Annotated in this window: 55 protein-coding genes (2 of these 55 running past the window's edge); 28 read left to right on the plus strand and 27 right to left on the minus strand. The window is 64.7% G+C overall.

The annotated features are described in order from the left end of the window. Nucleotides 1-75, minus strand: the 5' end (the start) of a protein-coding gene (locus tag NKJ64_RS19365) for a hypothetical protein (RefSeq protein WP_023699394.1). The gene continues 270 nt to the left of window position 1, outside the view; 75 of the gene's 345 nt are visible here — the first part of the coding sequence; it begins with the start codon at nucleotides 73-75; its stop codon lies off the left edge, out of view. A 284-nt stretch (nucleotides 76-359) separates the two neighbouring features. Here NKJ64_RS19365 and NKJ64_RS19375 point away from each other — a divergent pair, with 284 nt between their 5' ends. Further along, nucleotides 360-665, plus strand: coding sequence for a hypothetical protein (locus tag NKJ64_RS19375; RefSeq protein ID WP_023689804.1), 306 nt, complete (start codon nucleotides 360-362; stop codon nucleotides 663-665). 49 nt (nucleotides 666-714) lie between these two features. Here NKJ64_RS19375 and NKJ64_RS19380 read toward each other — a convergent pair whose 3' ends face one another. Continuing rightward, on the minus strand, nucleotides 715-1362 hold the full coding sequence (locus NKJ64_RS19380; protein WP_023814852.1) for a Vgb family protein: 648 nt from the start codon (nucleotides 1360-1362) through the stop codon (nucleotides 715-717). 29 nt (nucleotides 1363-1391) lie between these two features. Further along, a complete protein-coding gene (locus tag NKJ64_RS19385) occupies nucleotides 1392-2612 on the minus strand; it encodes a hypothetical protein (protein WP_023685490.1) in 1221 nt (406 codons plus the stop codon). A 389-nt stretch (nucleotides 2613-3001) separates the two neighbouring features. On the opposite strand from NKJ64_RS19385, the gene NKJ64_RS19390 reads away from it, so the two are divergent. The 3 genes from NKJ64_RS19390 (at nucleotide 3002) to NKJ64_RS19400 (ending at nucleotide 5166) form a co-directional block, all read left to right on the plus strand. Next, nucleotides 3002-3754, plus strand: a complete 753-nt coding sequence (locus tag NKJ64_RS19390) for a DUF899 domain-containing protein (RefSeq protein WP_023685489.1) — start codon at nucleotides 3002-3004, stop codon at nucleotides 3752-3754. Nucleotides 3755-3840: 86 nt separating this feature from the next. Beyond that, the gene (locus NKJ64_RS19395) at nucleotides 3841-4113 is read left to right on the plus strand and encodes a hypothetical protein (protein WP_023685488.1); all 273 of its coding nucleotides are present in this window, start codon (nucleotides 3841-3843) and stop codon (nucleotides 4111-4113) included. A gap of 48 nt (nucleotides 4114-4161) precedes the next feature. Next, entirely contained in the window at nucleotides 4162-5166 is a 1005-nt protein-coding gene (locus NKJ64_RS19400; protein ID WP_023693809.1) for a zinc-dependent alcohol dehydrogenase family protein, read from the plus strand. Nucleotides 5167-5184: 18 nt separating this feature from the next. Here NKJ64_RS19400 and NKJ64_RS19405 read toward each other — a convergent pair whose 3' ends face one another. The 4 genes from NKJ64_RS19405 to NKJ64_RS19420 all read right to left on the minus strand — a co-directional run bounded on the left by NKJ64_RS19405 (nucleotide 5185) and on the right by NKJ64_RS19420 (nucleotide 9080). After that, the gene (locus NKJ64_RS19405) at nucleotides 5185-7047 is read right to left on the minus strand and encodes an ATP-binding cassette domain-containing protein (RefSeq protein ID WP_352463162.1); all 1863 of its coding nucleotides are present in this window, start codon (nucleotides 7045-7047) and stop codon (nucleotides 5185-5187) included. 71 nt (nucleotides 7048-7118) lie between these two features. Further along, complete coding sequence (locus NKJ64_RS19410) at nucleotides 7119-8264, minus strand: sugar ABC transporter substrate-binding protein (RefSeq protein WP_032923983.1); 1146 nt, start codon at nucleotides 8262-8264, stop codon at nucleotides 7119-7121. Nucleotides 8265-8422: 158 nt separating this feature from the next. Beyond that, nucleotides 8423-8689 carry an SGNH/GDSL hydrolase family protein gene (locus NKJ64_RS19415; protein ID WP_352463163.1) on the minus strand — a complete coding sequence of 89 codons (267 nt, stop codon included), beginning with the start codon at nucleotides 8687-8689 and terminating at the stop codon, nucleotides 8423-8425. An 85-nt stretch (nucleotides 8690-8774) separates the two neighbouring features. Beyond that, a complete protein-coding gene (locus tag NKJ64_RS19420) occupies nucleotides 8775-9080 on the minus strand; it encodes a GDSL-type esterase/lipase family protein (protein WP_352463164.1) in 306 nt (101 codons plus the stop codon). A gap of 166 nt (nucleotides 9081-9246) precedes the next feature. On the opposite strand from NKJ64_RS19420, the gene NKJ64_RS19425 reads away from it, so the two are divergent. The 3 genes from NKJ64_RS19425 to NKJ64_RS19435 all read left to right on the plus strand — a co-directional run bounded on the left by NKJ64_RS19425 (nucleotide 9247) and on the right by NKJ64_RS19435 (nucleotide 13585). Continuing rightward, nucleotides 9247-10482: an ROK family protein gene (locus NKJ64_RS19425; protein WP_023730373.1), complete on the plus strand. Its 1236-nt coding sequence runs from the start codon at nucleotides 9247-9249 to the stop codon at nucleotides 10480-10482. 233 nt (nucleotides 10483-10715) lie between these two features. After that, nucleotides 10716-13265, plus strand: a complete 2550-nt coding sequence (locus tag NKJ64_RS19430) for a caspase family protein (RefSeq protein WP_352463165.1) — start codon at nucleotides 10716-10718, stop codon at nucleotides 13263-13265. A gap of 14 nt (nucleotides 13266-13279) precedes the next feature. After that, nucleotides 13280-13585, plus strand: coding sequence for a hypothetical protein (locus NKJ64_RS19435; protein ID WP_023824457.1), 306 nt, complete (start codon nucleotides 13280-13282; stop codon nucleotides 13583-13585). A 24-nt stretch (nucleotides 13586-13609) separates the two neighbouring features. Here NKJ64_RS19435 and NKJ64_RS19440 read toward each other — a convergent pair whose 3' ends face one another. After that, entirely contained in the window at nucleotides 13610-13972 is a 363-nt protein-coding gene (locus NKJ64_RS19440; protein ID WP_023824456.1) for a hypothetical protein, read from the minus strand. 134 nt (nucleotides 13973-14106) lie between these two features. Between NKJ64_RS19440 and NKJ64_RS19445 the strand changes: the two genes are divergently transcribed. Next, entirely contained in the window at nucleotides 14107-16203 is a 2097-nt protein-coding gene (locus NKJ64_RS19445; protein WP_352463166.1) for an alpha/beta fold hydrolase, read from the plus strand. 9 nt (nucleotides 16204-16212) lie between these two features. On the opposite strand, the gene NKJ64_RS19450 is transcribed toward NKJ64_RS19445, so the two are convergent. Beyond that, nucleotides 16213-16830 carry a TetR/AcrR family transcriptional regulator gene (locus NKJ64_RS19450; RefSeq protein ID WP_032886693.1) on the minus strand — a complete coding sequence of 206 codons (618 nt, stop codon included), beginning with the start codon at nucleotides 16828-16830 and terminating at the stop codon, nucleotides 16213-16215. Between the two features lie 434 nt (nucleotides 16831-17264). Here NKJ64_RS19450 and NKJ64_RS19455 point away from each other — a divergent pair, with 434 nt between their 5' ends. From NKJ64_RS19455 to NKJ64_RS19465, 3 genes are read left to right on the plus strand one after another with little or no spacing between them, the layout of a single operon-like run. Beyond that, nucleotides 17265-17744 (plus strand): (2Fe-2S)-binding protein, encoded by a 480-nt coding sequence (locus NKJ64_RS19455; protein WP_023819094.1) that lies wholly within the window; start codon nucleotides 17265-17267, stop codon nucleotides 17742-17744. Continuing rightward, on the plus strand, nucleotides 17741-18724 hold the full coding sequence (locus tag NKJ64_RS19460; protein WP_023754626.1) for an FAD binding domain-containing protein: 984 nt from the start codon (nucleotides 17741-17743) through the stop codon (nucleotides 18722-18724). The genes NKJ64_RS19455 and NKJ64_RS19460 overlap by 4 nt, the downstream gene beginning before the upstream one ends. Next, nucleotides 18721-21021: a xanthine dehydrogenase family protein molybdopterin-binding subunit gene (locus NKJ64_RS19465; RefSeq protein ID WP_352463167.1), complete on the plus strand. Its 2301-nt coding sequence runs from the start codon at nucleotides 18721-18723 to the stop codon at nucleotides 21019-21021. The genes NKJ64_RS19460 and NKJ64_RS19465 overlap by 4 nt, the downstream gene beginning before the upstream one ends. A gap of 184 nt (nucleotides 21022-21205) precedes the next feature. Here NKJ64_RS19465 and NKJ64_RS19470 read toward each other — a convergent pair whose 3' ends face one another. Together NKJ64_RS19470 and NKJ64_RS19475 are read right to left on the minus strand one after the other, a co-directional pair. Beyond that, nucleotides 21206-22021, minus strand: coding sequence for a zinc-dependent alcohol dehydrogenase family protein (locus NKJ64_RS19470; RefSeq protein WP_502902878.1), 816 nt, complete (start codon nucleotides 22019-22021; stop codon nucleotides 21206-21208). Beyond that, entirely contained in the window at nucleotides 21921-22217 is a 297-nt protein-coding gene (locus NKJ64_RS19475) for an alcohol dehydrogenase catalytic domain-containing protein (protein WP_352463169.1), read from the minus strand. The genes NKJ64_RS19470 and NKJ64_RS19475 overlap by 101 nt, the downstream gene beginning before the upstream one ends. A 106-nt stretch (nucleotides 22218-22323) precedes the next feature. On the opposite strand from NKJ64_RS19475, the gene NKJ64_RS19480 reads away from it, so the two are divergent. Both NKJ64_RS19480 and NKJ64_RS19485 read left to right on the plus strand, forming a co-directional pair. Further along, a complete protein-coding gene (locus NKJ64_RS19480; protein ID WP_023828781.1) occupies nucleotides 22324-23271 on the plus strand; it encodes a LysR family transcriptional regulator in 948 nt (315 codons plus the stop codon). A gap of 92 nt (nucleotides 23272-23363) precedes the next feature. Then, complete coding sequence (locus NKJ64_RS19485; RefSeq protein WP_245260094.1) at nucleotides 23364-23864, plus strand: hypothetical protein; 501 nt, start codon at nucleotides 23364-23366, stop codon at nucleotides 23862-23864. Nucleotides 23865-24004: 140 nt separating this feature from the next. Here NKJ64_RS19485 and NKJ64_RS19490 read toward each other — a convergent pair whose 3' ends face one another. Genes NKJ64_RS19490 through NKJ64_RS19500 form a run of 3 tightly spaced genes read right to left on the minus strand, consistent with a single transcriptional unit; the run spans nucleotide 24005 to nucleotide 26765 of the window. Continuing rightward, the gene (locus NKJ64_RS19490; protein WP_023814860.1) at nucleotides 24005-24895 is read right to left on the minus strand and encodes a ribokinase; all 891 of its coding nucleotides are present in this window, start codon (nucleotides 24893-24895) and stop codon (nucleotides 24005-24007) included. Continuing rightward, entirely contained in the window at nucleotides 24892-25767 is an 876-nt protein-coding gene (locus tag NKJ64_RS19495; RefSeq protein WP_023672510.1) for a MurR/RpiR family transcriptional regulator, read from the minus strand. Before NKJ64_RS19495 ends, NKJ64_RS19490 begins: the two co-directional genes overlap by 4 nt. Beyond that, nucleotides 25758-26765, minus strand: a complete 1008-nt coding sequence (locus NKJ64_RS19500; protein ID WP_352463170.1) for a TIM barrel protein — start codon at nucleotides 26763-26765, stop codon at nucleotides 25758-25760. Before NKJ64_RS19500 ends, NKJ64_RS19495 begins: the two co-directional genes overlap by 10 nt. Before the next feature lie 238 nt (nucleotides 26766-27003). Between NKJ64_RS19500 and NKJ64_RS19505 the strand changes: the two genes are divergently transcribed. The 6 genes from NKJ64_RS19505 to NKJ64_RS19530 are packed head-to-tail and all read left to right on the plus strand — an operon-like array spanning nucleotide 27004 to nucleotide 32860. After that, complete coding sequence (locus NKJ64_RS19505; RefSeq protein WP_023688982.1) at nucleotides 27004-27606, plus strand: CDP-alcohol phosphatidyltransferase family protein; 603 nt, start codon at nucleotides 27004-27006, stop codon at nucleotides 27604-27606. Nucleotides 27607-27647: 41 nt separating this feature from the next. Next, on the plus strand, nucleotides 27648-29429 hold the full coding sequence (locus tag NKJ64_RS19510) for a bifunctional alpha/beta hydrolase/class I SAM-dependent methyltransferase (RefSeq protein ID WP_502902879.1): 1782 nt from the start codon (nucleotides 27648-27650) through the stop codon (nucleotides 29427-29429). Nucleotides 29430-29433: 4 nt separating this feature from the next. Continuing rightward, nucleotides 29434-30774, plus strand: a complete 1341-nt coding sequence (locus NKJ64_RS19515; RefSeq protein ID WP_023695494.1) for a phosphatase PAP2/dual specificity phosphatase family protein — start codon at nucleotides 29434-29436, stop codon at nucleotides 30772-30774. 10 nt (nucleotides 30775-30784) lie between these two features. Then, on the plus strand, nucleotides 30785-31219 hold the full coding sequence (locus NKJ64_RS19520; RefSeq protein WP_023688985.1) for a hypothetical protein: 435 nt from the start codon (nucleotides 30785-30787) through the stop codon (nucleotides 31217-31219). A gap of 3 nt (nucleotides 31220-31222) precedes the next feature. Beyond that, the gene (locus NKJ64_RS19525; protein WP_023672504.1) at nucleotides 31223-31891 is read left to right on the plus strand and encodes a lysophospholipid acyltransferase family protein; all 669 of its coding nucleotides are present in this window, start codon (nucleotides 31223-31225) and stop codon (nucleotides 31889-31891) included. A gap of 39 nt (nucleotides 31892-31930) precedes the next feature. After that, the gene (locus tag NKJ64_RS19530; RefSeq protein ID WP_031201228.1) at nucleotides 31931-32860 is read left to right on the plus strand and encodes a phosphatidate cytidylyltransferase; all 930 of its coding nucleotides are present in this window, start codon (nucleotides 31931-31933) and stop codon (nucleotides 32858-32860) included. 10 nt (nucleotides 32861-32870) lie between these two features. On the opposite strand, the gene NKJ64_RS19535 is transcribed toward NKJ64_RS19530, so the two are convergent. The 6 genes from NKJ64_RS19535 to NKJ64_RS19560 all read right to left on the minus strand — a co-directional run bounded on the left by NKJ64_RS19535 (nucleotide 32871) and on the right by NKJ64_RS19560 (nucleotide 39764). Then, nucleotides 32871-34478, minus strand: coding sequence for an FGGY-family carbohydrate kinase (locus NKJ64_RS19535; RefSeq protein WP_352463172.1), 1608 nt, complete (start codon nucleotides 34476-34478; stop codon nucleotides 32871-32873). 119 nt (nucleotides 34479-34597) lie between these two features. Beyond that, entirely contained in the window at nucleotides 34598-35326 is a 729-nt protein-coding gene (locus NKJ64_RS19540) for an SDR family oxidoreductase (RefSeq protein ID WP_023688988.1), read from the minus strand. 27 nt (nucleotides 35327-35353) lie between these two features. Next, the gene (locus NKJ64_RS19545; protein ID WP_023688989.1) at nucleotides 35354-36613 is read right to left on the minus strand and encodes a sugar ABC transporter permease; all 1260 of its coding nucleotides are present in this window, start codon (nucleotides 36611-36613) and stop codon (nucleotides 35354-35356) included. Next, nucleotides 36610-37434: an ATP-binding cassette domain-containing protein gene (locus NKJ64_RS19550; RefSeq protein ID WP_023688990.1), complete on the minus strand. Its 825-nt coding sequence runs from the start codon at nucleotides 37432-37434 to the stop codon at nucleotides 36610-36612. Before NKJ64_RS19550 ends, NKJ64_RS19545 begins: the two co-directional genes overlap by 4 nt. Before the next feature lie 151 nt (nucleotides 37435-37585). Then, a complete protein-coding gene (locus NKJ64_RS19555) occupies nucleotides 37586-38650 on the minus strand; it encodes an ABC transporter substrate-binding protein (RefSeq protein WP_023672498.1) in 1065 nt (354 codons plus the stop codon). A gap of 229 nt (nucleotides 38651-38879) precedes the next feature. Next, nucleotides 38880-39764: an AraC family transcriptional regulator gene (locus tag NKJ64_RS19560; protein WP_023702911.1), complete on the minus strand. Its 885-nt coding sequence runs from the start codon at nucleotides 39762-39764 to the stop codon at nucleotides 38880-38882. A 309-nt stretch (nucleotides 39765-40073) separates the two neighbouring features. Between NKJ64_RS19560 and NKJ64_RS19565 the strand changes: the two genes are divergently transcribed. The 4 genes from NKJ64_RS19565 to NKJ64_RS19580 all read left to right on the plus strand — a co-directional run bounded on the left by NKJ64_RS19565 (nucleotide 40074) and on the right by NKJ64_RS19580 (nucleotide 43882). After that, entirely contained in the window at nucleotides 40074-41135 is a 1062-nt protein-coding gene (locus tag NKJ64_RS19565) for a maleylacetate reductase (protein ID WP_352463173.1), read from the plus strand. 233 nt (nucleotides 41136-41368) lie between these two features. After that, entirely contained in the window at nucleotides 41369-42250 is an 882-nt protein-coding gene (locus NKJ64_RS19570; RefSeq protein WP_352463174.1) for a metal ABC transporter solute-binding protein, Zn/Mn family, read from the plus strand. A gap of 26 nt (nucleotides 42251-42276) precedes the next feature. Continuing rightward, nucleotides 42277-43071, plus strand: a complete 795-nt coding sequence (locus tag NKJ64_RS19575) for a metal ABC transporter ATP-binding protein (RefSeq protein WP_023754637.1) — start codon at nucleotides 42277-42279, stop codon at nucleotides 43069-43071. Continuing rightward, the gene (locus tag NKJ64_RS19580) at nucleotides 43055-43882 is read left to right on the plus strand and encodes a metal ABC transporter permease (protein ID WP_198022198.1); all 828 of its coding nucleotides are present in this window, start codon (nucleotides 43055-43057) and stop codon (nucleotides 43880-43882) included. The genes NKJ64_RS19575 and NKJ64_RS19580 overlap by 17 nt, the downstream gene beginning before the upstream one ends. A gap of 741 nt (nucleotides 43883-44623) precedes the next feature. Here the strand turns inward: NKJ64_RS19580 and NKJ64_RS19585 are convergent. After that, nucleotides 44624-44977 (minus strand): cupin domain-containing protein, encoded by a 354-nt coding sequence (locus NKJ64_RS19585; RefSeq protein WP_023688994.1) that lies wholly within the window; start codon nucleotides 44975-44977, stop codon nucleotides 44624-44626. 461 nt (nucleotides 44978-45438) lie between these two features. On the opposite strand from NKJ64_RS19585, the gene NKJ64_RS19590 reads away from it, so the two are divergent. Then, a complete protein-coding gene (locus tag NKJ64_RS19590) occupies nucleotides 45439-47394 on the plus strand; it encodes an acyltransferase family protein (RefSeq protein ID WP_352463175.1) in 1956 nt (651 codons plus the stop codon). Between the two features lie 50 nt (nucleotides 47395-47444). On the opposite strand, the gene NKJ64_RS19595 is transcribed toward NKJ64_RS19590, so the two are convergent. Next, nucleotides 47445-48437 carry an HNH endonuclease gene (locus tag NKJ64_RS19595; protein WP_352463176.1) on the minus strand — a complete coding sequence of 331 codons (993 nt, stop codon included), beginning with the start codon at nucleotides 48435-48437 and terminating at the stop codon, nucleotides 47445-47447. Between the two features lie 244 nt (nucleotides 48438-48681). Between NKJ64_RS19595 and NKJ64_RS19600 the strand changes: the two genes are divergently transcribed. Together NKJ64_RS19600 and NKJ64_RS19605 are read left to right on the plus strand one after the other, a co-directional pair. Next, nucleotides 48682-49956, plus strand: a complete 1275-nt coding sequence (locus tag NKJ64_RS19600) for a DUF763 domain-containing protein (RefSeq protein WP_023689001.1) — start codon at nucleotides 48682-48684, stop codon at nucleotides 49954-49956. A 146-nt stretch (nucleotides 49957-50102) separates the two neighbouring features. After that, entirely contained in the window at nucleotides 50103-50870 is a 768-nt protein-coding gene (locus tag NKJ64_RS19605) for a COG3904 family protein (protein ID WP_352463177.1), read from the plus strand. 57 nt (nucleotides 50871-50927) lie between these two features. On the opposite strand, the gene NKJ64_RS19610 is transcribed toward NKJ64_RS19605, so the two are convergent. After that, nucleotides 50928-51812, minus strand: coding sequence for an NmrA family NAD(P)-binding protein (locus NKJ64_RS19610; protein ID WP_023730350.1), 885 nt, complete (start codon nucleotides 51810-51812; stop codon nucleotides 50928-50930). A 203-nt stretch (nucleotides 51813-52015) separates the two neighbouring features. On the opposite strand from NKJ64_RS19610, the gene NKJ64_RS19615 reads away from it, so the two are divergent. Then, entirely contained in the window at nucleotides 52016-52324 is a 309-nt protein-coding gene (locus NKJ64_RS19615) for a hypothetical protein (RefSeq protein ID WP_023672486.1), read from the plus strand. Nucleotides 52325-52391: 67 nt separating this feature from the next. On the opposite strand, the gene NKJ64_RS19620 is transcribed toward NKJ64_RS19615, so the two are convergent. The 3 genes from NKJ64_RS19620 to NKJ64_RS19630 form a co-directional block, all read right to left on the minus strand. Further along, nucleotides 52392-52991 carry a DUF6456 domain-containing protein gene (locus NKJ64_RS19620; protein WP_023702920.1) on the minus strand — a complete coding sequence of 200 codons (600 nt, stop codon included), beginning with the start codon at nucleotides 52989-52991 and terminating at the stop codon, nucleotides 52392-52394. Between the two features lie 327 nt (nucleotides 52992-53318). Further along, nucleotides 53319-54011, minus strand: coding sequence for a hypothetical protein (locus NKJ64_RS19625; RefSeq protein ID WP_031209891.1), 693 nt, complete (start codon nucleotides 54009-54011; stop codon nucleotides 53319-53321). An 84-nt stretch (nucleotides 54012-54095) separates the two neighbouring features. Further along, nucleotides 54096-54470, minus strand: coding sequence for a hypothetical protein (locus NKJ64_RS19630; RefSeq protein WP_023689007.1), 375 nt, complete (start codon nucleotides 54468-54470; stop codon nucleotides 54096-54098). Nucleotides 54471-54550: 80 nt separating this feature from the next. On the opposite strand from NKJ64_RS19630, the gene NKJ64_RS19635 reads away from it, so the two are divergent. Beyond that, complete coding sequence (locus NKJ64_RS19635) at nucleotides 54551-55213, plus strand: LexA family transcriptional regulator (protein ID WP_023689008.1); 663 nt, start codon at nucleotides 54551-54553, stop codon at nucleotides 55211-55213. A 172-nt stretch (nucleotides 55214-55385) separates the two neighbouring features. On the opposite strand, the gene NKJ64_RS19640 is transcribed toward NKJ64_RS19635, so the two are convergent. After that, nucleotides 55386-55812, minus strand: partial view of an ABC transporter substrate-binding protein gene (locus NKJ64_RS19640; protein WP_023689009.1) — the end only. 581 nt of this gene lie beyond the right edge of the window; 427 of the gene's 1008 nt are visible here — the last part of the coding sequence; the start codon falls outside the window, past its right edge — the gene reads right to left on this strand; its stop codon occupies nucleotides 55386-55388.

Below are 55812 nucleotides of genomic sequence, written 5' to 3' on the forward strand. Positions count from 1 at the left end.
CTGCGGCAGGTAGGACACCACGCGCAAGCCATTGAAAACAGTGAAGAGATAAAAAGACAGATCTGCAAGTGTCATCCGAAACCCCTGTCATGGCCGGACGTCCCATAGCGTTCCTTGCAGTGGCGGCATGTGAGCCCGTTCACATGCCGGCTTCGATTTTCCTGTTGCGGCCCGGCACCCGGATTCTTTCGCCATGTGGGCGTTCGCCGTGAGCCAGCCCGACGAGGTCGACATGAACCAGATCCTGTTTCGGCCGACGGCGCGGGAGTACTAAACAGATCTCGTGCTTGGGCAAAGTTCGGGTTGACCGCTGCCAAGAGCGCGGCGACTATCCCTGCAACGTGCAGGAGGACATGAGAATGGACGAACCCGATCGCTGGCGGCACATGGCGAGCGCGCCCAAGGACGGCAGCCGCATCCTGGTCACGGTCAGGCCATCGGAACAGGGGCCGGCCGAGGTCGATCTCGCTTACTGGTCGCGCGCCGACCAGTTCGGCACGGAGGGCTGGCGCTCTTCCGATTCGTCGCCAGGACGGGTGATCGAATACCCCGAACCGGAGTTGAAATGCTGGATGCCGCTGCCGACGGCCAATCTGAGCCGGGCTTCAATGCCAAGTCCGTGGCAAGGCGAAGACGTCCCGCTGCTCGACGGCTCCGGGATATGATCTCGGCGGGACGTTTCGCACCATAAGGCGAACGCCGCCGGCCGCGGCCTTATACGCTGCCGGCCGATCTGGGCCGGCGCACCGATCGCACCATGCCGCCGGGGCCGCTGCCGCAAAAGAAGCGGTCGCCGCCGTCGGATTCGAGCCCGGAAACGCCCACCCCTGCCGGCATGTCGAGCCGTTCCAGCACCTTTCCGCTTTGCGGATCGACGCGCCGGACATCGCTCTGGTCGCCTTCCCAGGTGCCGTGCCAGAGCTCGCCATCGACCCAGGTCACTCCGGTGACGAAGCGGTTTGAGTCGATGGTCCGCAGGATTTTCCCGGTCTCGGGATCGATCTGGTGGATCTTGCGCTCCCGGTTTTGCCCCACCCAGAGCGTGCCCTCGGCCCAGGTCATGCCGGAATCGCGGCCGCCGCCGGGCGCCGGGATGATGGAGAGCACCTTGCCGGTATCCGGGTCGATCTTCTGGATGCGGTCCCCGGCGAGCTGAAACAGATGTCGGCCGTCATAGGCGGTGCCGGCATGGGCGGCGACATCGATCGAGCGCAGCGTCTCACCGCTTGCCGGATCGAAGGCGGTCAGCCGCTCGCCCGTCGCAAACCAGACATTCTGTCCGTCGAAGCTCACGCCGTGCACGGTGTCGACATCAGGAAAGGGCCCGTATTCGCGCAGGATTTCCGCTGCTGAATGTTTCATGTCCTGGTCCTCGATCATGGTCACCTTTCCTAGCCGTTCGGCAGCGGCGACGGGAGTAACAAGGTGGTCGTGAAACCAGCGACCGGTGGCGTCATCCAGCGCCGCGCCCGGCCGTGGCCGAAGGACTGCACTTTGCCGGTCTCGGCCAACTGCTCGAGCGCCCGCTGTACGCTGCGCTGTCCGGCGCCCAGCGCCAGCGCCAACGCCGAGCTGGCCCAGGATTCACCATCAGCCAGGAAGGCCAGCACCGCGGCGTGCCGCTCCTCGATCGGCCGCGCCAGCACCGCCACGGAGCCTGCTTCGCGCGGCTTTAGCGCAAAGCCCTGGCTGGTCGCGCCTATGCCCGCCAGCGGCCGCAATTCGGCGCGCAGCCGGCCGATCTCGACCCGCAGCCTGGCGCGATGCGATTCATCGGCATGCCGGCCGCCAAAGGCGCGGGCAATCAGCGTCGCCCTCGGCACATCGGCCGGCCAGGCTTCGGCAAGCGCGCGCGCCAGCGCAAACAGCACCGGCCTCGTTGCCAGCGAGATCGTTGTTTCCTGCTTGTGCACGATATAGCGGAACGTATCGACGACCAGCGCGCGCGACGCCTGCAGCGCTTCGACCTCTTCGAGCAACAGCGGATGCTCCTCGCCGCCTGCGATCAGCCGCGCCGCCGGCGTCTCCAGCGCCAGGAAGGCGCTGTCGACCTCCGCCATAAGACCCGGAATGCCGGCCCGGCGGGCGGCATGGCGCGCCCACTCAAGGGCTGCGCGCGCGGCCTTCGTCTTCAGGCGCCGCATGGCGATGCCGGCAACCGCGAGTTCATGCGCGGCGCGTGAGGCCGGCGGAAGCGGTGACGGATCGAGCCCAGCCAGCACGTCTTCAGCCTCGTCGAGGCGGCCGATCAGCAGCAGGCGGCGCACTTTGAGATGCCCGGCATGCGCCGCGTTCAGCCGGTCGCCATGCTTTTCCAATGTCGACCGCGCCGCGTCGAGCGCCTTGGACGGCCAGCCGAGATCACGCGAAACAAGTGCGATCTCGGCTTCGGCGACAACGCACCTGGCGCGCGCCACCGCCTCCTTTGGACCGAAGGCACGGCCGGCCCTACGCAACAGTACTTTGGCGCGATCGAAATCGCCGAGCTGCGCCATGGCAATGCCGCGCAACGCCAGCGCCGGGGCATCCTCGCGCAAGGCGACGCGGTCGAGTGCCGCCAGCGGATTGCCCGCCGCCAGCGCCAGCCCTGCCGCGGTGATCAGCGAGTCCATGCAAATCCCGTCACATTTGTAACTCCCACCGCTCCCCTTATCGGCCCTAACTTAAGTCACCACCGCCAAGCAGCAAGCCGGGGACGGCGACCTAGCCATCTGGACTGGTTGAAGACGCCCAGGCCTGCGTTGACGGCAATATTCGCATTCGCTAGCCTGAGCATCTCAGACAGTCGTGTTAAGCTTCTCAATAAGGAAAAACCGACCATGCCTGCTTCCGAGGACTTCGAGCCCACCGTGCGGCCTCGCCACCCCTGCTGCGGTGGCCCGCCTGCAAATGCCGTCACATTTGTAACTCCGCCCTCGCCGCCTCGCGGCCCTAGCCTGCCTCACGATCAACAGGCAACGACAAGCCACAACGGCTCAACAACTGGCAAAGGAAACAAGCAATGACCAAGCACGTGGCAATGAAGACCCCACCGGTCGTTTCAAGGCAGGAATGGGAAGCCGAGCGCGAAAAGATGCTGGTGAAGGAAAAGGCAACGATGCGCGCCAGGGACGCGCTGTCGGCCGAGCGCCGGCGCATGCCATGGATGGAAGTAGACAAGCCCTATGTGTTTGAAGGTCCCAACGGCAAAGCGAGCCTGCTCGATTTGTTCGAGGGCCGGCGCCAGTTGATCGTCTACCGCGCCTTCTACGAACCCGGCGTCCACGGCTGGCCCGAACATGCCTGCCGCGGCTGTTCGCTCGGCGCCGACCAGGTCGGCCATCTCGCCCATCTCAACGCCCGCAACACCACGCTTGCCTATGCCTCCCGCGCGCCGCAGGCCGACATTGCCAGCTTGAAGCAGCGGATGGGTTGGGAGATGCCCTGGTACACAATCACCGACAGTTTCGACAAGGATTTCGGCGTCGACGAATGGCACGGCCACAACGTGTTCATCCAGGACGGCAAGAAAGTCTATCGCACCTACTTCATCAACAACCGCGGCGACGAGCAGATGGGCACGGTCTGGAGCTACCTCGACGCAACGCCGCTCGGCCGCCAGGAAATCTGGGAGGATTCGCCCGAAGGCTATCCGCAGACCGAGCTCTACAGCTGGTGGAACTGGCACGACAATTACGACGCCGCACCCGACAAGACGTGGGAGGAAGTGTCGGCGGCCGGCGAAGCCGCGTTCCGCAACAAGGACGGCAAGTAAGGACCTGGAGCGGCGCCCATCCAGCTTGGTTTCCTGTGCCTCACGGGACAGGAAACCCGGGCATTGATCATCAAGGGATTACGACCATGAGCGATATCGGCACAGGCACCGGCAGTGAGGTCCCTCAACGCTCCGATGCAGTTTCTCTCCGCACCGCCGACTGGCTGTGCCTCGCCGCGGCCCCTGTTTTCGCCGTGATGGCGCTGCTTACCTGCATTCACGCTGGCGACGGCGTCATGTCGTGCCTGGGGGCCGATGCCTCCCCGCTCACCGGCATGCCGCTGATGTATCTCTTGATGAGCGCCGTCCATCTGGCGCCTTGGCTGCGCGTGATTTCCGGCCGGCCGGTCCGGCGATAGGCTGGACCGCCGCCGCCATGCTAACGCTCTTTACGTCGGAGAGAGACTATGAAGCTGGTCAGGCTGAGAGCGCCGGGCGGGTTGGACAAGCTAGACCTGGTCGAGGAGGATCAGCCCCGGCCTGGGCCGGGAGAAATGCTGGTCAGGATTCGCGCCTGCGCGCTGAACATGCGCGACGATTTCGCCGTACAGGGCAAGGTGCCGCTCGCCGACGGCCGCGTGCCGCTGTCGGATGGCGCCGGCGAGGTGATCGCGATCGGTGACGGCGTCGACACGTTCAAGCCGGGCGACAGCGTCGTCAGTGTTTTCTACCCCTGGTGGCTGGCCAGCGACATGAGATCCGATACAAGCCGCGACATTCCCGGAGACAGTTTCGACGGCTTCGCCAGCGAGTATGTGTGCATGCCGGCGCAGGCCTTCACCACGGCGCCGGCGGGCTATACGCATCTCGAGGCGGCAACGCTGACCTGCACGGGCGTCACCGCCTGGCGCGGCCTGGTGACATGCGGCAAGGTAAAGCCCGGCGACACGGTGCTGATCCTTGGCACCGGCAGCGTGTCATTGTTTGCGCTGCAATTTGCCAAGGCCGCCGGCGCAAGGGTCATCGCCACGTCGTCCGATGAAGAGAAGCTGGAGAAGCTCAGACGACTCGGGGCCGACAGCGTCATCAACTACAAGGCGGTGCCGGAGTGGGGCGGCAGGGCCAGGGAACTGACGGACGGACGCGGCGTCGATCATGTGATCGAGGTCGGCGGACCGGCGACGCTGGCGCAGTCGATAGCGGCCTGCCGGACAGGCGGGCATATCGCACTCATCGGCGTCCTGACCGGCTTTGCAGCAGAAGTTTCAATCCCGGCGCTGTTTTCAAACCAGATCCGCATCAGCGGAATTTCCATCGGCAGCAAAGCCGACCAGCAGGACATGATCCGTGCGATAGAGGTCAACCGCCTGAAGCCTGTCATCGACAGCAGCTTTCCACTGCAGGATATCGCCGCCGCCTTCAGGCACTACGAAGCGCAAAGGCATTTCGGCAAGGTCTGCCTCGAGCTTTAGATCCTGCGATCGGCATTCCTACCCAGCGGCCGGCGCCAGCGTCCCGCTTGCCATCAGGCCCCAGAGCTGATCGGCGGTCAGCTGTTTGGCCGAGCCGTCGTAAGCCACCCTGCCGAGGCTGAGCACGACGATCCTGTCGGCCAGCGCCCTGACCGTCGACAGGTCGTGCGTGACCAGGATGACGCCGGTGCCGCTGGCGGCGATCGAACGGATCAGCTTGACGACCTGCGCGGTCTGCTTGACGCCGAGCGCGGCGGTGGGCTCGTCGAGGCAGATAAGCTTGACGTGATCGGCAAGCGCGCGGGCAATGGCGATGGACTGCCGCTGGCCGCCCGACAGCGAGCGCACCAGAACGTTTTCGTCGCGAAGCGTGACGCCCAGCGCGGCAAGCCGGGCACGACACTGCTCGGCGGCCTTTCGGTCGTCGCGAACCGGGAAGACACCGAGCCAACGCCGCGTTTCCTCACGCCCGAGGATCATATTGTGGGCGACGCTGAGGTTCGGGCAGAGCGCCAAATCCTGATAGACGGTCTCCAGGCCGGCGCCGCGTGCATCCTGCGGGCTCCTGAAGGAAATCGGCTGGCCCTCGAGGGTCATCGCGCCGGCATCGGGCCGGATGGCGCCCGAAATAATCTTCACCAGCGTCGACTTGCCGGCGCCATTGTCGCCGAGCAGACAGACGATCTCGCCTTTGCCGACCGTGAAGCTCGCCTCTTCCAATGCCGTCAGCGCGCCGTAGGATTTGCGGGCGTCGGCAATCGAGAATGCCGGACCTTGCGGGGCTTCTCCATTGCCCTCCGTCACGGCAGGGCCGGCCGAGGCGACGGCACCATCGTCCGCCACCGCGAAGTTGGTCGCGGCGGCCCGAGCGCGCCGGCCGCGAAAACCGATCGCAGCCTGGTCGGCCACCAACGCCAGCAACAGCATGCTTCCCACCGAAATGGATTGCCACCATGATTGCAGGCCGACGAAGATCAGTCCTGCATTGAGGATGCCGATGGTGGCAACGCCGATGGCGATGCCGAGCGGCCGGCCGGAGCCGCCGGAAAAAGCGACGCCGCCTAGGATGGCGGCGGTGAGCACGTCGAGCTCGAAGCGAACGCCGATGGTCGGCGTGATGCTGCCGAGGCGGCCGGCGATCAGCACCGAGACCAGACCGATCAGCAAGCCATTGGCGGCGTAGAGGCCGACCACCGTGCGCCCCACCGGAATGCCGCAGAGTTCGGCTGCGCGCGGATCGCCGCCTATGGCGTAGAGCCTCAAGCCGGTGACCGTGCTGGTCAGGACAAAGGCTCCGGCGACAAAGACCAGCGCGGCGATGATCACGGTGTACTGGATGCCGAAGATCTTGCCCCGCCCCAATTCGAGCAGAGCCTCGGGAAAACCATAGACCGCGGTGCTGGAGACGACGAAGGCAAGGCCGCCATAGAGCGCCAGCATCGCCAGCGTGACGATCAACGGCGAGATGCTCAGCCTGCGCACCAGCAGACCGTTGAGCAGACCGAGCAAAAGGCCCAGACCCAGGCCGACGCAGATTGCCAGCAGCGCGCTCTGCGTCGCCACCGCGACCTTGGCAGTGATGATGCCGATCAGGGCGACCATGCTGCCGATGGAGAGGTCGACATAGCCGGCGATCAGCAGCGCGGAGGTGCCGAGCACGGCGATCAGGATCGAGGTCGAGTTGACGCCGATGACGACGAAATTGTCGAGGCTGAAGAACGATTTGTTCAACAGCGAGAAGGCGACGATCAAGCCGAGCGCGACCAGCGCCAGCCCGATGCGGCCAGACGCTTCGCCCGGCGCCTTGACGCCCGGCAGCAAGGATGAAAACCGGCCCGTTTGCAGCGGTGTCGTCCCCGTTCGAAGGCTGTCTGTGCTCATGCTTGCCTCTCACTGAAGCGGGCGGTTTCAGGTCAGGCTGAACCGCCCGTATCGCGCGGGAAAAACAGGCGCTACTTTGCCTCGGATGACCAGGGGAAATTCACATACTGGTCGCGCGTATCGTAGCAGATGTTGCCGTACATCCTGAGATAGATATCGCGGCGCTTCGGGTCCTTGTAGACCGCGGCCGGGTCGGCGACGTCGGCCTCGTACTGGGCCATGTAGTCGCTGGTCAGCGCCACCGGCAGGATATCCATCGCCTGCGGGATGCTCTTGCCCTCCAGCCAGTCGGCCGCGTGCTGGCCCATGGCATAAGCGAAGACCGGCGACGCCAGGCTGATGCTTGCCTTGTAGGGACCGCCGCCTTTCTTGATCGCGGCGACCGCTTCCGGCTCGCCGTCGATGCCGCCGAGGAACTGGTCCGGCCGCGCCTTGCCTGCCGCTTCCAGGGCAGCCAGCGCGCCGAGCACGACGGTGTCGGCGCCGAGCACGACATCGACGTCGGGATGGGCCTGGAGAATGGTGCTCATCGTGGCAAAGCCGCCTTCCTTGTTGACGGGATTGGGTGAGATGTCGGCGACGATGGTGACGCCGGGCATTGCCTTGAAGATGTCGCGCATGGCGGCAAAGCGCGGCGCCAGGAATTCCATGCTGTCATGCGACAGGATGACGACATTGGCCTTGCCGCCGAGCTTGTCCTTTATGTAGGCTGCGGCCGCTTCGGCCAGCACCTTGCCGGTCTCGTATTGCGGCGCATTGAGCAGCGACGTGGCTGGCGGCGGCACGATGGTGCCGACATAGGCGCCCGACCAGATAAGCTCCTGCAGGCTGCGGCTCATGGAGGCCGGGTCCACAGGCGCCGCCACCAGACCGCCGATCTTGGAGGCGAGAAACAATTGCACCTGCTCGACCCCCTTGGCGGCGTCATTGTTGGCAAGCGCGCGGCGATATTCCAGCCCGCGATCCTTGGCGGCGGCGGCCAGGCCGCGGTCGACGCCCTGCATGAATTCACGCTCGTTGTCCTGCGCGAAGGCCAGCACCTTGTTCAGGCCGGGCGGTGGGCTGCAGGCCGGCGCCTTCGGATCGAACGGCGCAAATACCGCCGGCTTGGTGAGCCCGGCCGGGCCGTCCTGCGCGCTTGCCAGAATGGTACCGCCCGCGAGCACACCGGCAACGCCGAGCAGCGTCGCCAGCATCATGTTCCTGTCAGATCGCATTTTACTTCCTCCCTGTCGTTGATTGTTGCCGCGCATCGCAAGCCTCGCGGTCGCTACTCTTCCCAGTCTCCCCAGATACCCACCTTCCCGCTCGCAAGTCAAAACTTTTTCCAGTGGAATTAATTAATCAGAGATAGTCGGGTGACTCGCCCACGCGATCACGCCTTGCCGATCAGCGACTGGACGACTTTGGCCAATTCCGTGCCGAGCACGCGATGCGCGTCGCTGTCGAGGTGAATGCCGTCTACCGCGCTCGACTCGACGACATCGCCGGCGTTGAAGAACGCGGCGCCGGCGCGCCGGGCGGCATCACGGAACAAGCCGGCAAAGTGCATCGACTTTGCGGCACCGCCCAGGAACATCTGACCGAACCAGTCGACCTCCAGCATCGACGGCGGCGCCACAATCAGGACCGCGGGCGCCACGCCTGCGGGGCCAGCTTCGCTGCGCAGGACAATTCTGGCCAAAATCTCAACGGAATCAGCGACGTCGTTCGGCGTTACCGAGAACCTATGCTTGAGGATCGTTGGTGCCGAGCATGAGGATGACGAGGTCGAGCGGCATATGCGTTTCCAGGCACACCGGGAGCGATTTGAGCCCGTTCTTGTGGAGACCTTCGATCGGATCGTCGTGCACGGTGGTGCGCCCGCCCTGCCCTTCTTCGATCACATCCCATCCGCTGCCGAGCTGGCGGCGCATGATGCCCGGCCAGCGCCGGTCGGGCGTGAAGCGGCGCCGTCCGACGCGGGCCAGGGTGGGAATGGCGCCATAGGTATTGGAATCGCCAAAGCACATGATTGTCCGGGTCTGCGTCACGGCATTGCTCCTCCAGGCTTGCATTCTTTGAACGACAGCAGGCCGGCCGGCGTCAACTACATTTTTCCATCGGGTGGATTTAAGTGTTGCCTTGCCGTGCCCGCATTGCTACGTCAGCGCTTTGATCGGCTCGCCTTGCGGCCAACCTCCTTGCGCAGGGGAAAGCGTGACCGGCACCAGCTTCTTCAGTCTCGAAAAGATCGCCGAGGGCCGCAGCGGCGGAACCACGCAGGCCGAGAGCCGCATCTACAACGAACGCCTGATCGTCTCGCTGATCCGCCGGCACGGCCAGCTGGCCAAGACCGATTTGACGCGGCTGACGGGGCTGGCCGCGCAAACCATCACCACCATCGTCAACCGCGCCGCCGACAACAAGCTGCTGCTGCGCCTGGAGCCTTTGCGCGGACGGCTGGGGCAACCCTCGGTTCCCTATGCGTTGAACCCGAAAGCCGCGTACGCCTTCGGCCTCAAGGTCGACCATCGCAGCGCCGATGTCGCCCTGGTCAATTTCGTCGGCGACGTGATGGCGTTCGAACGCACGCTGTTCGACTATCCGACGCCCGTCGAGGTGATGAAATTCGCCAAGGGCGCCATCGCGCGCATGTGCCGCAAGCACAGATCGATAGAGCAAGACCGCATCGCCGGTCTTGGCATCGCCTCGCCATTCCATCAGTGGAACCTGAGCGAAGAGGGCGCGGTGCCGGCGAGCAGGCTGGATGCCTGGAGGGAAATCGACATTCGCGCCGAACTGGACCGGGCGTTCGACTGGCCGGTGTTCCTCTACAACGACGCCACGGTGTCGGCCGCGGCCGAACTGATGTTTGGCGCCGGCGGATCGCGCGCCGACTTTCTCTATGCCTATGTCGGGCACTTCATCGGCGGCGGCCTGGTGCTCGATCATCACTTGTTCCCCGGCCGCAACAAGCTGGCCGGGGCGCTGGGCGACATGCCGGTGCCCGCGCCGGGGCGCAAGGGCGACCGGATGACCCCGCTGCTGCGCGTCGCTTCGCTGCATTCGCTGGCCGGCAAGCTCAACGACCAGGACAATCGGGACGAGAGCGCCGGCCGCATCTGGTCGTCGCCCGACGACTGGGGCGACCTTGGAGAGCCGCTCACCGCGTGGATCGATGAGGTTTCGGACGGGCTTGCCTATGCCGCCCGCAGTGCCGTTGCCTTGCTCGACATCGACAATGTGGTGATCGACGGCGCCATACCGAATGGCGTGCGCAAGGAGATCGCCAAGGCCATGCGCAGAAAGCTGGCACGGATCCTTGTCGATCGCCCCGAGCCGTTCTCCGTCATCGAGGGGACGTTTGGCCATCTCGGCCCCGTTATCGGCGGCGCCAGCATTCCGTTGCTGGTAAAATATTCGAACGACAAGGAATTGCTCTTCAAGGAATAGGCGCGCAGCCGCCGGCACCAGGCATTTCGAACTGTGAGACTTGTCACATACCTGCTCGTGAAGCGCGTGCTACTTGCACCCTGCGGTCGGTCAACGCCGAAAGAAATCGCCTGCCATGGTCTGGCGGTGACGGGCCTTTCACTTTATGCTGTGGCAGGTTGCATACTCTCAACGGACCTTGATGCCGCAAGCGGTGTTCTCGTCGGCGTCAGGCCGCGACCAGGAGTTTTGTCATGCTCCGACTTTGCGGATTCATCGCGGCCTTCATCCTTGCCGGCCTCACAAGCTTCGAGGCCTGCGCCGATCGAAGGGTCGCGCTTGTCATCGGCAATTCCGAATACCGCAACATCCCGGCATTGAAGAACCCGGCCAAGGATGCCCAGGACGTATCGGCCACGTTCCGGCTGGCGGGCTTCGAGGTTTTCGTCGCCGAGAATCTCACCAAGCAGCAGTTCGAAGGCCAGTTCCGGGACTATCTGGCCGCCGCCGACGGCGCCGATCTCGCCGTCGTCTACTATTCCGGGCACGGCTTTCAGATCGGCGGCGAGAATTTCCTGATACCGGTCGACGCCTCGTTGAAGAAGGCGGCCGATATCGAGGTCCAGGCCATCAAGCTCAACGACGTGCTGGAGCAGCTGCGCTCGAAGTCGAAGATCCAGGTGATCATCCTCGATGCCTGCCGCAACAATCCCTTCCCGCGCAACAATTACTGGCTGCGCGACCAGCTTGTCACCGCCGGCAATACCGGGCTGGCGCAGGTGCGAAGCTCGCTCAACACGCTGATTGCCTTCGCCACCGAACCAGGTGCGGTCGCCTATGACGGCAGCGGCGACCTGAGCCCGTTTTCATCGGCGTTTTCGCGGCGCGCGCTGGCGCCGAACCAGGAGATCCGCACGGTCATGTCAGCGGTGCGCCGCGATGTCGTGCAGGCCACCAACGGGATGCAGGTGCCCTGGGAAAATTCGTCGCTGATCGATGACGTGGTGCTGGTGCGCCGCAACAACCGGCCTTCGCTGCCGCCAGTGCTGGAGAAGGTGGTGCTGTCGGGGGTCGGTCCTGTCGCTCTCGGCCTGCCGGAGCCGGTCGATGTCGATGGCGGCGCTATCAGCGTCAGCATCGAACGTCCGCCAGCAATGGGCCGTCTGGTGCTGGACGGCAAAGACGTCGCGGTGGGCGAACCGATCGCCGGCAAGGACCTGCCGCGCCTGCAAATGGATGTCCCCAAAGGGGCCGCCACGCAGGACGAGGTGGATATGCTTGCCTATGCCACGCATGACAACTGGGGCGGCGGAAGCCAGGGCATATTGGTGTTCCGCGTCAAGAGCGGCGAAGGTGCGGCGGGTCAGCAGATCATGGCTTCGCTCGAGGCCGAGCAGAAGCAGCAGGTGCTGGAGCGCGGCATCCACATCACCGGCGCTGCCGAAGCAATCGAGAACCGCAAGCTTGATATTCCCGTCGGCGTCGGCCCGGTCGCGCTCAATCTGGATTTCCCCACCGACGATCCGGCGGTCAGCCTGAAGGTCTCGGGGTATCCGGCAACGGGAACGCTGTCATTGCCTGATCGAACCTTGTCGCCGCAATCCAGCCTTCTGGCCGGTGAAGTCGACCATCTCCGTTACGAGCCGCAGATCGGCGCCGGCGCGCCGGTCGAGGTCGGCTTCGAAATCCGCGCCGACAGCAGCTCCGCCAAGCCGGCGACGATGAAACTGTCGCCGACGGTCGAGGCTTGCGACACCGCCGCCGGCGAGCCTCTCGACCTGCAAGGCGTGGTGCCCGGCCTGCTGCCGAACGAGATCGGCGCCGGTGCGGTGGCAGCCTGCGAGGCGGCGGTGAAAACCTATCCAGACGTCGCCCGCTTCCAATACGAGCTCGGCCGCGCGCTGCTTGCGGCAGGCCAGGTTAGAGAGGCCAGGACAGCCATCGAGGAGGCCGCCAAGAAAGGCCATGTCCGCGCCGTCTTCGAACTCGGCTATCTCAACGCAACCGGAACCGGAACGGCCATCGACCGCACCCAGGCCAACGCTCTCTACAAGGCTGCCGCAGACAAGGGCGATCCTTACGGCATGACCTCGTGGGGACGCGCGCTGTTCAATGGCTATGGCGTCAACCGCGATACGGCCAAGGGCCTCGACCTGCTGCTCAAGGCGGCGGCCATGGGGCACACCTATGCCATGAACGATCTTGCCGCCATCTTCACCGAGGGCCGCAACGGCGTGCCTGCCGATCCGGCCCGCGCCGTCGCCTTCCTGCAAGCGGGGGTGCAGCGCCAGGACATGTATTCGATGAACCTGCTCGGCCGCAATTACCTCGCCGGCCAAGGCATCGACAAGGATCCGAAGACGGCGCAGGCGCTGTTCCAGCAGGCCACCGATCTTGGCCAGCCCTACGCGCCCGGCAGCCTCGCCCGCATGTACAGGGATGGCGCCGGTGTGCGCCAGGACCCGGCGGAAGCGCAAAGGCTGTTCGAACTGGCGACCACGCGCGGCGATCCGTCGAGCGCCTATGATCGCGCGGCGCTCGAAATGGCGAAAGGCGACAAGGCCGATCAGGCTGTCGCGGTGCGCTTCCTGGCATTCGCCGTCGCGCTCGATCTGCGCAAGGAGCTGCCGGACGCCAAAAAGGGCCTGGCGCAGTTCGGCACCAAGCCGAAAACGGCAGCTTTGGACGCCCTGCGTCGAGAGCTCAAGTCGAAGATCCCCCCGTCCGGTTCGCTGGACACGCAACTGGTCAATGCGGCCCGGGGGGTCTGGGAAGAAGCCAATCCGCGTCGGGATTTGTTCTGAACAATAAGGAGGCCATGGTGGGCAAGGCATTCAAGCAGACATTCGGGCAGGCATTCATCGGGATAATTCTATCCGGCGTTCTGGCCGGGCTCATGGGCTGCACCTCGGTATCGCCGATGTTTGAGCCGGCACCGCCGGCGAAACACCGCAAGGTGGTTCGCGTAGCACCTCAGCCAAAGGTGGTCAGATACAACAAGGCGACCACCGGCAAAGTGATCAAGCCGGCGGAAGAGACCCCGCAAAAGCCGCCCGTGATTCCTTCTCTCGGCGGCAGCGGAGGCGGCGGTGGGGCTGGCGGCGGCGGCGGCGGTTGGGGATGAGATCGTCGACCAAGGGCGCTGCACTCAGCGGCCCCAAAGGTTCTTGCTAAGATCCGCATGAGCCTTGGACAACGTCAAGCCGAAATCGTCCATCCCTGTCGCGGCATCGGTTGGCCAGCGGACAATTCGGCGCAGCGCTGCACGGAAAAGGCAGCGGACGAACGCTGCCAGTGCAGAGGCCACGACCGCCGCCGGATCGAGTCTGCGAGCCGCCAATGCCCGATGGGCCTGTTGTGTTTCGAGATAGCGGGCCAGCGCAATATCGTGACGCGATGGTGCGCCAAGCTCCTGCCGGTCGCGCCCGGGGTCGTCATGCCAGATGGGCCACTCGGTCGGGCCAGGGTGATGCACGGTATCCTCCTGCGAAAAGAGATCCAGTGCGAACAATCTCCTCAAGCGCCGTGAGCAACGCGTGGGAACCTGCGTGATGGAATCGTGAAAAGCGCCTCGGCGGCGGAATAAGTGTTGAAATGGAGTGAGCTTGAGCGGATCGTCGTCGCGCTGTGACCGTGGCGGATCCGATGACCGGACCTTATCTTCACCTGCTGGGTGGTTTCGACTTTGCCGGCGTCGGGGCCACGGTTCCAGCCATCAGCCGCAAGGCGCGTGCGATGGTCGCCTATCTCGCGCTGCAGTCGGGGCATTCGCAGTCGCGCGAGAAGCTGGCGACCCTGCTCTGGGGCATCAACAGCGAGGCGCAGGCGCGAATGAGCCTGCGGCAAGCGGTATCGTCTGTCAGGAAGGCCATGCAGACGTGCGGCGGCGGCCGCTTCCTCACCGATGGCAACAGCGTCGCTCTGCATCTCGACGGCCTTGATTTCGACGTCGCGCGGTTCGAGGCGCTGGTCGCCAGCCCGGCACCCGAAGACCTCGAACTGGCGCTCAATGTCTACCGCGGCGACCTGCTCGACGGCTTCGGCCTGAAGGAGGAGCCATTCGAGGACTGGCTGAGGATCGAACGCGAGCGGCTGCGGGCACTGGCCGTCGCGGCGCTCGACAGGCTCGTCGCGCATTATGCAGCGACGAACGATCCTGCCGCATGCGTGCGCGCGGCGGCGCGCCTGCTGGCCATGGACCCGTTGAGGGAGGATGTCCACCGTGCCCTGATGCGCGCCTATGCGGCGCAAGGCAGGACCAATCTCGCGCTGAAGCAATATGAGCACTGCCGCACCGCGCTTCTACGCGATCTCAAGCTGCAGCCGGAGCCGGAGACGCGGCAATTGTTCGAGACGCTGCGCACACGCCGCACAATGGCGCCGGCACGGCCACCCACGACTGATGCGGATGACGCTACCGGCTTCAGCCACGAACTCGCGCCCCCCCCGACCCACTATGTCAAATCGGCCGGGATCAACATCGCGTATCAGGTGACCGGCGACGGTCCGGTCGACCTGATCCATGTGCCGGGATGGGTCTCCAACCTCGACCACGCCTGGGGCTCGCCGCGGCTTTCGCATGTGCACCGGCGGCTCGGCACTTTCTCGCGCCTAATCCGCATGGACAAGCGCGGCACCGGGCTCTCGGACCGCAATGTCGGTCTGCCGACCCTGGAAGAGCGGATGGAAGATGTGCGGGCAGTGCTGGATGCGGTTGGCTCGAAGCGCACGGTGCTTTTCGGCAGCTCCGAGGGCGGCCCGATGTGCATGCTGTTCGCGGCGACCTATCCCGAGCGCACAGCGGCACTCGTGCTCAATGGGGCCTACGCCCGCGGCAGGTGGTCACAAGACTATCCGTGGGCGAAGACAAGCGAGCAGGTGGAAGAGGATCTGGCGATCGTCGAGAAAGAATGGGGAGCGGCGGCGGATATGAGCAACGCGGCGCCCAGTCTGATGAGCGACACGTTCGAGACAGAATGGTTCGCCGCCTATCTCAGGAATTCTGCCTCGCCCGCCGACGCGATCGCCCTGTGGCGCTGGGGAGCCGAAATCGATGTTCGCGACATTCTGCCTGCTGTCCATGTTCCGACACTGATCATGCAGACGACTGGCGACGGCTGGGTGAAGCGGGAAGAAGGACGTTACCTGGCGACGCACATCGAGGGCGCCCGATACATTGAGTTCGCCGGCCGCGACCACGTCATCTGGGGCGAGAATTCCGATCGGATCGTCGACGAGATCCAGGCTTTCGTCACCGGCGCCTTGCCGGCGGCCCCAGGCGAACGGCTGCTTGTGTCGGTGCTGTCCCTCGACATGACGGGTTCGCCTTTCGGCATCGACCCGGCCGAGCGGCACGCCGAAGCGCTCCGTGGCGAACTCCTCGCGGCCGAAGGCAGAGAGATCAGCCGATCGGACGGCAAGGTGCTCGCGGTGTTCCAGCGGCCAACGCGGTCGATCCAGTGCGCGATCGCCATCCGCGATCGCTTGCGGCAATCCGGTGTCGAGGTCCGCTCGGCGGTGCATATCGGCGAGTGCGAGCAGCGGGGCCATCAATTTTCAGGCGCGGCGATCGAACTGTCATCGCGTCTGCTTGACCATGCGCGGCCGGGCGAAATCATCGCATCAAGGACGGTGCGCGATCTCGTGGTCGGCTCCGGCCTGCGGTTCGAGGAGCGTGGCGAAATGGCGGCAAGCGGGCTGCCCGGCGCGTTTCGGTTCTATGCGGTCGATGGTTCGGCTTGAGCCGCTAGGTCACCTCTTCCCTGCCCCGAACCGCAGCCCGTCCATCAGCAGCTTGACCAGCCGGCGCGAGCGGTCGCGCCAGTCCTTGGTGTCGGGGGCCGAGTAGATGCCGCCGAGTGCGTGCAGCACATCGGAGGCGTCGACGTCGCTGCGGATCGAGCCTTCGGCCACCGCCGCCTCGACCAGTTGCCGCAAGGCCAGCGACACCCGGCCCGACATGTCGGAGAACACGGCGGAATTGGTGTTGAACAGGATGCGCAGGCTGGCCGCAAGGCCGCGCTTGGTGGCGATGTAGTCGACGAAGCGCTGCATCCACTGTTCCAGCGCCACATCGGCCGAATGGTGGCTGGCGAGATCATCGGCCGCCGCGCAGAGCGCCTCGACTTCACGCCGATAGACCACCTCGACCAGATGCTCGCGGGTTGGAAAATGCCGGTAGAGCGTGCCGATGCCGACGCCCGCCTGGCGCGCGATCTCCTCCAGCGAGGCATCGACGCCGTGCTCGGCAAAGGCCGCTGCCGCAACCTCGACCAGCCGGTCGCGGTTGCGCTGCGCATCGGCGCGCAGCGGCCTTGGCGCTGCGGCTTCGCGCCTCTCGTCGGCAATTGCTTGCGACTGCTCGGTCAATTTTTTCTCCACTGTCGAAATATGGGGGCTTGAACCCAAACGGGTAAGCCCCCAACTGAATAAACGGAGGCGCCTCCGTTTTAGTGGAGCAGCCTCATCATATAATCAGGGGAGCCGGTATGTCACGTGTTGAGATTGTGAAGACTGAAGCATCCCCTGCCCGCTGGAGAGTCGGGGCGGCAGAGCTGCCAATCTCCCCACTCGTGGGGGAGATGTCCGGCAGGACAGAGGGAGCGCTGTCCCGCCGACCAACACCCGCTTGGAAAGGTCTATTTCGACGCATGTAAATCGGGAACGTCGCATTCCTTCGCGCCCCCCTCTGCCCTGCCGGGCATCTCCCCCACAAGGGGGGAGATTAGGCGCACCGCCCTTGCCCTCTCCTACCCGGACGCCATTTCATTCCCCTGGCGTCAAGCAACTGGAGCCAGACGCCCATGACCAGCCAGACCACCATCCATCTCATCATCAACGGGCACGACCATGAACTGCAGATCGAGCCGCGCGTCACGCTGCTCGATACGTTGCGTGATCGCCTCGACCTGACCGGCACCAAGAAGGGTTGCGACCAGGGCCAGTGCGGCGCCTGCACGGTGCATGTCGAGGGACAGCGCGTGCTCGCCTGCCTGACGCTTGCAGCTCAAGCCGAAGGCCGCGAGATCACCACCATCGAAGGATTGGCCGGCGACGACGGCACGCTCAACGCAGTTCAGGCTGCTTTCCTCGACCAGGATGCTTTCCAGTGCGGTTACTGCACGCCGGGACAGATCATGTCGGCGGTGGCGTGCATCCGCGAGGGCCATGCCGGCTCGGATGACGAGATCCGCGAATACATGGCCGGCAATCTGTGCCGCTGCGGCGCCTATCCGCACATCGTTGCCGCCGTACGCCAGGCGGCACTGGAGGTCGCGTCATGAGGGATTTTTCCTACGTTCGCGCCGATAGCATCGATGCCGCACGCCAAGCTGCCGCCCTGCCCGGGGCCATGCTGCTTGCCGGCGGTACGACGCTGGTCGATCTCGCCAAATGCGGCGTGGCCGAACCCGACAGCCTGGTCGACATCACCCATCTCAAAGGGCTCGACGCCATCAAGGTCGACGCTGACAGTGCCATGATCGGCGCGCTGGCCAAGATGAGCCACGTCGCCGACCATGCCGAGATCAAGAGCCGCTTCCCCGCGGTCTCGGAAGCGCTGTGGCAGGCGGCCTCCGCGCAACTCCGCAACATGGCGACCATCGGCGGCAATCTCATGCAGCGCACGCGCTGCCCCTATTTCCGCGATCCCGCGAATTTTCCCGCTTGCAACAAGCGCTCGCCCGGCACCGGCTGCTCGGCAATCGGTGGCGTCACCCGCGGCCATGCCGTGCTCGGCACCAGCGACGCCTGCATCGCCATGTATCCCGGTGACCTCGCCACCGCGCTGGTCGCCTTCGACGCCGTGGTTCATCTTGGCGAACGCCAGGTTGCCGTCGACGACTTCTTTCTCCTGCCCGGCGCCACGCCCGACAGGGAACATGCCATCCAACCGGGCGAGATGATCACCGCCATCAGCATACCGGCTTCCGGCACGGCCCGGCGTTCGACCTATCTCAAGATCCGCGACCGGCAGTCGTATGAGTTCGCGGCTGCAAGTGCCGCAGTCGGCATCGACTTCGAAGCCGATGGCCGCACCATTCGCGACCTGCGCGTCGCGCTGGGCGGCGTCGCGACGAAGCCGTGGCGGGCGCACGCCGTGGAAGCGGCGTTGAAGGGCAAGGTGCTCAGCGAAGACAGGGTGCGGGCAGCCAGCTTGCTCGCCGTGGAAGGGGCCATCGGCCACGGCGCCAACCACTACAAGATCGAACTGGCGCCGCGCGTCGTCGCCCGCGCCATCCTCAAGACGGGAGCCATGGCATGACCATTCACGACCCCAGGACACGGCACGGCGACGCTTCGGACGGCACTGCCGATCAGGTTGGCGGGCGGCTGTCGCGCGTCGACGGCCCGGCCAAGATTACCGGTGCGGCAAAATACGCCGTCGAGCACCAGCTCGACGGGCTAACCTACGGCGTTCTGGTCGAAAGCACGATCGCGTCAGGCAAGGTGCGCTCGATCGACACGTCAGCCGCGGAGGCGGCACCTGGTGTGCTCAAGGTGCTGACGCCGGACACCATCATGCCGCTGAAGACTGCATCGGACTGGTTCGGCACGCCGCCGCCGGACAAACCCTACTGCCCGCTGGCGCGCGACATCACCTTTTCGGGCCAGCATGTCGCCGCGGTCATCGCGGAGACTTTCGAGCAGGCCGTCGCGGCAGCGGCGATGGTCAAGGTCAGCTATGACGAGACGCCGGCCATCGTCGACCTCAGCGACGCCAAGGCCGGCGACGGCATTCCGATCGCCGCCATGACCAAGGAATGGGGCGATGCGCAGGCCGCTTTCGCCGCTGCCCCGGTGCGCGTCTGCGGCGCCTATAACACGCCGCGCGAATACCAGGCGCCGATGGAGCCGCATGGCCTCATCGCGCGCTGGGAGGGCGACCGGCTGACCGTGTGGGAACCGAGCCAGTGGCTCGACGGCATGGCCCGCACCTATGCCGAATGGTTCGGCGTGCCGTTCGAAAATGTACGGCTGGTCTCGCCTTATATCGGTGGCGGCTTCGGCTCCAAGGCATTGGCGCTCGGCCATGGCGCGGTGGCGGCTGCCGCAGCAAAAATGCTGGGACGGCCCGCGAGGGTGGTGATGACGCGGCCGCAGACTTTTACCGGCTATGGCGGCCGCGCCGCGACCCGCCAGACGGTGACGATCGGCGCCGACCGTGACGGAAAGATCCAGTCGATCGTGCATCGCGGCGTCAACGAAACATCCATAGACGGAATGTGGGTCGAGCCGTTGGGCGTCGTCACCTCGATCATGTATGCGACGCCCAACTTCTCCTCGAAGCAGAATGTCGTGCGGGTGAATTCGGTGGTGCCCGGCGCCATGCGCGCGCCGGGCGAAAACCCTAGCGCCTTCGGCATCGAAAGCGCCATTGACGAGCTCGCCTACGAGGTCGGCATCGATCCGCTGGAGATCCGGCTGAGGAATTACGCCGAGCAGGATCCGCACGCAAAAAAGGCTTGGTCGACGCGGCAGTTGCGCGAGGCTTTCGCGGCTGGCGCCGAACGCTTCGGCTGGGCCCAGCGCACGTCCAAACCGCGTTCGATGCGCGACGGCAACCAGCTGATCGGCTGGGGCGTCGCCGCCGGCACCTATCCGGTACGGCGCGCTTACGGCGAGGCCATCGTGCGTATCCTTGCCAACGGCTCGGTCGAGGTCGAAAGCTCCTCGATCGACATGGGCCAGGGCACCTACACGATCCTGGCGCAGACGGCGGCCGAAACGGTCGGCGTGGCGGCCGACCATGTCGTCGTGAAGCTCGGCGATTCCCGGTATCCCCGCGCCGGCGTGGCCGGCGGGTCGCGGCTGGCCGGCGTGATGACGGGCGCGGTCTACAAGGCGGCGACATCGGCGCTCGATCAGCTTGTCGGACTGGCGATCAGCGATCCGCGCTCGCCCTTCCACGCGCTCCAGGCCAACACGCTGGTCGTCGCCAATGGCCGCATCAGGTCGCCGCGCGGCGATGGTCCCGATGTCTCGATCGCCGACCTGCTGGCCAGCGTCGGCCGCGACCGCATCGAGGCCACCGGCGACACCATGCCGGCGAACTCGACCGCCGAGGATCGCTACAAGAACTACACCACCATCGCGGCGGCACTGCCGCACACCGAGGGCGACTATTCGCGCCACTCCTGGTGCGCGCATTTCATCGAGGTGCGCGTCGACGAGGATTTCGGCACCGTGCGCGTGTCGCGCGTGGTGTCGGCGCTGGATTCCGGCCGGCTCTACAACCCGAAACTCGCGGAGAGCCAGTGGAAGGGCGGCATCATCATGGGCATCGGCCAGGCGCTGCTGGAAGAAGGCATTGTCGACCGCAGGCATGGCCGCATCGTCAACAACAATCTCGGCGACTATCTGGTGCCGACCAATGCCGACATCCCCGATATCGAGGTCATCTCGGTCGGCGTTCCCGACCTGCACTCTTCGGTGCTCGGCGGCAAGGGTGTCGGCGAACTGGCCATCGTCGGCGTAGCGCCGGCGATCGCCAATGCGGTGTTCCATGCGACGGGAAAAAGAGTGCGGGACTTGCCGATCACGCTGGAGAAGTTGATCTAGGAAGCGGCGTGCGTAATCTCCCCCCTCGAGGGGGAGATGTCGCCGAAGGCGACAGAGGGGGTCGCCTCTCGTAGAGCGCCAACCTCCTTCCGCCGCAGTAGGTCGAGCCCGGTCGGACCGACCCCCTCTGCCCTGCCGGGCATCTCCCCCTCAAGGAGGGAGATTGGCAGCTCGCGCGCCTCGGTTACCAGTCGAGCTTGAACGCAAGCTTGCCGAAATGCTGCCCGCCCGCCGCCATGTGCGCGTAGGCTTCGGCCGCCTGCTCCTGGCTAAACACCTTGTCGACGACCGGGTCGATGCGGGCGGCGGCGATGGCGCGGACGGCGGCGCGAAGGTCAGATACCGACCCGGTGTTGTTGCCGACCACCTTCAGCGCCTTGATGATGATCGGCAGCAGGTCGACCGTGGCCTCGGCGCCGGTGACGAAACCGATGGTGAACAGCGTGCCGCCAGGCGCGGTGGCGTTGACGGCGCGGGCGAAGGTGGCGGTGCCGGCGGTCTCGACGACGAGGTCGGCGCCGAGGCCGCCGGTCAGTTCCAGCACCTTGCCGTCCCAGTCGGGCGTCGCGCGGTAGTTGATGAGATGATCGGCGCCGAGCGCCTTCGCCCGCCCCAGCTTCTCGTCCGACGAAGAAGTGATGATGACGGTGGCACCGGCGGCTTTCGCCAGCTGCAGGGTGAAGATGGAGACGCCGCCGGTGCCGAGCAGCACGACGACCGAGCCCGGCCCGACATCGGCGGCGCAGACCGCGTTCCAGGCGGTGGTCGCGGCGATCGGCAGTGTCGACGCCGCCTCGAAGGAGAGACGAGCCGGTACCGGCACGAGCGAGTTGGCCGGCAGCGCGACATATTCGGCGAGCGACCCCGGCAGCGAAATTCCGCGCATCTGTGTCATCTCGTTAGGCCGGGGCGGACCGCCGATCCAGCGCGGCTTGGCATGGGCAACGACGCGATCGCCGACGGCGAAATCCGTAACGCCCTCCCCCAGGCGCGACGATATCGCCGGCGCCGTCGGCGACGGGAATGAGCGGAAAGCCGGGCACGCGATAATTGCCGCTGGCCACCGCCACATCGACGAAATTCAGGCTCGCGGCGCGCTGGCGGATCAGCACTTCGCCGCGCTGCGGTTCAAGCGTGGCAATGGTGGTGGCGCGAAAGGCGTCCAGTTTGGCGGCCGTCAGTTCGATGGCTTTCATGGCTCACGCATTCCTGTTTAAGGGGTCAATCGTCAGGATTGAGTGAAGCTATCTGCTGCGCTACAAGCAGATAATCCGGAATTTTTACATTTGAGTCCTGTGCTTTATGCAGCAATCACACGACCCCGCCAGCCTTGCCGAAATGGCCGCCTTTGCGGCCATCACCGAAGCGCGCTCCTTCACCAAGGCAGCGTTGCGCGTTGGGCGCGACTCGACGGTTCTGTCACGCCGCCTGCAATCGCTGGAGGAGCGGCTCGGCGTGCGGCTGCTGCACCGGACCACCCGAAGCGTGTCGTTGACGGAGGCCGGAGCGGAGTTCCTGGTGCGTGTCCGCGCCATCCTGGCCTCGGTAGACGAAGCTGAGGCTGCTGCTTCCGCGCATGCCAGCGGGGCTCCGCGGGGCTTGCTGCGGCTGGCGCTGCCGGGAACCTTTGGCCGTATGTGGATCGGGCCGCTGCTGCCGCAATTTCTAGCGACGTTCCCGGATGTCAGCATCGAGGCCGAGTTCTCCAACCGGTTCGTCGATCTCGTTGCAGAGAACTTCGATGTCGCCGTCCGTCTCGGCGCGCTGGAGGACTCGCGCCTGGTGGCGCGCAAGATCGCGACACGGCGGCGGTTGCTGTGCGCTGCTCCCTCCTACCTCGCCCGCCGGGGCACGCCGGAAGCGCCGGAAGCGCTCACAGAACACGCCTGCCTCGGCTTCTCCGGCTTCCAGACCTTTCCAACCTGGGAGATGACCGACAGTTCGGGACGCCGCGTCAACGTCGACGTCTCGGGGCCGATGGTGTGCGACGATGCCGAGGTGCTGGTCGAAGCCGCGGTGCAAGGCCTCGGCCTGATGATGAGCACCGACTGGCTTGTCGGACGCGAACTCGCCGACGGACGGCTGGTGCCGGTGCTGGCGGACTGGACGCTGGCCGACGAAGGCGCGGTCTATGTCGTCATGCCCTCGGCCAAGGGACAAGCCGCCAAGACACGCGCCTTCGCCGACTGGATCGGCAAGCGCTTCGCGCCGGAGCCGCCCTGGACGTCGAGGCCGGTCTCAAAGGCTTGATCAATGGGGCGGGCCGGGGCTAAGACGGCATGCCGCTGTCGCGAGGCATTTTGTCCTGTATGATCTCGTTGAATGTAGCTTGGGAGGGGATCATGCAAAGTGCATTGGCGAAGTTCATGATGGCAGGTTCCGTTCTGGCCGCGCTGCAAGCCGCGCAGCCGGCTTTTGCCGCGTCCTGCAACTGGAGCGCCAAGATGGAAGAAGACGAAGGCGGCAGCGTGCTGACGGCTTCGGTGTGCGGCGGACCGAAGGCCGATGCGCATCTGATGCTCGTCTGTTTCGACAAGCCGGTGCTGAGCTACGATCTGGGTGCGGCCGGCCAGCAGCTGGAACCCGGCATCAGCGCTTCCTTCACCTTCAAGGGCGGTGACAAGAGCGTGACCAAAAAGCTCGACCTCGAGGCCATGTATAATTACTTCACGGCTGAGCTGAGCAAAGACGATCCACTGCTCGGCCTGTTGCGCAGCAAGGGCGACGTCACGGTTACGGCCGACAAATATGGCGAGAACAGCTTTCCGCTGACGGGCTCGAGCGCTGCGATCGGTAAGGTGCTGGCGCAGTGCGGCAAAAGTTCGGCCGGCGAAGCGGACTGAAGCTCCCTACTTTCGACCACGCCGCTTGGTCCCGCGCCTCCATCAGGGCAAAGCCAAGCAGGTTCTCGCCGCGCCCGGTTTGCCGTTTCGCTCATCGACGGGGGCACGGGTTTGGAGGCGGCAATATGCGGCCTGAGTTTTCAACGCGAGCTGCGCTTTCCCTCCGGTGTCGCCACCAGCGAGGCGGCGGCGGCATTGGCCGTGGCGATCGCCGCTTCCATCGGATGGCCACGGGCGAGGCCTGCCGCGAAGGCGCCGACGAATTCGTCGCCGGCGCCATGGGTGCTGACGACTTTTACCGGAATGGCCGCCAGCGCGAAGGCCGCGCCGATCCGGTCGCAATAGGCGACGCCTTCGCCGCCGGCGGTGACGATCGCCGAGGGGTAGGTATCGATCAGCCGCCGCGCGGCTTCGGTTGCGCCGGCGAGCGTATCGACGACCGGAACGCCGGCCAAAAATTCCGCTTCGATGGCGTTGACGATGACGATGTCTATCAGCGCGGTCAATTCGGCCGACAGTGTTCGCGCCGGTGCGGCGTTGAGCACGACGCGGCCGCCGGATGCCTTCACCGCGCGCGCGGCAGCGATGTTTGCGGCGTCGGGCACTTCGTTTTGCAGCAACAGCACTGCCGTCTGTACCACCACCTCCCTTGCTGCCACGACGTCATCATCGTCCAGCGTGAGATTGCTGCCGGAGACGATCACCGCACCATAGTCGCCATCGCTGTCGAAGATCGCCACGCTCATGCCGGAGCCTGCGCCTGCCGCCACGCGCACGAAGCGGCGATCGACGCCGGCGCGATCTAGATTGGCCAGCAGCGCCGTGCCGAAATCGTCGTCGCCGACGGCGCCGATCATCGCCGCACGCACGCCGGCGCGTGCCGCCGAGACCGCCTGGTTGCCGCCCTTGCCACCGCATTTCGGCTGCCAGGCATGGCCGGTCACCGTCTCGCCCTTGCGTGGACGGTCGGGCGCGTCGACCATGATGTCGTAGTGCAGGCTGCCGAAGACGGTGACCAGCGGAACCGTCATGTGCCCCGGTCTTTTCGTTTCGAGGTGACGGCCGACATGGTGCGGCCGAGATTGCGCTCCGCCGCCTGATAGTCGCGCTGCGCCACCGCCACGAACAAAGCGTCGAGGATGTTGAGCTGCGCGATGCGCGCCGCCGCGTTTTCGCCCATCAGCGGCGAGCCTTGCGCGGTCGAGCACAGCACGATGTCGGCAATCTGGGCCAGCGGCGAGTTGTCGTAGTTGGTGATGGCCAGCGTGCGGGCGCCGCTCTTGCGGGCTAGATGGATGGCGTCGATGACGGCCGACGTGTTGCCGGAATGCGAGAAGCCGACGGCGATGTCGTCGGCGCCGAGGAGCGAGGCCGACATCAGCATCATGTGCGAGTCGTCATAGACAGACGCGCGGATGCCGATGCGCAGGAATTTGTGCGAGACATCGCGGGCGATCTGGGCGGAGCCGCCGACGCCATAGAAATCGCGGTTCCTGGCGCGGTAGAGCAGATCGGCGGCACGGTCGAAATCGTCCATGTCGAGGATCGCGAGCGTCTCCTCCAGCGCCTGGATCGAGGTGCGGAACACTTTCTGCACGATCTCGGCCGAGCTGTCGTCGACCGACAGTTCCTGGTGCATCTCGGCGGTCGGGAGGCGGCTGTATTCATAGACGGCGGTGCGGAAGTCGCGGTAGCCGGAGAAGCCGAGTTTCTTGGCGATCTTGACCACCATCGCCTCCGACACGCCGGCCTCCTCGGCGATCTGCTTGAGCGGAATGGTCTCGTCGAAACCGCGCCGGCCGAAGACGGTTTCCACCACCTTGGCCTCAAGCGGGGTGAGATGCGGCATCATCATGCGGATGCGCGGCCCCACGGCTTTCAGATCGAGATTGCTCAACGTGATCCACGTCCCCTCGTCTCCGGCCCGAGCATGGCTTCCTGGACGATAGCCTGCGACGTCACGGCGTCCTGGCTGGCCATCGCGGCGGACAGGCGGTTATCCTTCTCCAGCCGGTCGACAACGCGCAGCAGGCGCTTGACGGTGGCGATGTTGACTTCGCATTCGCGCACCGGATCGAGCCCGGTCATGTCGGGGAAAGTGTCGAAGTAGATGGCGCCGGCGTAGCCGTCGCGACGGATCTGGCACAGCAGTTCGATGGTCTGCAGCGTGTGCACCGCGCCGACCATCAGGCCGTCGTCGCGCTTGGCATAGCCATCGTTGAGATGGACGCCGAGCAGCTTGCTGTGGCGAGCGATCAGCGCCGCGGCGAAGGCCGGCTGTTCGTCGGCATAGAGCACATGGGCGAAATCGAGCGTCACGCCGAGATTGGGTAGGCCGACCTCGCGGATCGCCAGCAAGGTGGTCGCCGCATCCGGCATCAGCGAGTAGGAGCGCGGTTCGTTAGGCTTGTACTCCAGGCTGATCTGGCAGCCGGGATCATGCGCGGCAACTTCACGAATCCCCTCGATTTCGTGCTGCCAGAGCGTCGCATAGTCAGTTTGAAATGCATAGTCGAAGCCATCCTGGCCCAGCCACAGCGTCATCAGACTGGCGCCGGCCGCGCGCACCGCATCGATACCGGCCTTGGTCAAGTCGATGGCTTCGCGGCGCACCGCCGGGTCCGGATTGGTGAAGGCGCCGAGCTTGAAGGCCGGATTGGAGTAGTAACGCATGGCAAAGCCATTGATGGAAAGCCCGAAATCGCCGAGCTTTCGGGCGATTTCAGCCGGCTTTTCACTGACATGATCGGGGAAATTAAGATCAAGATCGGTCAACCCGTCGACCTTGGCCGCGCGAGTGGCCATCTGCAGCATGGACGGCTTGCCGGTGAGATCAGGCCATTCGGCTTGCGGCCGCGAGGCGAAGGAATTCAGGCGGGTGGCGAAGCGACTGTTTGTCATGATCGACCTTTCAGTGATTTACTTCACATAAATACGAGTATTTGTAAAGTTATCATTTGCGAGGCGGTTTGTAGCGCGCAACATCCTGCTTGGCCGAGATCTTCGGCTGCGCCTCTGCATCCATGCCGGGAGTTTCGAGTCCCGCAACGGTGCGGATGCTGGTGCGAGCCCTTGCGCCCTGCCTGCCGATTGACCAATCTGGCCGACACTGTCATGAGCCGCGGTTGGGGGATCGCACATGCCAACGCTTTATCAACTGAAACCGGCCTTTCAGGCCAGGCTGCGGCCGTTGGCCGACCGGCTGGCCGATGCCGGCGTCACCGCCAACCAGATCACGCTTCTCGCCGCAGCACTGTCCATCGCCACAGGCCTGGTGGTCACTGCCTTTGCCTTCCGTCCCCTGGTGTTCCTGTTGATGCCGGTGGTGCTGTTTGTGCGCATGGCGCTCAACGCCATTGACGGGATGCTGGCCAGGGAACATGGACAAGCATCAAAACTCGGCATGTATCTCAACGAACTCTGCGACGTCGTCTCGGACCTAGCGCTGATCCTGGCCTTTGCCACCTTGTTCCCGGCCTGGGGTGTCGTCGCCTTCGCTATTACCGCCATGCTGGTCGAGTTCGCCGGCGTGCTTGGCGTTGCCGCAGGCAGCGGGCGCAACTATGCCGGGCCGTTCGGCAAGAGCGACCGGGCCCTGGCGCTCGGCGTCATCGCCTTCCTCATCGCCTGCGGCCTGTGGTTCCAAGCGATTGTGCCCTTTGTGTTTCCGGTCATGGCTACACTGTCAGTCGTAACCGCCATCAACCGGATACGCGGCGGCCTTAGAGCGGGCGGCGCATGATGCCAAAGCGTCAGGCGCCCGACCGCCAGAGGGAAACCATGATCCACCAGACCATTGCAGCCGGAGCACCGGCAAGCCTCGAGCGCATCGCGCTGGAGCGCACGTTCAAGAGCCATGACGGCACCGAGATCTTCTACCGCTACTGGCCGGCCGCCGGGGCGACGCCAAAGGGTGCGATCCTTCTGTTCCATCGCGGCCACGAGCATGGCGGCCGCATGGCGCATCTGGTCGACGAACTCGCCATGCCCGACCATGCCTTCTACGCCTGGGACGTGCGCGGCAATGGCCGCTCGGCCGGCGAGCGCGGCTATGCGCCATCCTTTGCCGCCCTGGTTCGTGACATCGACTGCCTGGTGCGTGAGATCGGCCGGGATGGTTTTGGCCAGCGCGACATCGCGCTGATCGCGCAGTCGTTCGGCGCCGTGCTGGCTGCTGCCTGGGTGCATGACTATGCGCCCGACATCCGCGCGCTGGTGGTGGCTTCACCGGCCTTTTCGGTCAAGCTCTACGTGCCCTTCGCCAAAGAGGGCATTGCGCTGTGGCAGAAGCTCAAGGGCCGCTTCTTCGTCAATTCCTACGTCAAGGCGAAGTTCCTGACGCATGATGCCGAGCGCATCGCTTCCTTCGACGCCGATCCGCTGATCACGCGACCGATCGCCTCCAACATCCTGGTCGAGCTTTACGACCACGCTGCCCGCATCGTCTCGGACGCGCGCGCCATCACCGTGCCGACGCAGCTCTTGATCTCCGGCAGCGATTGGGTGGTGCGGCATGGACCGCAGCACGAGTTCTTCGTCAATCTCGGCAGCAGCGCCAAGGAGCGGCATGTGCTGCCCGGCTTCTTCCACGACACGCTGGGCGAGCGCGATCGCAAGCAGGCGCTGGACCTGATCCGGCCATTCCTCGAAAAGCAATTTGCCACGCCGGAGAAAACCATCGACTTGCTTCAGGCCGACCGCGCCGGCTACACCCGCGACGAGGCCGAGAGGCTGGCCTCGCCGCTGGCGCTGCTGTCGCCAAAGGGTATCTACTGGGCGATAAGCCGCGCCTCGATCGGCATCGGCGCCTGGCTGTCTTCGGGCATGAAGATTGGCATCGCCACCGGCTTCGATTCCGGCTCGACGCTCGACTATGTCTACGAGAACGACGCGCGCGGCATCGGCTTCATCGGCCGCATGATCGACCGCACCTTCCTCGACGCCATCGGCTGGCGCGGCATCCGCCAGCGCAAGCTGCATCTGGAAGAGCTGATCGGCAACGCCGCCGCCAGCCTGAAGGCAGCCGGCCGTCCCGTCCACATGCTCGACATCGCCGCCGGTCACGGCCGCTATGTGCTCGATGCCGTCGCCAAATGCACTGAACCACCAGCAAGCGTGCGGCTGCAGGATTATTCCGAGCTCAATGTCGGGTTGGGTTCGAAGCTGATCGCCGAGCGGCGTCTGCCGACCAGCGTCAGCTTCCACCAGGCCGACGCCTTCGATGCCGACATGCTGGCCGGGCAAAAGCCGGCGCCGGACCTCGCCATCGTCTCCGGGCTTTACGAATTGTTCGCCGACAACACGATGATTTCCCGCTCGCTCGGCGGGCTGGCCAGCGCCATGCAGTCCGGCAGCCTGCTCGTCTACACCAACCAGCCATGGCATCCGCAGCTGGAGATGATCGCGCGCAGCCTGACCTCGCATCGCGGCGGCCAGGCCTGGGTGATGCGGCGGCGCACGCAGGGCGAGATGGACCAGTTGGTGACGGCTGCCGGTTTCGAAAAGATCGACCAGCGCATCGACCAATGGGGCATCTTCACCGTCTCGGTCGCACGGCGCGTCTGAGACCATGGCCCTGCCTGTCACTGACCCTGCCCCGGCGCGGGAACCCTATTTGGGCATCGTGCTGAGGGCCGCCCTTTGGCTGGCGCTGCTGGCGCCGTTCTTCTATTCGACCTATGGCTTTGCCAACTGGCTGGCGTCGCGGCGCGACCATGTCGGCAGCATCATGTTTGCCTGGGAACACGCCATCCCTTTCGTCGCCTGGACGATCGTGCCCTATTGGTCGATCAATCTGTTCTACGGCCTATCGCTGCTGCTCAACACGACCAGGCGCGGTGTCAACCGGCTCGCCGGCCGTTATCTCTCGGCGCAGATCATTGCCGTCGCCTGCTTCATCGCGTTCCCGCTGACGGCGACATTCGTGCGGCCGGAAACCACCGGCCTGCCGGGTTTCCTGTTTGCAGTGCTCGGTGGTTTCGACAAGCCGTTCAACCAGGCGCCATCCCTGCACATCGCACTCCTGGTGATCATCTGGGACCATTGGCGTCACGTTCTGGCACGTCACCGTCTCGGCGGCATTCTCCGCCCGGTCTGGCACGTCTGGTGTTTTCTCATCGGCGCCTCGGTGCTGACGACCTGGCAGCATCATTTCATCGACATTCCGACCGGCGCCCTGCTCGGCCTGTTTGCGCTGTGGCTGTTTCCGTCCAAGGGCGAGCTGCCATTCTGGGGTTTTCGGTTGACCGCCGACCCAAGGGCGCGGCGGCTGGCGGGTTATTACGGGCTGGGGGCGGCCCTTGCCCTGGCCGGCGCTGCCGAGGGCGCGTTGGTCTCCGCCGATTTTCTCATCCTGTTGTGGCCGGCATTGGCGCTGGCCATCGTCGCCTTCGGCTATGCTGGGGCCGGCGCCAAAGTGTTCCAGAAGGCAGCCGATGGTAGCGTCTCACTGGCCAACCGTATCCTGCTCCTGCCCTACCGGCTTGGCGCCCGGATCAATGTGTGGGTATGGACCCGCCAACTGGCGCCGCAAGCGGAGATCACCGACGGTGTTTTCCTCGGCCGGTTTCCGAGTGCCGACGAGGCCAACCGCTTCGGCACAGTGATCGACCTTGCCGGCGAGATGGAACGGCCGCGCGGCGTGACCTGCCGCTGGATCAGCTACGCGATGCTCGACCTCGTGGCGCCGCCTCACGACAGGCTGGAGCGAGCGGTGGCGGCGATCGAGCTGGCGCGCCGGCGCGGCACCGTCCTGGTCTGCTGCGCGCTCGGCTTCCAGCGCAGTGCAGCCGTCGTCGCCGACTGGCTGGTTGTGACCGGACGCTCGCACACTGCCGCGCAGGCGCGCAGGAAACTCGCCGCATTGAGCCGGCCCGTGCATCTTCAGATCGGGCTGGAAGAACCGACATGAGTTGGCCGGCATGAGTGGCGAGAATTTTCCCGAGAACGCCGAAATATTCGCCGCCGGACTGATGGTGCAGGCGGTGTGGCCGATCCTGCTCGTGGTGGCGGCTGTGATGGCAGCGCCGGTCATCGGCCTGGTGGCCGGGCCGCAGACGACAGCGCTGTCCGCGGCGGCCTGGCTGGTCACGGCGGCGAGCGCCGTGGCCACGCTGGCTCTTTCGGCCTTGCTTTTGTTCGATGCGCTGCTGTTCCGGCTGATGGCAAGCCACGCCAGCGAGGCCGCCGGGGGTGCCGCGGTCGACGATGTGCTGGCGCGCATGCGCCTGAAATCCACCACTGCCGGCGGCCGCTCGCTCGACCATCGCATGGCAGGCACGCGCCGCCTGCTGACAAGGCAGCGCATGGCGCTCGCCATGTTTGCTGCGGCATCCCTTTTCGCAGCATTTGTTTGAGCCATGACAAAACTTCACCTGCGCGCCAACACCTTCACCTTGCTGCAGACGGTGACGTCGGTCGGCCTGTCGGCGGCGGCCTGGGTGGTAACCGGCGTCAGACCAATCTGGAACGGCAGCCAGCCGTCGGAGCGGCAGCGCATCTACTTCGCCAACCATGCCAGCCATGGTGATTTCATCCTGCTGTCGGCTTGTCTGAGCGAGAAGGTGCGCGCCCGCACCCATGCGATCGCGGCGGCCGAATATTGGGGCAAGTCGCGGCTGCGCCGCTTCATCGCGCAGGACATGCTGTCGTCCGTGCTCATCCACCGGCAGTGGACCGACGAAACGCAACACCCGATCTCGATCATGCTGTCGGTGCTCGACGACGGCCACTCGCTGATCCTGTTTCCCGAAGGCACTCGCAACACGACGGAGGCGGATCTGCTGCCGTTCCGCTCCGGCCTCTACAATCTGTCGATGGCGCGGCCGGATGTCGAACTCATCCCGTGCTGGATCGAGAACATGTCGCGCGTGCTGCCCAAGGGCCAGTTCCTACCGGTGCCGCTTTTGTGCCGCGTCGTCTTTGGTCCGCCGGTGGCGATCGCGCCCGGCGAAGAACGCCGCACCTTCCTCGAGCGCGCGCGCCAGACGCTGCTGTCGCTCAACCCGCGTCCCGATCGGGACCACTAGCATGACCAGGCAAAGAGACTTCGTATGACACTGCCGCCAATGCATGAAACCGTCATCCTGCTGGCCGGCCTGATCTGCGTGCTCACCATGGCGAGCATCGTTGCCGGTATCCTCTCATGGCGGGCGCCGAAGCCGCTGCCCTCGACGCTCGTCAACTTGAACCAGCGCATCAACGCCTGGTGGGTGATGGTGCTGGCGATCACCGTCGCCTTCTTCTTCGGCCGCACCGGCATGACCATCCTGTTTGCGCTGATCTCGTTTGCCGCGCTGCGCGAGTTCGTGACGCTGACGCACAGCCGGCGCAGCGACCACTGGGTGCTGCTCGGCATGTTCGGCATCATCATTCCCTTCCAGTACTGGCTGGTGTGGACCGCCTGGTACGGGCTGTTCACCATCTTCATCCCCGTCTACTGCTTCCTCTTGATGCCGGCGATCACCGCGCTCAACGGCGACACCGAGCGCTTCCTCGAGCGCGTGTCCGCGCAGCAATGGGCGGTCATGATCTCGGTCTACTGCGTCAGCCATGTGCCGGCGCTGCTGACGCTCAACGTGCCCGGTTTCGAGGGCCGCAACCTCCTGCTCATCGCCTTCCTGATCATCACCGTGCAAGGCAGCGACGTGCTGCAATACATTTTCGGCAAGCTGTTCGGCCGGCATTTTTTGTCGCCGTCCGTTTCGCCATCAAAGACTTGGGAAGGGCTGATCGGCGGGCTGGTGTCATCGAGCCTGCTCGGCGCGCTGCTGTCGTTCCTGACGCCGTTCTCGCCGCTCGCGGCGGCAGGCGTCGCCTTCATCGCCTGCCTGATGGGGTTCCTCGGCGGGCTGGTGGCGTCGGCGATCAAGCGCGACCAGGGCGTCAAGGACTGGGGTCACCTGATCGAGGGTCACGGCGGCATGATGGACCGCGCCGACAGCCTGGTCTTCGCCGCACCGGTGTTCTTCCACATCGTCCGCTATTTCTGGACGTGAGCTAAGCCGTTCAATCGCGGATGGCGCGGCCTGCCTGCTGCAGCAATTCGAAGGCGGCGAAGCGCTTGTCGTGCCAGGGCACGAGGTCGCCACCGGCCGGGCGATAGATGTCGCCGATGCGCGACATGCCGGTCATCGCCGCGATCACATCGGGAAATTTTTGCGCCACCACCGCAGCCAATATGGCTGAGCCGAGCAGCACCGGTTCGGGCGAGGTCGAACCGGCGACGGTCAGGCCTGTGGTGTCGGCCAAAAGCTGACGTACCAGCTCGCTTTGCGCCGCACCGCCGCTGACGACGATAGTGTCGATGGCAATGCCTTTTTTGGCCATCGCCGCCAGGATCTGGCGAACGCCGTAGCCGATGCCCAGCAGGCCGGCGACATAGAGCGCGACCAGACTGTCGAGGGACGTGTCCATGCCAAGCCCGGCGATCAGGGCCTTGGACTCGGGATCGGCGAAGGGCGAGCGGTTGCCGAGGAATTCCGGCACGACATGCAGTCCATCGGCCAGGTGCGCTACTGCGGACAGGTCGGCGGACTGTTTCGCCGCCTGCTGACCAAGCCAAGCGGTCAGGCCGAGACCTTCCGCCTTGGCTTTTGCGGATGCCTCAGCCGTGGCCGGATGGAAAGCGACGAGGTGGTCGATTGCAGCACCCGCCGCCGATTGCCCGCCTTCATTGAGCCAAAGCCCCGGCACCATCGAGGAAAAATACGGACCCCAGACGCCGGGCACGAAGGCCGGCTCGCTGGTGCTGGCCATGGTGCAGGCCGAAGTGCCGAACACATAGGCCATGCGCGACTGCAAGGTGCCGACGGAGCCCTGCCCGCCAACCGTGCCGACTCCCCCGGCATGGGCATCGATCAGTCCGGCAGCAACCGGCGTTCCCGGCAGCAGGCCGAGATCGGCCGCGGCGGCCTCAGTCAGGCCTTGGGCAAGTGCCGTGCCGCCTTCGACGATTTCGGTGCCGATGCGGGCAAAGCCTTCATCGGCGAGCGCGCCGAGGCCGACGGCACGGAAATAGGCGTCGTCCCAGCGCCGCTCATGACCGAGATAGGTCCATTTGCAGGTCAGCGTGCAGATCGAGCGCGCCAGGCTGCCGGTTGAGCGCCAGGTCAGATAGTCCGTCAGGTCGAAGAAATGCTCGGCCGCATCGAAGGTGGCGGGCAGGTTCTCGCGCAGCCACAGCAGCTTCGGCGTTTCCATTTCCGGCGAGATGGTGCCGCCGACATAGTCGAGCACGGCGTGCTTGCCGGCATTGATGCGCTGCGCCTGGTCGAGCGCGCGGTGATCCATCCAGACGATGATGTTGCGCTGGCTGTCGCCGGAACTGCCGGCCGGCAACGGCGCGCCATCCTGGCCGACCACGACCAGCGAACAGGTGGCGTCGAAGCCAATGCCGGCAATGTCGCGCCCGGCAAGCCCCGACTCCGTCACCGCCTCGCGCACGCTGGCGCAAACCGCGCGCCAGATGTCCTCGCTCGACTGTTCGGCGATTTCGCCGGGCTCGATGAACAGAGCGATGTCGCGCTTCGCCGAGGCAAGCATGGTGCCCTTGCTGTCGAACACCCCCGCCCTGGCACTGCCAGTGCCGACGTCGATGCCGAGGAAGTGGGACATGGGAAACCTCAGAAGTTAGGCAGTAGGCAGTAGGCGAGATGGTCGGCAGTGAATGGTCAGTTGCAAGAGCCTCTCCCCATTCCCTGCTGCCTAACGCCTAAGGCCTAACGCCTACTGCCTCACAAATCATTGCTCTGCGGCAGGATCACCAGATCCCTGATGGTGACGTTCCTTGGCCGCGTCAGCATGAACAGCACGGCTTCGGCGACCTCGACCGGCTGAATCAGGCCGCCCTTGGCCAGTTCATCCTCGAGCTTGTCCTTCGGCCAATCGCTGATCAGCGCTGTCACCACCGGCCCCGGCTGCACCGCGCCGACGCGCAGGCCGTGCGGGGCGACCTGGCGGCGCACCGTATGGACGAAGGCCTGCACGGCGTGTTTCGACGCTGTGTAGATCGGCTCCCAGACCACGGGCACCAGTCCGGCGATCGAAGACGTGACGATGATGTCGCCGGTCTTGCGTTCGACCATATGCGGCAGCACGGCGTGGATGGAACGAAAGACCGCATTGATGTTGAGGTTCAGCATGCGGTCCCAGGCATCCGGGTCGCCTTCGAGCACCGGGCCGCCGACATAGGCGCCGGCATTGGCGTGGAAGATATCGAGCTGGCCTGCCTTGTCCAGGATTTGCGGCATCATCGTCGCGACGCTGGCCGGCTTCATCAGATCGATCACCAGCGGGATCGCGTTGGGACCGAGTTCGGTGCAGACGCTTTTCAGCGCGTCTTCGGCGCGATCGACGAGCACAACGCGAACGCCGGCGGCAATCAGCGCTCTCGCGCATTCCAGGCCTATGCCCGACGCGGCGCCGGTGATCGCCGCGACTTTTCCACTCAAATCCTGAGCCATTCTTCTATCCTCGTATTCTCTGTTGGTTCAGGCTCGGCCGTGGGAAACCCGCGAGCGGCGTGCCAGGGAGTCGACGATGACCGCAATTGCCAGAACGGCGCCGGTGATCATGTAGCGAAGCGACGATGACAGATCGAGCAAGGTCAGCCCGCTGGCGATCGACTGGATGACGATGATGCCGAGCAGCGCGGAATAGGCGCTGCCACGGCCGCCAAACAGGCTGGTGCCGCCTATGACCGCCGCCGCAATGGCGTTGAGGTTGACGTCGCCGGTGCCGGCCTGCTGGCTGGCGGAGGCCAGCCGCGCCGCCGACAGGACGCCGCCGAGGGCGGCAAACATCGAGCACATGACGAAGGCGCTGAGGTAGATCGAGCGCACCTTGATGCCGGCCCGGCGCGCCGCTTCGCGGTTGCCGCCGACGGCGGTCATCGAGCGGCCCCATTGGGTGCGGGTCAGCGCATAGTTCATCGCCACCACCAGGCCGACGAACAGGCCGAACATCCACGGTATGCCGCGCGCCTGGTTGAGATAACCGACGATCAGTTCTAGCAGGATGGTCAGGGCGGCGACGCGCACGATGAGGCCGCCGACAGACGGCGCCGACAAATTGACGGCCCGGCGGCGGCTGACGGTGCGCAGGCCGGTGATCAGCATGACGATGCCGGGCAATGCCGCCAGTGCATAGGACAGCCAGTCCGGCATGACCAGCAACTGGCCGAAATTCACCAGGTTCGAGCCATAGGGCAGATTGATCGAGCCGGTGGAGCCCAGAATATACAGCTGCAGGCCCAGCACGGCGAGCAAGCCGGCCAGCGTCGAGACGAAACTCGGCATGCCGAGCCGGTTGAACAGCAAGGCATAGAGCGCGCCGATGAAACCGCCGACGGCAATCGCGGCGAGGATGGCGAGCGCCACCGGCCAGCCCTGGTTGACCCACAGCGTGCCCACCATGGCCGAGGCAAAGCCGCTGATCGAGCCGACCGACAGGTCGATCTCGCCGACCATCAGCACGAAGACTATGCCGAGCGCGATGACGCCGACGGTCGAGCAGTCGAACAACAGATTAACGAGGTTGCTTGACGAAACGAACACCGGGTTGAGCGCGGTGAACACGCTCCAGATGATGACCAGGCCGACGATGACCGGCAACGAGCCGAGGTCGCCGGAGCGGACGCGGTCGAAGAAGGCGCTGATGGCGCCACCGACGCCGGCCTGGTGCTTGACGCGGACGTCGCTGCGGTCGAGCGCCGTCGACGAAGAGGTGTCCTGCTTGGGCTCCGCGCTCATGGCCGCTGCTCCTGGTTGTGCGCTTGTTCGGCGGCCTTGCGCCGTTCGGCGCGGCGCGACACTGCATTGTTGGCGGCGCCGGTGATGGCGCTGACCAGTTCCTGGTTCGAGGCGTCGGGTTCGAAGACGCCGTTGTTGCGGCCGAGCCTGAGCACGACGATGCGGTCGGCGACGGCGCGCACGTCCTCCATATTGTGACTGATCATCAGCACGCCGAGCCCACGCTCGCGCACCCGGTCGATGAGGTTCAGCACTTCCGCCGTCTGGGCGACGCCAAGAGCGGCGGTCGGCTCGTCGAGCAGGATGACCTTGGGGTCGAGCAGCAGCGAGCGGGCGATCGCCACGGTCTGGCGCTGGCCGCCGGACAGCGAGGCGACCGCCTCGCGGACGCTTGGAATACGCGCCGACAATTCGTTGAGCAGCGTCCAGGCGCGAATTTCCATCGCCACCTCGTCCAGCCGCAGCGGGTTGATCTCCTTGCCTAGAAAGATGTTGGCGACGACGTCGAGGTTTTCGCACAGTGCGAGATCCTGGAAGACGGTGGCGATGCCGAGCGTCAGCGCGGCGCTCGGGTCGGGCATCGTCACTTGCCTGCCGCGGAAATTGATGGTGCCCGAGCTCGGCTGGTGGACGCCGGCCAGAATCTTGACCAGCGTCGACTTGCCGGCGCCATTGTCGCCGACCAGCGCCACCACCTCGCCGGCATGGACATCGAGATCGATATCGGTGAGCGCCGAAACGGCGCCGAAATTCTTCGAGATGCCGCGCAGGCTGAGCACCAGCTCGCCTGCCGAAACCGGTCCGTCAGAGATGTCAGACATGGTGGCAAACCTTTCCGGATGGGCGGTCAAGAGTGACTGCGAACTTCCGGCCGCCGCAAGGGCGGCCGGAAAGCAGGATCAGGATTCTAGGTCATCCTTTTATGCATGTCTTATCCCAAAACCGCTGCGCGATTTTGGGCGACCTGCATTGTCACTTTGTGATGCCGAGCTTCTTGCAGCCTTCGGCATAGCGGTCGACGCAGAGCTCTTCGGCGGTGTTGATCTTCTTGTCGATGATCTCGGCCTTGAGGTTTTCCTGCGTCACCACCGCCGGCGTGAACAGCTGCGATGGGGTGTCGTAAAGGGTCATTTCGGCCTTCGGCGTCTCGCCCGACAGAAGCTGGACGGCGACGTTGGCGGCAGCCGCCGCAACGATCTCGCTCGGCTTGGAGATGGTGTTGTACTGATCGCCGGCGATGATCAGCTGCAGTGCGGCGATCGTCGCGTCGTTGCCGGTCACCGGCGGCACCGGATCGACACCGGCGGCCTTGAAGGCGGCGATGGCGCCACCACCGGTGCCGTCATTGGCCGCAACGACTCCGACGATCTGCGTGGAGAAGCGGGTGATCTGGCCGCTTGCCCATTGCTGCGCCTTCGGCGGCGCCCATTCCGGCGTGTCGTATTCGGCAAGGATCTTGTAGCCGCTGTTGTCGAGGCTGGAATGGATGCCCTTCTTGATCAGCCCGGCGGCCGCGTCGGTCGGCGATCCGTTGATCTGCAGCAGGCCGCCGCTGGCGGGGTCGACCTTCAGCGCCTTGAGGTGTTCGACGAGCGAGTCGGCAATGGCCTTGCCGATGCCTTCATTGTTGAACGAGACGTAGAAGTCGGCAGGTGCAGTCGGGATCGGGCGATCATAGGCGATGACCTTGACGCCCTGGCTCTGCGCCAGCTTGACCAGCGAGGCGGCGGCGGTCGAGTCGACAGGGTCGAGCACGATCGCCTTGGCGCCTTGCGAGATCACCGAGTTGAACTGCTGCTGCTGGCGCGAGGCGTCGGCATCGGCGTTCTGGTAGATCACCTTGCAGCCGGGGCAGAGTTTTTTCATCTCGGCGACGAAGCCGGGATAGTCGTGCTGCTCGTAGCGCGTCGAGGCTTGGTCGGGCATCAAGAAGGCGACCGTGGCGTCGGTAACCGGGGCAGCAAAGGCAGCGGTGCCGCCAAGAAGAGAAAGAGTGAGCGCGATGGCTCCCGTCGATTTCCAGGCAAATCTGGTCATTTCGATAGCTCCGTTTCAAGGAATGGTTTCATGAAGCCCTGGACACCATATGGCACCGGGCCTTGACTGCAGTCGGGCTGTTGCGAGGAACAACGGAGCACTTGATCCGTGCTGCGCATCCTCTAGATATCTCTGGATTTCGGGACAAGCGATCTCCAGCACGGAGCGCCTCCAACGCACCCCGCGTTCTTACCTCAGTAAATGTCTAGGCTCCTCCCGGTCCTCCCTGTTAGGCGGCAATCTCCGCGCTGACGTTTTCCGCCAGCAGGGCCCTGAAGCGCGAAGGCGACATGCCTTTCTGGGTCAGGAACTGGCGGTTGAAATTCGAGATGTTGTTGTAGCCGGCGGCATAGCAGATCTCGGTGATCGGCATGTCGGCCTCGCTCATCAGCAACTGGCAGGCAAGGTTGATGCGCAGCCGGTTGACATACTGCACCAGCGCCATGCCGGTATGGCGGCGGAAGCTGCGCGAAAACGCGCTCGGGCTGCGGCCGGCGATCGCCGCCAGATCGCTTTCGCTGAACGGCTCGGTCAGGTTGGCGTTGATATAGGCAAGCGCCTTGTTGACGCCGGCCGACATGAAGCCTGAGGGATCCGGCAGATAGCTGGCGCTGGTGAGCGTCCGCACATCGGCGGCGCGGCTCAGAATATCGATCAGTTCCATGAACAAAGCGATGCGGCGAACGCCTTGCGCTTCGACCAGTTCGGCCAGCACAGGTGCGGCGAGCTTGGCGGTAGCGGTGGAGAACAGCGCGCCGCGGCGGCTGAGCTCGAGAATGTTTTCACAACCGGCAAGTTCCGGCAACGCGGCGGTGGCGTCGGCAATGAACTCTTGCGAGAACTGCACGACGCGGCCGCGCAGCGGCACGCTGGCGCCTGCCGGCACGTCGCTGACCCAGTTGTGCGGCAGGTTCGGGCCGGTGAGCACGAGGTTGCCGGGCTCGAACTCGCCGATGAAGTCACCGACGAAATAATGGCCCGTGGTGGCGACGACGTGATGGATTTCGTATTCGGGGTGGAAGTGCCAGCGCACCGTGTGGAAGGGGTAGCCGTGGGCCCAGGCCTTGAACGACTCGCCGCGTCTGATCTGGACGACTTCCAAGTCCGGATTCATGTCAGTTCCTCCCGGCGCCGGTCCGGTCATGCGACCAGTTGCAGTGCCATCTCCCGCAGGCCGCGTTTGCCGCTCTCTGCAGTGATCGAAGCTTAGGCGGCAATTCATGCAGCCGCCACCACGGTGTGTCCACCTCACTGATACTTTTTTGACGTTTTTGTGGTCAAGGCGATACGTTTGCGAGTACGCGGGAGAGATCAGGGCCCGCTTGCGAGACGGTGACGACGCAAACGATGTCGTCGGCAGCGAGAGCTGGCCGCTCGATTTCGGCTCCGTCACAGTGATAATATGCAAAGGGAGCGGATCGGCATGACAAGGACGTTCACCTACTCCGGCAGCCCTGCGCATATTGTCTTCGGCAATGGCGCGTCGTCCGAGGTGGGCACCTGGATCGAAAAACTCGGCTGCAATCGCGCGCTGGTGCTGTCGACGCCGCATCGGGCTGCCGACGGCGAGGCGCTTGCCGAATCCCTCGGCGCGCTGGCGGCCGGCACCTTTTCGGGCGCCGCCATGCACACGCCGGTCGAGGTAACCCAAACGGCAATGGCCAAGGCGACCGAGGTCAACGCTGACTGCGTTGTCGCGCTTGGCGGCGGCTCGACCACCGGTCTCGGCAAGGCGATCGCCTGGCGCACCGACCTGCCGCAGATCGTCATCCCGACCACCTATGCCGGCTCGGAGGTGACGCCGATCCTCGGTCAGACCGAGAACGGCGAAAAAACCACAATGCGTGACGCAAGGATCCTGCCGGAAGTGGTGATCTACGATCCAGAGCTGACCGTCGGCCTGCCGATAGCGATGAGCGTCGCGTCAGGACTCAACGCCATGGCGCACTCGGCCGAAGCGCTTTACGCGCAGGATCGCAATCCGATTTCCACCCTGATGGCGAAAGAAGGATTGCGCGCCATGAAGACTGCGCTGCCGGTGTTGACCAAGGAGCCTGGAAACATCGATGCACGCGGCGATGCGCTTTACGGCGCCTGGCTGTGCGGTACGGTGCTCGGCGCCGTCGGCATGGCGCTGCATCACAAGATCTGTCACACGCTCGGCGGCTCTTTCGACATGCCGCATGCCGAGACGCATGCGGTGATGTTGCCGCACACGATCGGCTTCAACGCCGCCGCGGTGCCCGACTTGTTGAAGCCGGTCGCCGACTTGTTTGGCAGCAGCGCCGGTAGCGGTCTCCAGGATTTCGCCAAGGCGGTCGGCGCGCCCCTTACATTGAAAGAACTCGGCCTCATGCAGGCCGATCTCGACCGCGCCGCTGAGATTGCGACCAGGAACCCATACTGGAATCCGCGGCCTTTCGACCGCGCCGCAATCCGCGCCCTGTTGCAGGACGCGTGGGAGGGAAGGCGTCCGCAAAACTGACTGCAACAAGCAAGGAACTTACCCGCCGCGAATTCATCAGGAAGACCGCCATGAGTGGCTCCGCCTGATCGGCGCAGGCCGCTCACGCTTTTGTGCGCGTGAAAAACTGCGCGGCTCGAAAAGCCCATTGACATCAACCGTATTTTCGAAGCAAACGTTATATTGTTACTGTTATACAGTTACACAGCCCGCCTCTCCGGCGACATACCTTTCAGACTGCAAGGAGACCACGGATGCGTCGCATTCCCTTTCTCGCCGCGCTGCTCGTCGCGGTGCCGCTTTTGACCGGCACGGCTGCCCGCGCCGAAGACAAGCTGACCATCGTGGCGGCCGAGAATTTCTATGGCGACCTTGCCCGCCAGATCGGCGGCAGCAACGTCGCCGTCACCAGCATCCTGGCCAATCCCGATGACGATCCGCATCTGTTCGAGACCAGCCCGTCGACGGCGCGCACCATCGCCGACGCCAAGATCGTCATCTACAACGGCGCCGACTACGATCCGTGGATGGACAAGCTGCTGTCGGCCTCGACAGCCAAGGATCGCACGACCATCGTCGCCGCCGACCTGATCGGCAAGAAGTCGGGCGACAACCCGCATCTGTGGTACGACCCGGCGACGCTGCCGGCCATCGCCAAGGCGCTGAGCGCCGATCTTGCCAAACGCGATCCGGCCAATGCAGCGCATTACGAGGCCAATCTCAAGGCATTCCAGACCTCGCTCGAGGCCATTGACAAGGAAATCGCCGACGTCAAGAACACCTATGGCGGCACCGAGGTGACGGCTACCGAGCCGGTCTTCGGCTACATGGCGGAAGCGCTCGGCCTGAAAATGCTGAACTACGATTTCCAGGTGGCTTTGATGAACGATGCGGAGCCGAGCGCCACGCAGGTGGCGGCGTTCGAAAACAGCCTGAAGGACGGCTCGGCCAAGATCTTGTTCTACAATTCGCAGGTGACCGACGAGGCAACGACAAGGCTGCTCGACATCGCCAGGCAGAATAAGGTCACTGTCATCGACGTCACCGAGACGGAACCGGCGGGCCAGACGATCCAGACCTGGTTCCGCGGCCAGATCGACGCGGTCCAGAAGGCGCTCGCCGCCCGCACACAATGAACGTGACTGCGAATGAATGTGACTAAATGAACGCAATCGAATTCGACAGGGTCACGCTGACCTATGGGGGACGCCGGGTTTTATCCGACGTCTCCTTTTCTCTACCGCAAGGCGCCTTTGTCGGCCTGCTCGGCGCCAATGGCGCCGGCAAGACGACGATGCTGCGCGCCATTCTCGGCCTGATCAAACCGGCCGGCGGCGCCATTTCGGTGCTTGGCAAATCGCCGACGCGCGGCAACGCCGACATCGGCTATATGCCGCAGGCGCGGCGCGCGCTTGGCGATGTCGGCGTCAGCGGCCTCGACTTCGTGCTGAGTGCCGCCGGCGGGCATCGCTGGGGCTGGCCCGTCGCATCGGCTGCCGAGAAGGAGGCGGCGTGGAAGGCTCTTGAAGAGGTGGGCGCCGGCGACCTTGCGCGGCGGCCGCTGGGCGAGCTTTCCGGTGGCGAGCGCCAGCGCATCCTGATCGCGCAATCCTTGATCGGCAATCCGCAACTGCTGCTGCTAGACGAGCCGCTGATCAGCCTCGATGCAGGCCATCAGCGCGCGATCATCGACCTGGTGCATCAGATCGGCGAGCGGCTCGGCATTGCCGTGCTGTTCTGCTCGCACGAGATCAACCCGCTGCTGCGCGCCGTCGACCGCGTGCTCTATCTCGGCAACCGCAAGGCGGCGATCGGCTCCGTCGACGAGGTCATCAGCGGTCCGGTGCTGTCGAAACTCTATGGCACGCATATCAATGTGGTGCGCGTCGCCGGCCGCATCTTCGTCATGGCCGACGATGTCGAACTGGAGAGCGGGGCGCATGTCCACGATCTTTGACTATGAATTCATGCGCAACGCCTTCTATGCCTGCACCATCGTCGGCATCGTTTCGGGCGCGGTCGGCTATTTCCTCGTGCTTCGGGGCCAGACCTTCGCCGGTCATGCGCTCTCCCATGTCGGCTTTCCGGGCGCCACCGGCGCCGGCCTGATCGGGCTGTCGCCGTTTCTCGGCCTCACCGTGTTTACCGTCGCCGCCGGCATCGGCATCGGCCTGCTCGGCGAACGCGCGCATCGCGACGTCGCCATCGGCATCGTTTTGACGCTGTCGCTCGGCCTGGGCTTGCTGTTCCTGCATTTCTACACCGCCTTCGCCTCGCAGGCGACCAACGTGCTGTTCGGCAATGTGCTGGGCATCAGCCAGCGCACCGTTATCGTGCTTGCGGTGCTGGCGGTGGCGATCCTTGTCGCGCTTTTGCTGATCGCGCGGCCGCTGCTGTTCGCCAGCCTGCAGCCGGAACTCGCCGAAGCGCGCGGCGTGCCCCTCACTCTTGTCTCGACCCTGTTCATGGTGCTGGTCGCCGTCGCCACGTCCGAGGCGGTGCAGATCGTCGGCGTGCTGCTCGTCTTCGCGCTGATGGTGGCGCCTGCAGCCACCGCGCTCAGGCTTACCAGCGGCGTCGGAGCCGGCGTGCTGACGTCCATCGCGCTTGCCGTGATCATCGCCTGGATCAGCTTGACGCTAGCCTTCCTGACCGACTGGCCGACGAGCTTCTGGATCACGGCGCTGGGCGCGGCGGCCTATGTCGTCAGCGGCATGGTCCGGCGCCCGTCGGTCCGAGAGACTCAGAGCGCCGACGCCGGCCCCTGAGGCTTGCCCTCCGGCAGGTCGATCGGGCCGGCTGGGGTGCAAAACTGACGTGAGGGAAATACACCCAAAAAAAGTCAGGTCTACAATCCGGCTCCTGAAACGTTTCAGCCGCGAAAGACAAATTCATCCAATCGCCTAGATCGCGACCTCTGTCGCGCCAAAGGTCCGCTCCGGAGCGGCCGGAACACCCGGAAAACCGCCATTTCAAGCGCATTTTGCAGCGGCGAATGGCTTGCGCGAGGCCGGCTGGAAAGCTGGTCGGGAGGCGCAAAAGGGACCTCCCGCGGCCATTGCGGGCGGCGTTGACAGACCGCGGTGCTGCATGCGTATAGCAAGCCATGGGTCACGCCATGGCCGTGGCGGTTGAGACGGGGCTGGGGGGTTTCGTAACAACAGCATTGACGGCCCGGCGCCGGACGGGCGGCATGCACTCTCGAAGTGCGCCGCTCGCTCTTGGCTGACGCGCCGGCGACCCGGCAGCAGTCCTGGCCTGCGTTCTCTCGACCAGGCTCCGCAGAACGCCATCGTCTCAGCTTTTCGATCCGCATCGGTTCGAAGCGAACGAGGTGACGCCCTCTTAACCGATATTCGCTTCGCTACGTCCCCCTCCCCTGCTGGGCGAGGGGGACGCTGGCGATGAACCGCGCCGGCCGAGGTGTATCGGCACCGATCAGGCAAGCCTGACGACGTCGATCAAGCAAGCCTGACGACGAGCCGATCAGGCGACCCTGGCGACGTCGATCAAGCAAGCTTGACGACGAAGTGCTTGGTTACCGGCTCGAGGATCTGCCAGGTGCCCTTGAAATCGGCTTCGACCACGAACGCATCGCCCGGACCGACCTCGACAGGCGTGCCGCCATCGGGCGTGATGATGATGCGGCCGGCGATCATGTGCACGAACTCATAGTCGGTGTAGGTGGCGTGATAAGTGCCGGGCGAGGCCCGCCAGGTGCCCGACAGCACCTTGCCGTCGGCGGTGGTGTGCTGCACGGCGGTCTGCATGGTCGGCCGGCCCGCGACAACGATCCAGCCCGGTAAGTCGCCGCCCTCGGCATGCTCGACAGCGCCGAATTTGAAAATGGTGGTGTTGGTCATGGGAGGCTCCGTTTGAATTGCATGGCTGCCGGTTGGATAGCCGATGCGTGTGACGGGGGCAACGCAAGGGCCGACCCCGGATGTCGGAGATTTGGCGAAGGAGGCGGGGACCTAATCTCCCCCATCGAGGGGGAGATGTCGCCGAAGGCGACAGAGGGGGTCGCCGCGCGTGGAGCGCCTGCCTTCACTTGCAGGATTGGGCCGAGTCCGGTCGAACCGACCCCCTCTGGCCTGCCGGCCATCTCCCCCTCAAGGGGGGAGATCAGCGGCGTCGCCTCCTCCAATGTTGCACTGCGTTAGATTTGTTGCATTGCGATATCGACCCATAGGGCGGAGTCTTGGTCCGACTGTGAACGGTTGCAGCGCCGTGTCCCGTTGGGCGCAAAGCTGCCGCACGTATGATCCCGGCGCGATCGTTACTCGCCGAGGCGGGGTCATGCACCAGCACGAGGTGGCAAATCGTGTCAGCATCGTTCCGGCCCGATATCGAAGGACTGCGTGCCTTGGCGGTGGCAGGCGTGATCGCCTTTCATTTCGGCTTCACCGGCCTGCCCGGCGGCTTCACCGGCGTCGACATCTTCTTCGTCATCTCGGGCTATCTGATCACAAAACACCTGCTTGCCGAAATCACCGAGACCGGGCGGCTCAACCTGTGGCGCTTCTATGCCAGGCGCGCTCGGCGGCTGTTGCCGGCGTCGCTGTTCGTCATCCTCGCCACACTGGTGGCCGGCGCCTTCATCCTGTCGCCGGAGGAACAATCGCTCTATTCCAAAGGCGCCATGTTCGCCTCGGCCTACATGATCAATCTGTGGCTGATCCGCTGGTCGTTTGATTATTTCGCCGCCGATGCGGCCAGCAACCCGTTTGTCCATTTCTGGTCGCTGTCGGTGGAGGAGCAGTTCTATGTCGCCTGGCCGGCGCTGCTTGTGCTGGCGGCATGGCTGCGCCCCGGCAAGCGCGGCGCGATCCTGGTGATCGGCATTGCCGGCCTCGTCTCGTTCGCCGTCTGCGCGTGGCTCACCACGGTCTCGCAGCCCTGGGCCTTCTATTTCTCGCCGCTACGCGCCTGGGAGTTCGCCGCCGGCGGGCTGGCCAGCATGGTGCCGCAGCAAGTCTGGCAAAACCGCCCGCGGCTCGCCACGCCGCTGGCGTGGCTCGGCCTAGCGCTGATTGCCGGCGCCTATCTTTCCTTCAGCGACGAAACGCCCTTCCCGGGTTTCCTCGCCCTGGTGCCGGTGGCCGGCACCGTGCTGTTGCTGCTGGCAGGAGCGGCGCACGCGCAGCAGGAGAGCGCTAAGAAAAGCCCGATCGAGGCACTGGCGCTGGCGCCGCTGCAATGGGTCGGCAAACTCTCCTACTCGCTCTATCTCTGGCACTGGCCGGTGATCGTGTATGCCACGATGCTGACGCCGGAACTTTCGCCGCTGCAGCGGCTCGGCTGCTTGGCGCTGACGCTGGCGCTGTCGGGGTTCACCTATCATGTCATCGAAAACCCGATCCGCCGCAATGGCTGGCTGATGGCCAGTGCGGCGCGGGCGCTGGTGCCGGCCGTCCTCCTGACCGGCACCGGCGTCGCAGCCGCCTACGCCAATGCCAGGCTTGCCGTCCACGATCTGGACCCTGAGCAGCGCAGCATTGCCGCCAGCGCCGCGCAGCCGTCCACGGCGCGCGCGGCCGGCTGTATTCTCTCCTTCGAGACGGTGACGCCGAAGGCCTGCGTGTTCGGCAACAAGGACGCCGGGCGCTCGATTGCGCTGTTCGGCGATTCGCATGCCGACCACTGGTCGACGCCGCTGATCGACGCGGCGGCCAAGAACAATTATCGCCTCGTCACCTATCTCAAATCGTCCTGCCGTGCCTCGCGGGTGACGACCTGGAACTGGCGGCTGAAGCGCGACTACACCGAATGCGACCAGTGGCGGGAGCAATCGGTCAAGGACATTATCGCGTTGCACCCGCACATGGTGGTGATCTCGGAATTCTCGATCGGCAATGTGATGAAGGAATCGCCCGAGGAACTGAAGCACGCCGATTGGAACGAGGAGTGGAAGGCCGGCCTGCGCTGGACGCTGGCGGCATTCAGCCGGGCCGGGATCAAGGTCGCGGTAATCCGGGACGTTCCCTACAATGGAAGCTATGCCGACAAATGCGTGGCGCGGGCGCTGTGGCGCGGGCAGGTGCCTGAAGTCTGCGACACGCCGAGTGACGCGGCGGCGAACGACGACATCGCCGCGGCCGAGCGCGACGTCGTGCGCAGCGTGCCCGGCGCCACCTATGTCGACCTGACCAGCCAGTTCTGCGACGCCCAAACCTGCCACGTGTTCATCAACGGCCAACTCGCCTTCCGCGACCGACACCACCTGGCGACGCCATTTGCTGAATCACTGGAGCCGGTCTTGGAGAAGGCGGTGTTTTAGGGGGCGGCGAGGTAGGGGGACCTGACGGCTGACCGCTCAGTTGATGCGAGCTATGCCACAAACACATCCTCTCGATGGTGAGCGAGGTAAGCCTGCTGCGGCGGGGTGAAGGTGCTAGTGCGCCAGACGGCGGGGGCTTCGGCAAAGCCGAAACTCTGCATCACCAATTGCTCGAAACCGAGCCGCCGCAAATCAGTCTTGTCGACGCGCTGGGATATGAGGACCTGCCCGCTATCTTCAAAACTGATGAAGCCACGGTCAAAGAGGTGGTCGGCATCAGGCGTGAGGAGCAGCCCGTTCATGCCGTCCAAGCGCTCCTGCGCGGAAGCGCATAGGCGCCAAGGCTTGATGTGGCTTGCAATCAGCAACGAGGGATTGGTGACCCCTGTGAGTCGGCACGAGCGCTCCATGGCTTCGACATTGGAACGAAATTTACCTTGGCCGCGACGAGCTTGAATGACGCTCGTCTTTACAGTGTCCTCGAGTTGGAGGTCGTCTCGGATACGGCGCTCAACGACGTCCTCTAAAATTTCATTGACGACATCGAAAGTGAGACTGTTTGCGCCACCACGCCTCAGAGCTTCGCGGTCGAAAGCTGTACCCGCGACAATGGTGTGAAACACCTCTTGCGATACGCTCGCGAGATAGGCGTTTTGACGGCCTGATCCGGAGTTTGGGTCGATGGGCGAGTATCGGGGAGGCAGAAGCGGACCCAATTCGCCAATTATGTCCGACGGGCGCACCGTCGGCAGGAGCGGCGCCCAATACACCGGGAGAAGCCAACCTTCCTCGTTCCAATTGGCTCCAGTGTTCTTGAACTCCGGTGGTTTCGGTGCTGTGAATGCAAACTCCGCTACCCGACCAATATAGCGCACGGCTTGACCGAAAAAAGACAACACGAGGTCACCAGGTGTCGCCCGACGCATATTTTTGTAGAACTCGCTGCGTGCCCCATTCTTCTGAGTTTTGGGCGACCAGAGATATTGCCCGTCGATCTCTTGGCAGGCGGTCTGACTGTGATTTACCCACCAGAATTGCGACATCGTTTTTGATTTTAATAGTTGCCGTCGGCTGGGTAAGCTCTATTCGAGACCTGTCTCGCCTACAAGCATGGAGCCGACCTTATTGCCAGGTGCGACAGGCGGCGTAACTGCATCTTTCGGCGAGACGCCAAGAAGAGCGTAGGGCGACGATAGTCGCCGCCCCCACCCCACTTGCAAATCGCCCCCCAAATGCCATCTAGATCACAGGCGCACCGCCGGTGCGCCTTAGCCACGGAGCTTTCACTTGACGCAGCGAAGCGGCAGTGCGGATTTGCCGCTGCATGGCGGGCGGGTTCCGAAATGGCTGGGCGATCGCATGACGCGGCTGGGCGCGGTGTTGTGCGAGGCGATCATCCATCACTATGGCCGCGACGAGCTGTTGCGGCGGCTGGCGCATCCGTTCTGGTTCCAGTCTTTCGGCGCCGTCATGGGCATGGACTGGCACTCCTCGGGCATCACCACCTCGGTCGTCGGCGCGCTGAAGCGCGGGCTGAACCCGATGTCGCGCGAGCTCGGCATCCATGTCTGCGGCGGGCGCGGCGCGCATTCGCGCAAGACGCCGCAGGAGCTGACCGCGATCGGCGAACGCGTCGGCATCGATGGCGCGGCACTCGCCACCGCCAGCCGCCTGGTCGCCAAAGTGGACAGTGCGGCCGTGCAGGACGGCTTCGACCTCTATCTGCACGGCTTCATCGTCACCGACGACAGCCGCTGGGTGGTGGTGCAGCAAGGCATGAACGGCGACAGCCGCCAGGCGCGGCGCTATCACTGGCTGTCGGAAGGGCTGACAAGCTTCGTCGACCAGCCGCATGCGGCGATCGAGGGCGAGCGGCAGGGCGAGATCGTCAACCTGACCGACCATCGCGCCGCGCCGTCACGTAGCGGCCAGATCGACCTGTTGAAGACCATGAGCCCGGAACGGATCCTCGACGAGCTTGCCGTGCTGGAGCCGCCGCCGAAAGCAGCGCCTGCGAAACCGGCGGCGCAGCCGATGCTGCCCAATCTGGTGATGCCGGCGCATCACGACGTGCGCGAGAGCGACATCGTCATGCACCGGCTGCATGGCAACATTTCCGCGGCAATAGAAAGCGGGCCGGCCGATTTTCCCGAGCTGCTGCTGGTGCCCGGCGTCGGCGCGCGCACGGTGCGGGCGCTGGCCATGGTGGCGGAAGTGGTGCATGGCGCGCCCTGCCGCTTCTCCGATCCGGCGCGCTTTTCGCTTGCCCATGGCGGCAAGGACCGCCACCCCTTCCCGGTGCCGCTGAAAGTCTATGACGAGACGATTGCGGTGCTGAAATCGGCCGTCGGCAAGGCCAAGCTCGGCCGCGAGGAAGAGCTCGGCGCGCTGCAGCGGCTGGATGGCGAAGCGCGGCGGCTGGAGCGCTACGTCACCGGGCCAAGCCTTAAGGAGATCGTCGCCGGCGAGTTCGACCAGTCGCACCTGCTTGGAGGGCGCAGTGTGTTCGGGTGGGAGGGGGCGGCGGAAAGCGACGACGGTTCAGACAGGGGCCGCCAGTAGCGCCTGTCCATCATGCAGAGATAGTGCGCGGCCCATAGAAACACGTGCTCGGCTTGTTTTGATAATGCTTGCAAAGACCCATTTCTCAAGTGATGCTCTGCCAGGCGAGGCTCGGCATGAAGACATTCGCATGGACGTTGGTTTTCGTGCTGCTGGCGATTGGCGGCGCGATCGCCCAAACGACGCCTGAGCCTGCCATACTGGCATATACACCGCCGATGCACTTCGTCGTTGTACGCAACAGCACGCCAGGATGCGAGCCGACATGCCCGGAATGGATTTCGGCGGAAGGTCACATCGTGGCCGGCACGCCAGCTTTGCTGAAGGCTTTGCTGAAAAAACTCGGCCCCCGCAAATTGCCTTTGGCGTTGAATTCCCCGGGCGGCGAGACCGATGCGGCGATGGCGCTTGGCCATATGATCCGCGCCAGCGGGCTCGACACGATGGTTGGCAAGACGGAGTTCTCCGAATGCGCGCCAGACACAAAAGCCTGCGGGCCGGGCGACCTCCGCTTCGGCGTCGCCAACCCCGTCGGCGCAGTCTGTTCGTCAGCTTGTACGATGGTTCTTGCGGGCGGCGTACGGCGCCTGGCAGACAGCCGCGCCTTTGTCGGCATTCACCGGATCATGCTGCCGACCGCCAAGAAAATCCACGGCAAGAAGACCATCGTCCTCGTTCCGATACCCAAATGGTATGAACGCAAAGTCGACAGCTATTTCACCGAGATGGAAGCAGGTTCGTGGATCGTATCGGCCATGCAAAAAATACCCGACGACAGCATACGATACCTCGTGACATACGAACTTTTGGACCTGAATCTGATAACCGAAGCCGGTCACGGCGACACGCGCACCTCCATCGATATCTGCAAGACCACGCCGCCGGCGGGCAACTGCCGAACGGTCAGGCAATAGGAATAGCGGGCCACGTAGGTCGTCGAAGCGCCTGTTTCTCAACAGCAACCCTTCACTTTACGCGGCACCCTTCAACAGGTCTTCCGGCCGGCCCTCGACGAGCGCAGCAATATAGCTTTCCAGGCTGGTCGTGCCGCGCTCCGGGTTTTCCGGCTCCGCCGGCTTGTCCAGCGTGGCCCCGGTCATGCGGGTGTAGGACTCGGCCGCCGCTTTGGAGAAGCCGAGTTTTTCGTAGGTTTCTGTCCAGCGCTCGCGCGGCACCGTGACCACGCGCACGTTTTTGCGCAACGCCGCACTGAAGGCTGCGGCGACATCGGCGGCTGAGTAGCGCCGAGGGCCCTCGATATAGTGCGTGCCGGTCTTGTCCGTCGGCTCCAGCAGACGTCTCGCCGCGGCCTCGCCGAGATCCTGCGGCGCCACCATCGGCAGCTCGAAATCCGCCGGGAAGAAGGAGGTGATGACGCCGTCGCGCCGCGCCGTCTCCAGGGCCTGATCCCAGTTGCTCATGTAATAGGCGGCGCGGTTGATGCTTGCCGGAATGGCCTGGGCCTTCAGCTTCTGCTCGAGGCCGTAAAGGACGGTGAGATCGCCGACACCCTCGCCGGCCTGCGCGCCGTAGGTCGATTCCGCCACCAGCTTTTCGAGGCCGGAGCCCTCCAGCGCCGCCGCAATGGCGCCAACCGTCTTGCGCTCCTCGGCGTCGGTGTCGGTCGATGGATCGGCCGGCGGGTTGAGCAGAAACGCCCGCTTGCCGCGCCGCAAGACTTCACGCAGCGCCTCGACATCGAGCACATCGGCAACCGCGGCCTCCGCGCCCTGTTCAACCAACCATGCGGCCTTCGACTCGTCGCGCGTCACCACCGTGACATCCTCGCCCTGCCGCAACAGCGCCATTGCCGCCGCCGAGCCGACATGGCCGGTACCTCCAAGAATGACATGCATGGTCTCGTCCTTCCCTTGCTGATTCATGCCGGATTAATGGCTGGGGCGGCGAAGGGTTCAAAAATCCGGGGACGATGCTGACAGGAGGTGACGCCGGCTTTCCTCGCAATGCACGGCGCAGGGGTCGTTCGCATCTTGCAAAATTATGGAACGAGGTCGTGCCCAGCGAGTTATATTAGCGCAACCTTGAATAGGAGGCAGCTATGAGAAAGCTCCTGCTTGCTTCGGCTATCGCTATCACTGCGGCGGCGGCGATGATCGCTCCGGCGAATGCCGGCGGGCGCGTCGTGATCGGCATCGGCAACGGCTACTATGACGATGACTACAATGACAGCTATGGCGACTATTACGATCGCTACGCTCCTCGCCCCTACTACCAGTATAATGCCTACGATAACGGCTTCAGGTACCACAGGTATCACAGGCACCATCGCCATTGCCGCATAGAGTTGGTCAAGCATTGGCGCCATCATCACAGGATCGTCGAGGAAATTCGCGTTTGCGAACGGTGATCCGATAGGGTGAAACCGGTTCGGCCGGCATCTGCCGGCCGGCCGCTTCACCACGCGGCTGCCGGCCTTATCGCGGCTTCCGCATCAGCATCATCCCGTAATCCACGGCCAAAAGGTCGAGCCCGACCTTCAACATCTTCACCACCACATCTCGTCCCTCGCCGGTGCGCTCGGCGAGCGCCTTCACCGACTGGCCTTCGAGGCAGATTTTGCGAACCACCTCCGCCACTTCCCAGTGGGCCAGGGCGGCGACGGCGTGAGCATGAGCGCGGCCGGCGTTGAGCACGCGGTCGGGGATGCCGCCATTGATGCGGCCGCCGTCAATGCGCTCTTCCCACGGCATCGGCCGCAGCCCGTCACGCGAGGCGCGCTCGAAATCGTCGCGAAACCGCTGGCCGGCCTCACGCTGCTGGCGGGTCAGCGAGGTGATGCCGACCAGCGGATCGACATTGCGCACCCGCACGATGCCGCCGGTCGCGGTGTAGCCGTCATTGGAGACCTCGTAGACGCGCCGCGCCTCTTCGGTGCCGACGCTCAACCGCTTGCGGCCGAAGCGATCGTCCTTCAGCGCGAAATCATGGCCGATCTCGCGGCGGATGCGCACCTGCTCGGCTTCGCCCGCAGGCAATTTCGGCGGTTTGGCTTTCTGCGCGGTTTTTTTGCTCATCGGGGGATCCTTGTGGGATTGGGTTGTTGAGCCGGAAGGTTGGCGTTCCTTCGCGCCCCCTCTGCCCTGCCGGGCATCTCCCCCACTTGGGGGGAGATCGGATGTCGCGTCGGCTTTCGCCAATCACCACCGCCGTTGGAAGGCAGTGCGGGCGAGCTGCCAATCTCCCCCCGCGTGGGGGTTGAGGAGTGGTCCGCGAAGCGGACGGAAAGCCAATTGCTTGGCTTCCCGAGCGACGAACGTCCGGCAGGACAGAGGGGGGCGCTGTCCCGCCGGCTTTCGGTCATTGGTGGGGTCGTCCGGAGGCGAGGAACGGAGCCCAGCCGCTCACACCACCTCCGCCACAGGTCGGTGGAAACGCGTCTGATGATATTCGCAGTAGCTTTTCAGCGCCCTTGTGCGCAGGCCGCAGCACAGCATCTCCAATCCCGGCCGGCTGCCGGGAGGGTCTTTGTCGGGGTCTTCCTCCAGCGTCAGGTCGAGCGGCGCGCGGCAGCGGTCGAACAGGCAGTCGATGAAGCGCATGGCGGCGACATGCGGCTGACGCCCGAGCGAAGCAGGGCGCGGCGCCGACACATTGAAGCGGTAGATTTCGCCGTCCACCACCAGCCGTCCTTCGCCCGGGATCGAGGGCGCCGGACGGGCTGGCAACAGAGGCCTGGCCGATGGCTGACGGCTCGGTTTGGCGGCCGGTTTGACCGGCGCGGCCTGCTTCGAAACTCCTACTTCCCTTACGAGCTTGCTTGGCTGCGCCGGCGGATTCCTCTTGGCGGTATTCTCGTTTGCCGCAGTCTTCCCCGTCGCATTCTTCCTCGGTCGGCCGCCGGACCTGCCGCCTCTGGGGTTGGCGAAGCCGATGGTCTTCAACGCGCTGTTGCGGTGGACGATGCCGATGATGGCATTGCGCGAGACCGGACTGCCGCGCAGCGCCGTGAAGCGGACGGCGATCCCTGTGGCCGACAGGCCATCCCTCAGCCAGACGGCGATCTCCTGCAATTCGGTGTCGGTATAGGCAGTCATGTCGGTATCCATTGATTGCGCGCGCAAGGCCGAGCGCCGGCCCCGAGGGCCCACGGGAAAAATCAGAGCGGATGGTCGGTGCGGTCAGCCGATACTGGCGGCCGGCAGCGAGCCGGCGAGATGCCGCAAGGCGGCTTCGGCGGCCGCTTTGGTGAGGGCGGAAACCGCCCTGCCCGTCAGCCGGTCGAACAGGATGACGGTGCCATCTTCCGTGCGGATGCAGGAGATGCCCTGCCCGCCGGAGACAGCCCTTGGCGCGCCGGCGGCGCCATGGGCTGAAGAGGTGGCCGGAGCCGGGAGAGGAGCGGCTCCGGCCGTTCCGGTCGATCGGGGGGACGACGGTTCGACCGGATCCGGGGCAGAAGCCCCGGTTTGCGTCCGGACCGGGGAGGAGGACAGCCCGGACGATGGGAGAAAGCTGAGGATGTCTGCGGAAACGCTTGCGATTTGTTCGATCATGCGCTAAGCGTACGATATGTACGAAACGTACGCAAGCGAAATCGTACATATTGGACGATAAATTTCAGGCAATTTGTACGATGCAGGAACCGAGGCACAGATTGCAGCAGGCGCGGGCGGAGGCGGGCTATGCCTCGCCGAGCGACGCCGCGCGGGCATTGCGCGACATCAACAAGAACACCCTGATCAGTCACGAGAACGGCAACCGGCCGCTGTCGCGCAAGGCGGCGGAGAAATACGGCCGCCTGTTCGGCGTCGATCCCGGCTGGCTCTTGTTCAACGGCGACGGCGGCAGCCTTTCGGGGGGCCATTTCGGCTTTGACGAGTCGGGCCGGCAGATCCCGATGCCGTCGCTGGCCACCGTCGACGTGCCCATCGTCTCATGGATCAGCGCCGGCGAACTCGGCAGCCAGGACATGGTGGTCAATCTCAGCGACTATCCGACCATCCCCACCACCGATCTGGAGCAGGGCCAATGGATTGCGCTGCGCGTCGACGGCCCGTCGATGAACAAGATCTCGCCACCGGATTCGATCATCTTCGTCAACCTCAGGGACAAGCGGCTGGTGACCAATGGCTGCTATGTCATTTCGGACGAAAGCGGCCAGGCCACCTACAAGCGCTATCGCCCCAACGAGAACCCGCCCTTCCAGCCGGCCTCCTACATGGACATCCCGCCGCCGGCGCTCGAAGGCGCCATCACCATCATCGGCCGGGTGAAGCGCTCGATGATCGATATGTGAGGGAGAAGGCGGTGAGGCGCAATCTCCCCCCTCGAGGGGGAGATGGCCGGCAGGCCAGAGGGGGTCGCCGCGCGTAAGGCGCTGACGTCCTCTGTCCGCGATAGGAAGTCGCGTCAGGACGTACCGACCCCCTCTGTCGCCTTCGGCGACATCTCCCCCTCGAGGGGGGAGATTACGCTCCCAAAAACTCGTTCGTAAAATACCCCCCGAAATCCGGCTTCTCCTTCAGAGCCTTGCCATCGCCATCGAGCAATATGCCGGCCCTGAAGAGGTAGGTACCGATCGCCTCGATCTTGGCCCTGTCGATGGTGCCGATGACGCCGTCCTGGCTGCGCAAGAAATGCCCGTCGACGAGCATCTTCAGCGAAGCGTGGATCAGCGCCGGGTCGGTCAGCGCATCCTTGTTGGAAGCCATCAGCAGATCGCCGGCTTCCTGCGGGTGATCGCAGGCAAATTGGTAGCCGCGCCGCGTTGCCTCGACGAAGGCCGATGCGGCCTTCGGGTTTGCCTGGAGATAGGCATTGCTGGAGGCGATCAAGGTAGTGTGCTCGTCGGGCACGCCGTAGTCGGCGTAGCGGAAGCCGCGCTGCCTGACGCCT

Source organism: Mesorhizobium sp. M0062, from assembly GCF_040323125.1.
In the GTDB taxonomy this organism is placed as follows: Bacteria; Pseudomonadota; Alphaproteobacteria; order Rhizobiales; family Rhizobiaceae; genus Mesorhizobium.

Bases quoted from the DNA above. Each gene is read 5' to 3' on its own strand.
- NKJ64_RS19375 (WP_023689804.1), top strand. From the start codon at position 360: ATGGACGAACCCGATCGCTGGCGGCACATGGCGAGCGCGCCCAAGGAC.
- NKJ64_RS19380 (WP_023814852.1), bottom strand. From the start codon at position 1,362: ATGAAACATTCAGCAGCGGAAATCCTGCGCGAATACGGGCCCTTTCCT.
- NKJ64_RS19385 (WP_023685490.1), bottom strand. From the start codon at position 2,612: ATGGACTCGCTGATCACCGCGGCAGGGCTGGCGCTGGCGGCGGGCAAT.
- NKJ64_RS19390 (WP_023685489.1), top strand. From the start codon at position 3,002: ATGACCAAGCACGTGGCAATGAAGACCCCACCGGTCGTTTCAAGGCAG.
- NKJ64_RS19395 (WP_023685488.1), top strand. From the start codon at position 3,841: ATGAGCGATATCGGCACAGGCACCGGCAGTGAGGTCCCTCAACGCTCC.
- NKJ64_RS19400 (WP_023693809.1), top strand. From the start codon at position 4,162: ATGAAGCTGGTCAGGCTGAGAGCGCCGGGCGGGTTGGACAAGCTAGAC.
- NKJ64_RS19405 (WP_352463162.1), bottom strand. From the start codon at position 7,047: ATGAGCACAGACAGCCTTCGAACGGGGACGACACCGCTGCAAACGGGC.
- NKJ64_RS19410 (WP_032923983.1), bottom strand. From the start codon at position 8,264: ATGCGATCTGACAGGAACATGATGCTGGCGACGCTGCTCGGCGTTGCC.
- NKJ64_RS19430 (WP_352463165.1), top strand. From the start codon at position 10,716: ATGCTCCGACTTTGCGGATTCATCGCGGCCTTCATCCTTGCCGGCCTC.
- NKJ64_RS19435 (WP_023824457.1), top strand. From the start codon at position 13,280: ATGGTGGGCAAGGCATTCAAGCAGACATTCGGGCAGGCATTCATCGGG.
- NKJ64_RS19445 (WP_352463166.1), top strand. From the start codon at position 14,107: ATGACCGGACCTTATCTTCACCTGCTGGGTGGTTTCGACTTTGCCGGC.
- NKJ64_RS19455 (WP_023819094.1), top strand. From the start codon at position 17,265: ATGACCAGCCAGACCACCATCCATCTCATCATCAACGGGCACGACCAT.
- NKJ64_RS19460 (WP_023754626.1), top strand. From the start codon at position 17,741: ATGAGGGATTTTTCCTACGTTCGCGCCGATAGCATCGATGCCGCACGC.
- NKJ64_RS19465 (WP_352463167.1), top strand. From the start codon at position 18,721: ATGACCATTCACGACCCCAGGACACGGCACGGCGACGCTTCGGACGGC.
- NKJ64_RS19475 (WP_352463169.1), bottom strand. From the start codon at position 22,217: ATGAAAGCCATCGAACTGACGGCCGCCAAACTGGACGCCTTTCGCGCC.
- NKJ64_RS19480 (WP_023828781.1), top strand. From the start codon at position 22,324: ATGCAGCAATCACACGACCCCGCCAGCCTTGCCGAAATGGCCGCCTTT.
- NKJ64_RS19485 (WP_245260094.1), top strand. From the start codon at position 23,364: ATGCAAAGTGCATTGGCGAAGTTCATGATGGCAGGTTCCGTTCTGGCC.
- NKJ64_RS19490 (WP_023814860.1), bottom strand. From the start codon at position 24,895: ATGACGGTTCCGCTGGTCACCGTCTTCGGCAGCCTGCACTACGACATC.
- NKJ64_RS19500 (WP_352463170.1), bottom strand. From the start codon at position 26,765: ATGACAAACAGTCGCTTCGCCACCCGCCTGAATTCCTTCGCCTCGCGG.
- NKJ64_RS19505 (WP_023688982.1), top strand. From the start codon at position 27,004: ATGCCAACGCTTTATCAACTGAAACCGGCCTTTCAGGCCAGGCTGCGG.
- NKJ64_RS19515 (WP_023695494.1), top strand. From the start codon at position 29,434: ATGGCCCTGCCTGTCACTGACCCTGCCCCGGCGCGGGAACCCTATTTG.
- NKJ64_RS19520 (WP_023688985.1), top strand. From the start codon at position 30,785: ATGAGTGGCGAGAATTTTCCCGAGAACGCCGAAATATTCGCCGCCGGA.
- NKJ64_RS19525 (WP_023672504.1), top strand. From the start codon at position 31,223: ATGACAAAACTTCACCTGCGCGCCAACACCTTCACCTTGCTGCAGACG.
- NKJ64_RS19530 (WP_031201228.1), top strand. From the start codon at position 31,931: ATGCATGAAACCGTCATCCTGCTGGCCGGCCTGATCTGCGTGCTCACC.
- NKJ64_RS19535 (WP_352463172.1), bottom strand. From the start codon at position 34,478: ATGTCCCACTTCCTCGGCATCGACGTCGGCACTGGCAGTGCCAGGGCG.
- NKJ64_RS19540 (WP_023688988.1), bottom strand. From the start codon at position 35,326: ATGGCTCAGGATTTGAGTGGAAAAGTCGCGGCGATCACCGGCGCCGCG.
- NKJ64_RS19545 (WP_023688989.1), bottom strand. From the start codon at position 36,613: ATGAGCGCGGAGCCCAAGCAGGACACCTCTTCGTCGACGGCGCTCGAC.
- NKJ64_RS19550 (WP_023688990.1), bottom strand. From the start codon at position 37,434: ATGTCTGACATCTCTGACGGACCGGTTTCGGCAGGCGAGCTGGTGCTC.
- NKJ64_RS19555 (WP_023672498.1), bottom strand. From the start codon at position 38,650: ATGACCAGATTTGCCTGGAAATCGACGGGAGCCATCGCGCTCACTCTT.
- NKJ64_RS19560 (WP_023702911.1), bottom strand. From the start codon at position 39,764: ATGAATCCGGACTTGGAAGTCGTCCAGATCAGACGCGGCGAGTCGTTC.
- NKJ64_RS19565 (WP_352463173.1), top strand. From the start codon at position 40,074: ATGACAAGGACGTTCACCTACTCCGGCAGCCCTGCGCATATTGTCTTC.
- NKJ64_RS19570 (WP_352463174.1), top strand. From the start codon at position 41,369: ATGCGTCGCATTCCCTTTCTCGCCGCGCTGCTCGTCGCGGTGCCGCTT.
- NKJ64_RS19575 (WP_023754637.1), top strand. From the start codon at position 42,277: ATGAACGCAATCGAATTCGACAGGGTCACGCTGACCTATGGGGGACGC.
- NKJ64_RS19580 (WP_198022198.1), top strand. From the start codon at position 43,055: ATGTCCACGATCTTTGACTATGAATTCATGCGCAACGCCTTCTATGCC.
- NKJ64_RS19585 (WP_023688994.1), bottom strand. From the start codon at position 44,977: ATGACCAACACCACCATTTTCAAATTCGGCGCTGTCGAGCATGCCGAG.
- NKJ64_RS19595 (WP_352463176.1), bottom strand. From the start codon at position 48,437: ATGTCGCAATTCTGGTGGGTAAATCACAGTCAGACCGCCTGCCAAGAG.
- NKJ64_RS19610 (WP_023730350.1), bottom strand. From the start codon at position 51,812: ATGCATGTCATTCTTGGAGGTACCGGCCATGTCGGCTCGGCGGCGGCA.
- NKJ64_RS19615 (WP_023672486.1), top strand. From the start codon at position 52,016: ATGAGAAAGCTCCTGCTTGCTTCGGCTATCGCTATCACTGCGGCGGCG.
- NKJ64_RS19620 (WP_023702920.1), bottom strand. From the start codon at position 52,991: ATGAGCAAAAAAACCGCGCAGAAAGCCAAACCGCCGAAATTGCCTGCG.
- NKJ64_RS19625 (WP_031209891.1), bottom strand. From the start codon at position 54,011: ATGACTGCCTATACCGACACCGAATTGCAGGAGATCGCCGTCTGGCTG.
- NKJ64_RS19630 (WP_023689007.1), bottom strand. From the start codon at position 54,470: ATGATCGAACAAATCGCAAGCGTTTCCGCAGACATCCTCAGCTTTCTC.
- NKJ64_RS19635 (WP_023689008.1), top strand. From the start codon at position 54,551: ATGCAGGAACCGAGGCACAGATTGCAGCAGGCGCGGGCGGAGGCGGGC.